Origin of the sequence: Georgenia daeguensis (genome assembly GCF_039537705.1) — a bacterium.
Taxonomy (GTDB): Bacteria; Actinomycetota; Actinomycetes; order Actinomycetales; family Actinomycetaceae; genus Georgenia; species Georgenia daeguensis.
Genome location: NZ_BAABBA010000017.1, coordinates 1 through 55686, shown reverse-complemented (window position 1 = coordinate 55686; position 55686 = coordinate 1). Strand labels below are relative to the sequence as shown.

Annotated in this window: 53 protein-coding genes, 1 tRNA gene and 1 pseudogene; 22 read left to right on the top strand and 33 right to left on the bottom strand. The window is 73.2% G+C overall.

The annotated features are described in order from the left end of the window. Positions 1-59 precede the first annotated feature (59 nt). The 3 genes from ABD774_RS15685 to ABD774_RS15675 all read right to left on the bottom strand — a co-directional run bounded on the left by ABD774_RS15685 (position 60) and on the right by ABD774_RS15675 (position 3248). Positions 60-1697: a peptide ABC transporter substrate-binding protein gene (locus ABD774_RS15685; protein ID WP_345043113.1), complete on the bottom strand. Its 1638-nt coding sequence runs from the start codon at positions 1695-1697 to the stop codon at positions 60-62. A 219-nt stretch (positions 1698-1916) separates the two neighbouring features. Beyond that, positions 1917-2309: a spore germination protein GerW family protein gene (locus tag ABD774_RS15680; protein ID WP_345043111.1), complete on the bottom strand. Its 393-nt coding sequence runs from the start codon at positions 2307-2309 to the stop codon at positions 1917-1919. Positions 2310-2459: 150 nt separating this feature from the next. After that, positions 2460-3248: a carbon-nitrogen hydrolase family protein gene (locus ABD774_RS15675; protein WP_345043109.1), complete on the bottom strand. Its 789-nt coding sequence runs from the start codon at positions 3246-3248 to the stop codon at positions 2460-2462. 127 nt (positions 3249-3375) lie between these two features. On the opposite strand from ABD774_RS15675, the gene yidD reads away from it, so the two are divergent. Further along, complete coding sequence (gene yidD / locus ABD774_RS15670; protein WP_345043107.1) at positions 3376-3663, top strand: membrane protein insertion efficiency factor YidD; 288 nt, start codon at positions 3376-3378, stop codon at positions 3661-3663. 9 nt (positions 3664-3672) lie between these two features. Here yidD and ABD774_RS15665 read toward each other — a convergent pair whose 3' ends face one another. From ABD774_RS15665 to ABD774_RS15655, 3 genes are all read right to left on the bottom strand, one after another. Further along, positions 3673-4686 (bottom strand): AAA family ATPase, encoded by a 1014-nt coding sequence (locus tag ABD774_RS15665; RefSeq protein WP_345043104.1) that lies wholly within the window; start codon positions 4684-4686, stop codon positions 3673-3675. 95 nt (positions 4687-4781) lie between these two features. Then, positions 4782-5867 (bottom strand): redox-regulated ATPase YchF, encoded by a 1086-nt coding sequence (gene ychF, locus ABD774_RS15660; RefSeq protein WP_345043102.1) that lies wholly within the window; start codon positions 5865-5867, stop codon positions 4782-4784. 90 nt (positions 5868-5957) lie between these two features. Continuing rightward, complete coding sequence (locus ABD774_RS15655) at positions 5958-7691, bottom strand: gamma-glutamyltransferase (protein WP_345043100.1); 1734 nt, start codon at positions 7689-7691, stop codon at positions 5958-5960. Positions 7692-7920: 229 nt separating this feature from the next. Between ABD774_RS15655 and ABD774_RS15650 the strand changes: the two genes are divergently transcribed. Together ABD774_RS15650 and ABD774_RS15645 are read left to right on the top strand one after the other, a co-directional pair. Further along, positions 7921-9012 carry a DUF418 domain-containing protein gene (locus ABD774_RS15650; RefSeq protein ID WP_345043098.1) on the top strand — a complete coding sequence of 364 codons (1092 nt, stop codon included), beginning with the start codon at positions 7921-7923 and terminating at the stop codon, positions 9010-9012. Positions 9013-9085: 73 nt separating this feature from the next. Further along, entirely contained in the window at positions 9086-10318 is a 1233-nt protein-coding gene (locus ABD774_RS15645) for a DNA recombination protein RmuC (protein WP_345043096.1), read from the top strand. 1 nt (position 10319) lies between these two features. On the opposite strand, the gene ABD774_RS15640 is transcribed toward ABD774_RS15645, so the two are convergent. After that, on the bottom strand, positions 10320-11435 hold the full coding sequence (locus tag ABD774_RS15640; RefSeq protein ID WP_345043093.1) for a 4-hydroxy-3-methylbut-2-enyl diphosphate reductase: 1116 nt from the start codon (positions 11433-11435) through the stop codon (positions 10320-10322). Between the two features lie 99 nt (positions 11436-11534). Between ABD774_RS15640 and ABD774_RS15635 the strand changes: the two genes are divergently transcribed. From ABD774_RS15635 to ABD774_RS15620, 4 genes are read left to right on the top strand one after another with little or no spacing between them, the layout of a single operon-like run. Next, positions 11535-11954 carry a DUF3151 domain-containing protein gene (locus ABD774_RS15635; RefSeq protein WP_345043091.1) on the top strand — a complete coding sequence of 140 codons (420 nt, stop codon included), beginning with the start codon at positions 11535-11537 and terminating at the stop codon, positions 11952-11954. Between the two features lie 5 nt (positions 11955-11959). Continuing rightward, on the top strand, positions 11960-13237 hold the full coding sequence (gene xseA, locus ABD774_RS15630) for an exodeoxyribonuclease VII large subunit (protein WP_345043088.1): 1278 nt from the start codon (positions 11960-11962) through the stop codon (positions 13235-13237). Positions 13238-13283: 46 nt separating this feature from the next. Beyond that, positions 13284-13631 carry an exodeoxyribonuclease VII small subunit gene (locus tag ABD774_RS21700; protein WP_425554569.1) on the top strand — a complete coding sequence of 116 codons (348 nt, stop codon included), beginning with the start codon at positions 13284-13286 and terminating at the stop codon, positions 13629-13631. Beyond that, complete coding sequence (locus tag ABD774_RS15620) at positions 13628-14773, top strand: carbohydrate kinase family protein (RefSeq protein ID WP_345043085.1); 1146 nt, start codon at positions 13628-13630, stop codon at positions 14771-14773. Before ABD774_RS21700 ends, ABD774_RS15620 begins: the two co-directional genes overlap by 4 nt. A 25-nt stretch (positions 14774-14798) precedes the next feature. On the opposite strand, the gene ABD774_RS15615 is transcribed toward ABD774_RS15620, so the two are convergent. From ABD774_RS15615 to ABD774_RS15600, 4 genes are read right to left on the bottom strand one after another with little or no spacing between them, the layout of a single operon-like run. After that, complete coding sequence (locus ABD774_RS15615; protein WP_345043083.1) at positions 14799-16124, bottom strand: ABC transporter ATP-binding protein; 1326 nt, start codon at positions 16122-16124, stop codon at positions 14799-14801. A 30-nt stretch (positions 16125-16154) separates the two neighbouring features. Then, the gene (locus ABD774_RS15610; protein WP_345043080.1) at positions 16155-17003 is read right to left on the bottom strand and encodes a carbohydrate ABC transporter permease; all 849 of its coding nucleotides are present in this window, start codon (positions 17001-17003) and stop codon (positions 16155-16157) included. Between the two features lies 1 nt (position 17004). Then, positions 17005-17973: a carbohydrate ABC transporter permease gene (locus ABD774_RS15605; protein ID WP_345043078.1), complete on the bottom strand. Its 969-nt coding sequence runs from the start codon at positions 17971-17973 to the stop codon at positions 17005-17007. Next, positions 17970-19202, bottom strand: a complete 1233-nt coding sequence (locus ABD774_RS15600; protein ID WP_345043189.1) for an extracellular solute-binding protein — start codon at positions 19200-19202, stop codon at positions 17970-17972. Before ABD774_RS15600 ends, ABD774_RS15605 begins: the two co-directional genes overlap by 4 nt. A gap of 188 nt (positions 19203-19390) precedes the next feature. Between ABD774_RS15600 and ABD774_RS15595 the strand changes: the two genes are divergently transcribed. Beyond that, positions 19391-20104, top strand: coding sequence for a carbonic anhydrase (locus ABD774_RS15595; RefSeq protein ID WP_345043075.1), 714 nt, complete (start codon positions 19391-19393; stop codon positions 20102-20104). A 64-nt stretch (positions 20105-20168) separates the two neighbouring features. Here the strand turns inward: ABD774_RS15595 and ABD774_RS15590 are convergent, their stop codons facing one another. The 3 genes from ABD774_RS15590 to ABD774_RS15580 all read right to left on the bottom strand — a co-directional run bounded on the left by ABD774_RS15590 (position 20169) and on the right by ABD774_RS15580 (position 23443). After that, positions 20169-20921 carry a sulfite exporter TauE/SafE family protein gene (locus ABD774_RS15590; protein WP_345043073.1) on the bottom strand — a complete coding sequence of 251 codons (753 nt, stop codon included), beginning with the start codon at positions 20919-20921 and terminating at the stop codon, positions 20169-20171. Between the two features lie 63 nt (positions 20922-20984). Next, complete coding sequence (phoH2, locus tag ABD774_RS15585; RefSeq protein WP_345043187.1) at positions 20985-22313, bottom strand: RNA 5'-3' helicase PhoH2; 1329 nt, start codon at positions 22311-22313, stop codon at positions 20985-20987. Positions 22314-22681: 368 nt separating this feature from the next. Further along, positions 22682-23443 carry an isoprenyl transferase gene (locus ABD774_RS15580; protein ID WP_345043071.1) on the bottom strand — a complete coding sequence of 254 codons (762 nt, stop codon included), beginning with the start codon at positions 23441-23443 and terminating at the stop codon, positions 22682-22684. Between the two features lie 215 nt (positions 23444-23658). Between ABD774_RS15580 and trhA the strand changes: the two genes are divergently transcribed. After that, positions 23659-24342: a PAQR family membrane homeostasis protein TrhA gene (gene trhA, locus ABD774_RS15575; protein ID WP_345043068.1), complete on the top strand. Its 684-nt coding sequence runs from the start codon at positions 23659-23661 to the stop codon at positions 24340-24342. 81 nt (positions 24343-24423) lie between these two features. Beyond that, positions 24424-25272 (top strand): annotated as a pseudogene (locus tag ABD774_RS21860) (PPK2 family polyphosphate kinase); the annotation flags it as partial. Positions 25273-25773: 501 nt separating this feature from the next. Here the strand turns inward: ABD774_RS21860 and ABD774_RS15565 are convergent. Next, positions 25774-26139, bottom strand: coding sequence for a hypothetical protein (locus ABD774_RS15565; RefSeq protein WP_345043063.1), 366 nt, complete (start codon positions 26137-26139; stop codon positions 25774-25776). Further along, positions 26136-27050: a mycothiol conjugate amidase Mca gene (gene mca, locus ABD774_RS15560; RefSeq protein WP_345043184.1), complete on the bottom strand. Its 915-nt coding sequence runs from the start codon at positions 27048-27050 to the stop codon at positions 26136-26138. The genes ABD774_RS15565 and mca overlap by 4 nt, the downstream gene beginning before the upstream one ends. A gap of 163 nt (positions 27051-27213) precedes the next feature. Between mca and ABD774_RS15555 the strand changes: the two genes are divergently transcribed. Both ABD774_RS15555 and greA read left to right on the top strand, forming a co-directional pair. Further along, a complete protein-coding gene (locus ABD774_RS15555; RefSeq protein WP_345043061.1) occupies positions 27214-27639 on the top strand; it encodes a DUF4307 domain-containing protein in 426 nt (141 codons plus the stop codon). Positions 27640-27850: 211 nt separating this feature from the next. Next, complete coding sequence (gene greA / locus ABD774_RS15550; protein ID WP_345043059.1) at positions 27851-28336, top strand: transcription elongation factor GreA; 486 nt, start codon at positions 27851-27853, stop codon at positions 28334-28336. 104 nt (positions 28337-28440) lie between these two features. Here greA and ilvA read toward each other — a convergent pair whose 3' ends face one another. After that, positions 28441-29667 carry a threonine ammonia-lyase gene (gene ilvA / locus ABD774_RS15545; protein WP_345043056.1) on the bottom strand — a complete coding sequence of 409 codons (1227 nt, stop codon included), beginning with the start codon at positions 29665-29667 and terminating at the stop codon, positions 28441-28443. Then, positions 29664-31064 (bottom strand): AI-2E family transporter, encoded by a 1401-nt coding sequence (locus tag ABD774_RS15540; protein WP_345043054.1) that lies wholly within the window; start codon positions 31062-31064, stop codon positions 29664-29666. Before ABD774_RS15540 ends, ilvA begins: the two co-directional genes overlap by 4 nt. A 163-nt stretch (positions 31065-31227) precedes the next feature. Here ABD774_RS15540 and msrA point away from each other — a divergent pair, with 163 nt between their 5' ends. Next, on the top strand, positions 31228-31935 hold the full coding sequence (gene msrA, locus ABD774_RS15535; protein ID WP_345043052.1) for a peptide-methionine (S)-S-oxide reductase MsrA: 708 nt from the start codon (positions 31228-31230) through the stop codon (positions 31933-31935). A gap of 77 nt (positions 31936-32012) precedes the next feature. Here the strand turns inward: msrA and ABD774_RS15530 are convergent, their stop codons facing one another. Then, a complete protein-coding gene (locus ABD774_RS15530) occupies positions 32013-32399 on the bottom strand; it encodes an avidin-fold protein (protein WP_345043049.1) in 387 nt (128 codons plus the stop codon). 100 nt (positions 32400-32499) lie between these two features. On the opposite strand from ABD774_RS15530, the gene ABD774_RS15525 reads away from it, so the two are divergent. Next, on the top strand, positions 32500-32901 hold the full coding sequence (locus ABD774_RS15525) for an FKBP-type peptidyl-prolyl cis-trans isomerase (RefSeq protein WP_345043047.1): 402 nt from the start codon (positions 32500-32502) through the stop codon (positions 32899-32901). 19 nt (positions 32902-32920) lie between these two features. Here the strand turns inward: ABD774_RS15525 and ABD774_RS15520 are convergent, their stop codons facing one another. Continuing rightward, positions 32921-34528, bottom strand: a complete 1608-nt coding sequence (locus ABD774_RS15520; RefSeq protein WP_345043045.1) for an FAD-dependent monooxygenase — start codon at positions 34526-34528, stop codon at positions 32921-32923. Positions 34529-34660: 132 nt separating this feature from the next. Beyond that, a complete protein-coding gene (locus ABD774_RS15515) occupies positions 34661-35608 on the bottom strand; it encodes a Bax inhibitor-1/YccA family protein (RefSeq protein ID WP_345043043.1) in 948 nt (315 codons plus the stop codon). A gap of 379 nt (positions 35609-35987) precedes the next feature. On the opposite strand from ABD774_RS15515, the gene ABD774_RS15510 reads away from it, so the two are divergent. The 4 genes from ABD774_RS15510 to ABD774_RS15495 are packed head-to-tail and all read left to right on the top strand — an operon-like array spanning position 35988 to position 39896. Then, positions 35988-36938, top strand: coding sequence for an ABC transporter ATP-binding protein (locus ABD774_RS15510; protein WP_345043040.1), 951 nt, complete (start codon positions 35988-35990; stop codon positions 36936-36938). Beyond that, positions 36935-37789 carry an ABC transporter permease subunit gene (locus ABD774_RS15505; RefSeq protein ID WP_345043038.1) on the top strand — a complete coding sequence of 285 codons (855 nt, stop codon included), beginning with the start codon at positions 36935-36937 and terminating at the stop codon, positions 37787-37789. The genes ABD774_RS15510 and ABD774_RS15505 overlap by 4 nt, the downstream gene beginning before the upstream one ends. 5 nt (positions 37790-37794) lie before the next feature. Next, positions 37795-39225: a sensor histidine kinase gene (locus tag ABD774_RS15500; protein WP_345043036.1), complete on the top strand. Its 1431-nt coding sequence runs from the start codon at positions 37795-37797 to the stop codon at positions 39223-39225. Continuing rightward, on the top strand, positions 39222-39896 hold the full coding sequence (locus tag ABD774_RS15495; protein WP_345043034.1) for a response regulator: 675 nt from the start codon (positions 39222-39224) through the stop codon (positions 39894-39896). Before ABD774_RS15500 ends, ABD774_RS15495 begins: the two co-directional genes overlap by 4 nt. A gap of 135 nt (positions 39897-40031) precedes the next feature. On the opposite strand, the gene ABD774_RS15490 is transcribed toward ABD774_RS15495, so the two are convergent. Further along, on the bottom strand, positions 40032-41573 hold the full coding sequence (locus ABD774_RS15490) for an NAD(P)/FAD-dependent oxidoreductase (RefSeq protein WP_345043031.1): 1542 nt from the start codon (positions 41571-41573) through the stop codon (positions 40032-40034). Between the two features lie 159 nt (positions 41574-41732). Further along, a tRNA-Leu gene (locus ABD774_RS15485) sits at positions 41733-41806 on the bottom strand. A 205-nt stretch (positions 41807-42011) separates the two neighbouring features. Here ABD774_RS15485 and nhaA (ABD774_RS15480) point away from each other — a divergent pair. Continuing rightward, positions 42012-43253: a Na+/H+ antiporter NhaA gene (nhaA, locus tag ABD774_RS15480; RefSeq protein WP_345043029.1), complete on the top strand. Its 1242-nt coding sequence runs from the start codon at positions 42012-42014 to the stop codon at positions 43251-43253. 15 nt (positions 43254-43268) lie between these two features. Here nhaA (ABD774_RS15480) and ABD774_RS15475 read toward each other — a convergent pair whose 3' ends face one another. Then, positions 43269-44228 carry a Ppx/GppA phosphatase family protein gene (locus tag ABD774_RS15475; RefSeq protein WP_345043027.1) on the bottom strand — a complete coding sequence of 320 codons (960 nt, stop codon included), beginning with the start codon at positions 44226-44228 and terminating at the stop codon, positions 43269-43271. A 77-nt stretch (positions 44229-44305) separates the two neighbouring features. Between ABD774_RS15475 and ABD774_RS15470 the strand changes: the two genes are divergently transcribed. The 3 genes from ABD774_RS15470 to ABD774_RS15460 are packed head-to-tail and all read left to right on the top strand — an operon-like array spanning position 44306 to position 46759. Next, entirely contained in the window at positions 44306-44767 is a 462-nt protein-coding gene (locus tag ABD774_RS15470) for an aminoacyl-tRNA deacylase (protein ID WP_345043025.1), read from the top strand. 34 nt (positions 44768-44801) lie between these two features. Next, the gene (locus ABD774_RS15465; protein WP_345043023.1) at positions 44802-46226 is read left to right on the top strand and encodes a phenylacetate--CoA ligase family protein; all 1425 of its coding nucleotides are present in this window, start codon (positions 44802-44804) and stop codon (positions 46224-46226) included. Continuing rightward, positions 46223-46759, top strand: a complete 537-nt coding sequence (locus tag ABD774_RS15460) for a nitroreductase/quinone reductase family protein (RefSeq protein ID WP_345043020.1) — start codon at positions 46223-46225, stop codon at positions 46757-46759. The genes ABD774_RS15465 and ABD774_RS15460 overlap by 4 nt, the downstream gene beginning before the upstream one ends. A gap of 18 nt (positions 46760-46777) precedes the next feature. On the opposite strand, the gene nhaA (ABD774_RS15455) is transcribed toward ABD774_RS15460, so the two are convergent. The 9 genes from nhaA (ABD774_RS15455) to ABD774_RS15415 form a co-directional block, all read right to left on the bottom strand. Next, positions 46778-48040, bottom strand: coding sequence for a Na+/H+ antiporter NhaA (gene nhaA, locus ABD774_RS15455; RefSeq protein WP_345043018.1), 1263 nt, complete (start codon positions 48038-48040; stop codon positions 46778-46780). A gap of 165 nt (positions 48041-48205) precedes the next feature. Further along, positions 48206-48703 carry a DUF501 domain-containing protein gene (locus ABD774_RS15450; protein WP_345043016.1) on the bottom strand — a complete coding sequence of 166 codons (498 nt, stop codon included), beginning with the start codon at positions 48701-48703 and terminating at the stop codon, positions 48206-48208. 55 nt (positions 48704-48758) lie between these two features. Continuing rightward, a complete protein-coding gene (locus ABD774_RS15445) occupies positions 48759-49544 on the bottom strand; it encodes a septum formation initiator family protein (protein ID WP_345043013.1) in 786 nt (261 codons plus the stop codon). Between the two features lie 164 nt (positions 49545-49708). After that, positions 49709-50992 (bottom strand): phosphopyruvate hydratase, encoded by a 1284-nt coding sequence (gene eno / locus ABD774_RS15440; protein ID WP_345043011.1) that lies wholly within the window; start codon positions 50990-50992, stop codon positions 49709-49711. Positions 50993-51135: 143 nt separating this feature from the next. After that, positions 51136-51696 carry a SurA N-terminal domain-containing protein gene (locus ABD774_RS15435; protein WP_345043009.1) on the bottom strand — a complete coding sequence of 187 codons (561 nt, stop codon included), beginning with the start codon at positions 51694-51696 and terminating at the stop codon, positions 51136-51138. Positions 51697-52181: 485 nt separating this feature from the next. Continuing rightward, positions 52182-52988 (bottom strand): energy-coupling factor ABC transporter ATP-binding protein, encoded by an 807-nt coding sequence (locus ABD774_RS15430; protein WP_345043006.1) that lies wholly within the window; start codon positions 52986-52988, stop codon positions 52182-52184. Next, complete coding sequence (locus tag ABD774_RS15425) at positions 52988-53887, bottom strand: energy-coupling factor ABC transporter ATP-binding protein (RefSeq protein WP_345043004.1); 900 nt, start codon at positions 53885-53887, stop codon at positions 52988-52990. The genes ABD774_RS15430 and ABD774_RS15425 overlap by 1 nt, the downstream gene beginning before the upstream one ends. Beyond that, the gene (locus ABD774_RS15420) at positions 53875-54687 is read right to left on the bottom strand and encodes an energy-coupling factor transporter transmembrane component T (protein ID WP_345043002.1); all 813 of its coding nucleotides are present in this window, start codon (positions 54685-54687) and stop codon (positions 53875-53877) included. Before ABD774_RS15420 ends, ABD774_RS15425 begins: the two co-directional genes overlap by 13 nt. Further along, entirely contained in the window at positions 54684-55319 is a 636-nt protein-coding gene (locus tag ABD774_RS15415) for a hypothetical protein (protein WP_345042999.1), read from the bottom strand. Before ABD774_RS15415 ends, ABD774_RS15420 begins: the two co-directional genes overlap by 4 nt. Between the last annotated feature and the right edge of the window lie 367 nt (positions 55320-55686).

The following is a 55686-nucleotide window of genomic DNA, read 5'->3' as shown; positions in this document are numbered from 1 at the left end:
CACTCCGGCCGCGTGAGCGGCGTCACCGTCACGGGGTGAGAACCATCACCCCGGGGCGGTCACTCCGACTTGGTGACCTGGTAGAGCAGCGGCTCGGAGTCCCAGCCGAACTCGACGTTGTCGACCGTGTCGGCCCAGCCGCCGGTGACGTTCTGGTACCACAGCGGGATGCCCGGCAGGTCGCGGAAGAGGACTTCCTGGGCCTTCAGGAAGTACTCGTTGGCCTCCTCGATGGACCCGGCGGAGTTGCCCTGCGCCATGAGGGACTCGAACTCGTCGGAGGCGTAGAACGCGTCGTTGGAGCCCGCACCCTCGGTGTAGATCGGCGCGAGGAAGTTGGCCAGCGACGGGTAGTCGCCCTGCCAGCCGGCGCGGAACATGCCGGTCATCTGCTTGTTGTCACGCGCGTCCAGGAACTCCGAGAACTGCGCGTACGGCTCCATCTCCGCCTCGATGCCGAGCGTGTTGCGGATCGAGTTGTTCACCGCGTCTACCCACGGCTGGTGGTCGGAGTCGGTGTTCGTGGCGATGGTGAAGGTGCGGTCGCCCCACGGCTCGATGGCCTCGGCCTCGGCCCACAGCTCCTTGGCGCGCTCCGGGTCGAACTCGAGCACCTCGTTGCCCGGGACCTCCTCGCTCCAGCCGGCGATGACCGGGGAGGTGAAGTCCTTGGCGGGGGTGCGGGTGCCGTTGAAGATCACCTCGGTGACCTCCTCGCGGTTGATCGCGTGGGAGATCGCCTGGCGGCGCAGCTGCCCCGCCTCGCCCGACCACTCGGGCAGGTACGACGGGACGCTGAGGGTCTGGTTGATGGCCGCCGGCTGGTTGACGGAGCGGCCCTCGAGCTCGTCCTCGAACGAGGTGATCGAGGAGTTCGGGATGTTCTCGATGACGTCGAGGTTGCCCGAGAGCAGGTCGGCGTACGCCGCGTCCTCCTGCTCGTAGAACACCACCGACACGCCGCCGTTCTGGGGGGTGCGCCCGCCCTTGTACTCGGGGTTCGGCACCATGTCCACGCGGACGTTGTGCTCCCAGGCGCCCTCGCCGTCGAACATGTACGGGCCGTTGCCCACCGGGTTCTCGCCGAAGGCCTCCGGGTCCTCGAAGAAGACCTCGGGCAGCGGGTAGTACGCGGTGTAGCCCAGGCGCAGCGGGAAGTCCGCCTCCGGCTGGACGAGCTTGACGGTGAACGTCAGGTCGTCGACCACCTCGAGGCCGGTGAGCTCGGAGTCCTTCTCGTACGAGAAGCCCTCGATGACCTCGAAGAAGTAGCTGTTGTTCTGGGCGTTGCTCAGCAGCGCGCCGTAGTTCCAGGCGTCGACGAAGCTGCTCGCGGTGACGGGCGAGCCGTCGGAGAACTTCCAGCCGTCCTGCAGCTTGATCGTGAAGGTCTGGTTGTCCTCGGTCTCGATGGACTCGGCGACCTCGTTCTCGACGCTGCCGTCCGCGTTGTAGCGGACGAGCCCGGCGAAGAGCTGGGTCATGATGCGGCCGCCGCCGGTCTCGTTCGTGTGGGCGGGCAGCAGCGGGTTCTGCGGCTCCGTGCCGTTGACGGTCACGATCCCGGTGCTGGTGCCCTCGGTGGCACCGGCGGTCTCGTCGGCGCCGGTGTCGTCACCGGACGAGCCGCACGCGGCGAGCACGAGGGAGCCCGCAAGAATCGTGGCGGCCATGCCCGCCATGCGCTTGGTCTTCAATGTTCCTCCTGATGAGTGAGCGGAACGCTCGCCCGCCGATGGCGCCCGGGTCCCGGGCACAGGCACACGGGCCTCGTCGGCGAGATTAGGGAACGATATGTCGCCCCAGGAGGTGCACCGGTCACCGCGGCCCGATCGTTACCCGATCGTGACCACATCGTGAGACATCAAACACCGGCCGAAACGCCGGACGGTGGGGCCTTGGTCCCGTCCCCGACGTCACCGGCGCCGGCGGAAAGCCCACGCCAGCGCGGCGACCGCGACGAGGATCTGACCGCCGACGGCCAGCCGGTTCACGTCCAGGGCGGGCTGCCACTGCACCGAGCCGTCGTGCACGACGAACACTCCGGCCGGCTTCGCCAGCATCCCGAACCCGCCGCCGCCCCCCTCACCCTCGGCACCTCCGGCAGCGCCGTCCTGCGCGCCCGGCGCGCCCCTGGCGTCCGGGCGCGCGGCTCCCCCGTAGCCCATGCCGGAGCCGCCCATCACCTTCGCGACCGGGATGACGGTGGTCTCGCCGACGACGTAGGCCTCCCCGAACACCCGGCGCACGGTGAGTGAGTCGCGCGCGGACTCGGTGATCAGGTCGACGCTCGTGCTGCCTCGGTCCATGTCGTCCTCCGGCTCGGCCGAGCAGCGAGAGCCCGGCGGTTCCGGCCAGCGTAGGACGCGCCCACCCCGCTCGGTGAGGTGTCAGGAGCCGCCCCTCCGGCGCAGGAGGAATGGCCCAGCGCGAAGGGCGGGCGCAGCGAGAAGCGTGCCTCAGCGAGGGACGACGGCGAAGCGGCGGTTGGCCAGGGAGGGGTTGCGCTCGCGCACGGCGCCGACCTTCTGGGCCGAGGCCTCGACGACGGCGACGCCCGGCTCCTCCCCCAGCTCGGCCAGGACCTCGCCCGAGGGGTCGACGGCGAGCGAGCGGCCGGTGCGGTGCCGGCCGCACTGCCCGCTGGCCAGGACGTAGACCGTGTTCTCGATGGCCCGGGCCCGCGCGAGCACCTGCCAGTGCGTCGCCTTGCCGGGGCCGGCCATCCACGTGGCCGGGACGGCGAGGACGTCCGCCCCGGCGTCGACGAGGAACCTCGCCATCTCGGGGAACCGCAGGTCGTAGCACGTCATCACGCCCACGTGGAGGTCACCGACGGGCAGCACGAGCGGTTCCGGGACGGCGGCGGCGAGGCGGTCGGACTCGCGGTCGCCGAACGCGTCGTAGAGGTGAACCTTGCGGTAGGCGCCGGCGAGCGCACCGTCCGGGCCGAGCGCGACGACCGTGTTGGCGGGCCGGTCGCCGGCGGTCTCCGTCATGCCGGCGAGGACCGTGACGTGGTGCTCGCGCGCCAGGCCGGCGAGCGCGGTGACGAAGGCGCCGTCCAGCGGCTCCGCCTGCTCGCGCAGGTGCGCGGCGTCCGGCCGCGGGTCCCACGACATCGTGTACTCCGGCAGCACCACCAGCGCCGCGCCGTCCGCCGCCGCCCGCGCCACGAGCGCCGACGCGGCGTGGAGGTTGGCCGCCTTGTCCGTCGTCGCCGCGAGCTGGGCGAGGGCCATCCGCATGCCCCGAGGGTACGACGCGGCCTGCTTCGGCTGCCTCGCCCGGCGACGTCGAGCAGGTTTCGCCGGTCGACGAGGCGACCCTGCTCCACCGGGCGGCACGGGGTCACCGCAGCTAGCCTCGGAGCGCATGGGACCACTGAACCGTGCGGCCGACGCCGCGATCCGCGGCTACCAGCAGCACCTCTCCCCGCGGAAGAGCTGGAGCTGCGCCCATCTGGTCGCCCACGGCGGCCGGTCCTGCTCCGCGGCGGTGCGCGAGATCATCGCGGCGCGCGGGCTGGTGCGCGGTGCGGTGCCCACGGCGCTGCGGTTCCTCGCGTGCTACCGGGCGGCCGCGCTGCTGGCGCAGGCCGACGTGCAGGGCGTGTGCTGCTGCGGCGGCATCCCGATCCCGTTCCGGTTCAGCGGGCGCTGATCGCGGACGTCACCCGAGCCAGCGCCGCCATCGAGAGAGCTCGGGTTCACGCGCCGGCTCCTCGCCCAGCGCGCGGGCGGCCTCGGCCAGATCGTCCGCGGTGAGGGTCGTGACGTCGGCACGGTCCAGCGCATCCACACTCCGATGCTCGTCGCGCGTCAGGCGCAGCGCCTGGCGGTTGAGCGCCTGCTCGAACAGCGTGCGGGCGAAGCGCGCGTTGCCCGACTCCTCACCATGGCGGACGCCACCGAGGATGCGGCGGAGCGTCACCTCGGCACCAGGCTCCAGCGCGTACTCGTGCTGGGCCAGGATGGTCGCGAAGATCGCCTCGAGCTCGCCCGTCGAGTAGTCGGGGAACCTGATCTCGCGAGCGAAACGGGAGCGGAGGCCAGGGTTCGAGAGCAGGAACGACTCCATCAGCCGGGGATAGCCGGCGACGATCACCACCAGGCGATGGCGGTGATCCTCCATGCGCTTGAGCAGGACCTCGACCGCCTCGGGTCCGAAGTCGAGCCGCCCGTCGGCCTCCGGGGCCAGCGAGTAGGCCTCGTCGATGAAGAGGACGCCGTCGAGCGCTCGGCGGATCACGCGGTCGGTCTTGATCGCGGTTGCACCGACGTACTGCCCGACCAGAGCGGCCCGGTCGACCTCCACCAGGTGGCCCTTCTGCAGCAGGCCGACCGCCCGGTACATCTCGGCCAGGAGCCGCGCCACCGTGGTCTTGCCCGTGCCCGGGTTCCCGAGGAAGACGAGGTGCTGGGACGTCGCCACCTCGGGCAGGCCGTGCGTCTTGCGGCGCGCCTGCACCTGCAGGAAGGCGACAAGCGCCTGCACCTGCTCCTTGACCGTCTCCAGTCCGACGAGCCCCTCGAGCTCCGCCTGCACCGCCGAGAGCGGCCGGACGGGTCTGGGGCGGCCGCCGAACGGGTCGTCCGCGCCCCGCAGACCGGGCCGCGGAAACTGATCGCCCAGGCGACCCACAGTCTCGCGGAGGTCGTCGAGTGGCTTACGGTTCGAAGCCATGCGCAGAGCCTAAGGGCCCCGGACGCGGAGGGGTACCGCGCACAGAACCGCAAGCCAGCCCGCAGGCGTCAACTCTGTCGTCGCGGTGCAGGCAGTCACACGTTGAAGCGGAACTCCACGACGTCGCCGTCGCGCATGACGTAGTCCTTGCCCTCCATGCGCACCTTGCCGTGCGCACGGGCCTCCGCCACGGAGCCGAGCTCGACGAGGTCCTCGAAGGAGATGACCTCGGCCTTGATGAACCCGCGCTCGAAGTCGGTGTGGATGACGCCGGCGGCCTGCGGTGCCGTCCAGCCCTGGTGGATGGTCCACGCGCGGGCCTCCTTCGGGCCGGCCGTGAGGTAGGTCTGCAGCCCGAGCGTGTGGAAGCCGACGCGGGCGAGCTGGTCCAGGCCCGCCTCCTCCTGGCCGGACTCGGCGAGCATCTCCTTGGCCTCGTCGGGCTCGAGCTCGACGAGCTCGGACTCGAACTTCGCGTCGAGGAAGATCGCGTCCGCCGGTGCGACGAGCTCGCGCAGCTCGGCCTGCATCGCCTCGTCGGCCAGGCCGGCGTCGTCGGTGTTGAAGACGTAGATGAACGGCTTGGCCGTCATGAGCTGGAACGTGGCGAGGACCTGGGGGTCGAGGCCTGCCTTCTCGGCGCCGGCGGAGAGCAGCGTGCCCTGCTCGAGGAGCGCCATCGCGGCCTTCGCCGTCTCGAGCACCTCGGCGTCGACCTTCTTGCCGCGGACCTCCTTCTCCAGCCGCGGGATCGCCTTCTCCAGGGTCTGCATGTCGGCGAGGATCAGCTCGGTGGAGATGGTCTCGATGTCGTCCTTCGGGTCCACCCGGCCCTCGACGTGGACGACGTCGCCGTCCTGGAAGACGCGGGTGAGCTGGCAGATGGCGTCGGCCTCACGGATGTTCGCGAGGAACTGGTTGCCCAGGCCCTCCCCCTCGGAGGCGCCCTTGACGATGCCGGCGATGTCCACGAAGGAGACCGTGGCGGGCACGATCCGCTCCGAGCCGAAGATCTCCGCCAGCTTGTCCAGGCGCGGGTCCGGCAGCGGGACGACGCCGATGTTCGGCTCGATCGTCGCGAACGGGTAGTTCGCCGCGAGAACCGTCGCCCGGGTCAGGGCGTTGAAGAGGGTGGACTTGCCGACGTTGGGGAGACCGGCGATACCGATAGTGAGGGCCACGTGGGCCGAGTCTACGTGCCCGGCCGCCCGCACGAACCGCAGGGTGGTGACGACCGCGCCACACCCCCGGCAGCCGTCATCCCGGCGAGATCAGGGCTGCCCGACGGCGAAGTCGGCCTCGCGCCGGGTGTCGGCGGTCCCCGTGATCTCGCCCGTGTCGTGGTTCACCTCGAGCGCCTGCACGGACCCGAAGACGGCCTCCTCCACGGCGACGACGTCGACGCTCCAGCCGAGGTCTTCGTACGCCTCGGCGTCCGCGGGCGGCGGCTGCGTCTCCGTCGTGAGCGTGGAGCCCTCGAGGATGAAGCGCGGGGAGGCGACGGCGTCGGCGAGCGGCTGGTCGTGCAGCCCCCACCTCGTGAGGACGTTGGCCAGGACGTTCGGGATCTGCCGGCCCCCGGGCGAGCCGATCCCGAGGACGGGCCGGCCCTCGCCGTCGACGACGACTGTGGGCAGGGACCAGCTCACCGAGCGGCGGCCCGGCGCGGGCTCGTTCGCGGCGGTGCTCCCGATCGAGTCGAACCGGGAGAGCTGGTTGTTGAGGAAGAACCCGCCGACCATCTCGCCGGATCCCCAGAAGCTCGTGATCGTGTTGGTCATCGAGACCATGAGGCCGTCCCGGTCGACGACGGTCAGGTGCGTGGTGTTGCCGGGCACGACGTCCCGCTCCGGCGCGGCGACCACGTCGCCGTCGCCCTCCCCTGCGGCAACCACGTCCGCGGCCAGCTCCGCGTTCCGGGCCGGGTCGGTGAGCTCGTCGACGGGGACGTCGACGAAGGCGGGGTCGCCCACGACGGTGTCGACGCTGCGGTCCGCGACCTGCCAGGCCCGGGAGAGCTGCTCCACGTAGCGTGCGGAGCCCGGCTCGGACCCGCCGACGCCGGCGGCCTCGGCCACCTGCAGCATCTGCACCAGCCCCGCCCCGGGCAGCGGGGGGGCGGCGGCGAGCACCCGGTGGTCGCCGAACGCCCCCTCGACGGGCTCCGTGCGCACCACCTCGTACGCGGCCAGCGAGGCGGCGTCGAGCCCGTCGACCGTGGTCAGCGCCTCGGTCAGCGGACCGTCGTAGAAGGCGTCCGCCCCGCCGTCGGCGATCGTGCGCATGGTGGCCGCGAGGTCCTCCTGGACGAGCCGCTGGCCGGCCGCGAGCGGCTCGCCGCCCGGCGAGAAGTGCTCGAGGCGGCCGACGGCGGCCGGGCCGTGGTCGCTGCGCATGCGCAGGGCGAGGAAGTCCGAGACCTCGAAGCCGTCGGAGGCCAGCTCGATCGCCGGCGCGATCACCTCGGACCAGGGCAGCTCGCCGTGGTCCTCGTGGAGCGCGGCCATGCCGGCGACGAAGCCCGGGACGCCGGTGCCGGACTCGGGGATGCGCCCGTCCCGGGCGACGACCTCCCGGTAGTCGTACGCCTGGGGCTCGCCCTCCCCCGTCGGGACGACGAGGGCGGCGCCGCCCCCGCCGATGCCGGAGGCGAAGGGTTCGACCACGGCGACCGCGAAGGCGGTCGCGACGGCCGCGTCGACGGCGGAGCCGCCGGCGTCGAGCACCTGCATGCCGGCGTCCACCGCGGCCGGGTGGCCCGCGCTCACCGCGTGGTTGCCCAGCGCGGCGGCCGGCTCCGTCGCCGGCTCGCTGGTGGCCGGGGGCGGCGGCGAGGACGACGGCGGGGCGGTGGTGGGCTCCGACGTCGGGGCGGTCGGGACGCTGTCGGAGCAGCCGGTGACGACGGCGAGGAGCAGGGCAGCAAGACCGGCGAGGCGGGTGCCGCCGCGACGGTCGGCGGCGGAGGCAGAGGGGCGGGCGGCACGCGAGAGGAGGTGGTCCATCGCCCCGCCACGCTACCTCCCGACGGCACGGCCGCAATCCGCGGGCCACCACTCGTCGAGGTCACTCCTGTCTCACCGACCTCCTCGGTCACGCGGCTACCGGGTGGGCGGACGACTGTGAGGAGGTGCACCGGCCAGCGCGGGCCGCTCGCGGTCGCACGGACGGCGGTGGCGCCTACCCTGGAAACACCGAGCGGCCGACCGGCCGCCCCGATCGGAGCCGCCGCGCGTGACCTCACTTCGCACAGGCCCTGCCGCCGCGGTGGGTCGCCCAGAGCAGCCGACGACCGCACGGGTCGTCGCGCTGGACGTCGCCCGCGCGATCGCCATCCTCGGGATGCTCGTCGTCAACGTCGGTCCCCGGGACGACTCCGGTCCGGCCGCGATGGTCATCCGCGCAGCCCACGGCCGGGCGTCGCTGCTGTTCGTGCTCCTGGCGGGGATAGGCATCAGCCTGCTGACCCGGCGGGCGCGCCAGGGCGGCCCGACCAGGAGGGGCACGCTGGTGTGGCGCTCGGCGCTGCTGCTCGTGGCGGGGCTGGCGCTGCAGCTCCTCGACCACGACGTGAAGGTCATCCTGCCCACCTACGCCGTGCTGTTCCTCGTCGCTGTCGCGGCTGTGCGCCTGCCTGACGTCGGGCTGCTGATCGGCGCGGGGGCGGCGACCCTCCTCGGTCCGCTCGTCTGGATCGGCGGCCAGCGCGGCACGGACTTCGACATGGAGCCGGCGAACCTCACCAGCACACCGCTCGACGTCCTCTCCTCCGTGGTCCTCACCGGGCCGTACCCGGTGGTCACCTGGGTCGCGCCGTTCCTCCTCGGGATGTGGCTCGGACGCCGCGACCTGACCGCCCGCACCGTTCAGGTCAGGCTCGTCGCCGTCGGGTCCGCGGCCGCGGTGGCCGGGATAGCGGTCTCCCGCGCCCTCGTCGCCCTGACCGGCCAGCCGGGCGAGGAGGTGGGGCTGGACCGCCTCTCCTCCGCCGTCGCCCACTCGCAGATGCCGCTGTGGCTCGTGAGCGGCACGGGGAGCGCGCTGGCCGTCGTCGGCCTGGCGCTGGTCCTGGTGCCACGCGCCGGCCGCTGGGCCCGCCCGCTCGTGGCCGTCGGCCAGCTGTCACTGACGGTCTACGTCGCACACCTGCTGGTGATCGCGGCCCTCGTGCGGCCCGGTCCGGGATCGGCCGCCGAGGGGCTCGGCGTCTCGTTCCTCATCGGTGCCGCGGCCATCCTCTTCGCCACGCTGTGGCGGGCGAAGTTCCGGCGTGGCCCGCTCGAGACGTTCCTGCGCGTCCCGTCGCTCCTGCACCGCGCCGCCTGACGGCGCTCCCCGCCCGGCCGCCGACGGCGCGGCCCCGGCCGCCATGTCGGTGGTGGCTGGCATCGTGCTGGTCATGGAGATCACCACGGTCCTGCTTCTCGCCGCGGCGCTGCTCGTCGGGTGCGTCCTCGGTTACGCCGTCGCGCTGGCCCGGGGTGCCGCCCTGCGCGGCGACGGCGCGACCGCGGCCGAGGTGGGCGAGCTGCGGGCCCGCGCCGCGGCCGCGCAGGCCCGGGCCGAACGGCTGGCCGAGGAGGTGGAGGACCTCCACGAGCGCGCCCGGCAGGACCACGACGTCCTGCGCGCCCTCGGCCCGGTGCAGGCCACCCTCGCCCAGGTCGGCGAGCACGTCGCCCACCTCGAGCGTGAGCGCACCGAGCAGTTCACCGTCCTGACCGAGCAGCTCCACCACGCGCGCCGGACGGACGTCGAGCTCCAGCGGACGACGGCGCAGCTGGAGTCCGCCCTGCGGTCCACCTCGGCGCGCGGACAGTGGGGCGAGATGGAGCTGCGCCGGGTCCTGGAGGCGTCCGGGATGATGCGGCACGTCGACTTCGTCGAGCAGCGCTCGCTCGGGGCCGCGGGCTCCCCCGGCCGGGCCCGGGGGGCGGGGGGCCGGCCGGACGTCGTCGTGCACCTGCCCGGGGAGAAGTACCTGGCGGTCGACGCCAAGGTGCCCATGGACGCCTACCTGGAGGCGAGCGCACTGGGCGAGCGGCCGACCGGGGAGGACGCCGAGCGCCGGGAGCGGCTGCTCGCCGCGCACGCCAAGGCGCTGCGCGGCCACGTCGACGCCCTGGCCCGGCGGGCGTACTACGAGCAGCTGCCCGGGTCGCCGGAGCTGGTCGTCATGTTCGTCCCGTCCGAGGGGCTGCTCGCCGCGGCGCTCGAGGCCGACCCGACGCTGCTCGAGCACGCCCTCCGGCAGGGGGTGGCGCCGACCTCGCCGTCCTCGCTGCTGGCCCTGCTGCGCACCACGGCGGCGGTGTGGTCGACCGAGCAGGTCAGCGCCGAGGCGAAGGAGCTGCTCGAGCTCGGCCGGACGCTCTACGACCGTCTGGGCGTGGTCGCGGGCCATCTCGGCGGGCTGGGACGCTCGTTGCGCACGAGCGTCCAGCACTACAACAAGGCCGTCGCGTCGATGGAGCAGCGCCTCCTGGTGACGGCCCGTGACCTGGAGTCGCTAGGCGCGAAGGATCTGAGCATCGAGCCGATCTCGGCCGACGACGCCCAGGTCCGGACGTTCACCGCGCCGGAGCTCGTCACCGACGACGGCGGCTCGCTGCTCGCGGGGCGCGCCGGTTAGCTCAGGCCCGCGGTGCCACGGTCGCGCCGCGGCGGGCGCGGTGCGGGCGGTCCGGCTGCTCGCCGGCCCGCTTGAGATCTGCGCGGAGGTTCTTGGGCAGGGAGAACATGATGTCCTCGGTCGCCGTGCGGACCTCCTCGACGCCCGTGAAGCCGAGCCCCTTGAGGCGGTCGATCACGTCGCGCACGAGGATCTCGGGGACCGACGCGCCGGACGTCAGGCCCACGGTGGTGGCGCCGTCGAGCCAGGCGGGGTCGATCTCGTCGGCCTTGTCCACCCGGTAGGACGCCCCGGCCCCGGCCTCCAGCGCCACCTCGACCAGGCGCACGGAGTTCGAGGAGTTGGCGGAGCCGACCACGATGACGACGTCCGCCTCGGGCGCGAGCTTCTTGACGGCCACCTGGCGGTTCTGGGTGGCGTAGCAGATGTCGTCGCTCGGCGGGTCCTGCAGGTGGGGGAACCGCTCACGGAGCAGCTTGACCGTCTGCATGGTCTCGTCCACCGACAGCGTGGTCTGCGAGAGCCAGATGACCTTCTCCGGGTCGCGGACCTGGACCTGGTCCACCTCGTGCGGGCCGTTGACCACCTGGATGTGCTCCGGGGCCTCTCCCTGGGTGCCCTCGACCTCCTCGTGGCCGTCGTGGCCGATCAGGAGGATGTCGAAGTCGTCGTTCGCGAAGCGGACGGCCTCCTTGTGCACCTTGGTCACGAGCGGGCACGTGGCGTCGATCGTGGCGAGGTTGCGGGCCGCGGCCTGGGCGTGGACGGCCGGGGACACCCCGTGCGCCGAGAACACCACGCGCGCCCCCTCGGGCACCTCGTCGGTCTCGGAGACGAAGATCGCCCCGCGCTCGGAGAGCGTCTCGACGACGAACTTGTTGTGCACGATCTCCTTGCGCACGTACACCGGCGCACCGTAGAGCTCGAGCGCCTTCTCGACGGCGTCGACGGCGCGGTCCACGCCGGCGCAGTACCCGCGGGGGGTCGCCAGCAGGATGCGCCTGCCGTCGGGCGAGGGGTTGCTCTCGACCGCGCCGGGGAACGCCGAGGCGCCGGCGAGCGAGGAGACCCGGCCGGCGGGTCCGGTGGACTCAGGAGTGGTCGTGGGCGTGGTCACCTGGCCAGGGTACGTGGGGACCGTCGGGCAGGGCCATCGAGGTGTCCGAAAGCACAGGGGCGCGGGCCGGTGTCACGGGCGGGTGCGACGATGGCACCCATGAACCGGAACCTGCTCGAGCCCGACCCCATCCTGCTCCCGGCGGACCACCCCGACGTGCCCGCCCGCGCCGCGCTGGACGCCGGCGAGGACGCGCGCGCCGTCGCCGCGCAGCACCCGGCCGCCAGCCTGGCGTGGGCCACGCTCGCCCGCGGGGCCCTCGAGGCGGGCGACGCCGTCGCCGCCTACGCCTTCGCCCGCACGGGCTACCACCGGGGCCTGGACGCGCTGCGGCGCGCCGGCTGGCGCGGCGCCGGGCCGGTCCCGGCGAGCCACCTGCCCAACCAGGGGTTCCTGCTCTCGGTGCTGACCCTGGCGGACGCCGCCGCGGCGATCGGCGAGACCGACGAGCACGCGCGGTGCATGCAGCTGCTCACCGACTCGGACCCGCGCGCCGTCGAGGTGCTCGGGGCCCGGTGACGTCCATGGGCACCGTGACCAGCGACCACCACTCCCCAGCACCGCGCCGCCTGGCCGCCCGGGCGCTGGAGACCACGGCCGAGAACCCGTGGCCGGTGCGGCTGCTCTCGTCCAAGATCACCGAGTACGTCAACCGGATGGCGCCGCTCTGGGTCGAGGGTCAGGTGGTCCAGCTCAACCGCCGGCCCGGCGCCACGCTGGCGTTCCTGACGCTGCGGGACACCGACGCGGACATGTCCCTGCCGGTGTCCGTGCACGCCCGGGTGCTCGCGGCGGTCGAGGCGCCGCTGGAGGAGGGCGCGCACGTGGTGGTCCACGCGAAGCCGACCTTCTGGCCCAAGCGCGGCACGCTCCAGCTGCAGGCGGACGAGGTCCGGCCGGTCGGGGTCGGCGAGCTGCTGGCCCGCATCGAGCACCTCAAGCGCGTGCTCGCCGCCGAGGGTCTCTTCGACGCCGACCGCAAGGTGCCGTTGCCGTTCCTGCCGGGCACGGTGGGTCTCGTGTGCGGCCGGGAGTCCAAGGCCGAGCACGACGTGGTCGTCAACGCCCGCGCCCGCTGGCCCTCCCTGCGCTTCGAGATCCGCGAGGTCGCCGTCCAGGGCCCCCGTGCCGTCCCCGAGGTCACCGCCGCCATCGCCGAGCTCGACGCCGACCCGGCGGTCGAGGTGATCGTCGTGGCCCGCGGCGGCGGCGCCGTCGAGGATCTGCTGCCGTTCTCCAACGAGGCGCTGGTCCGCGCCGCGGCCGCCTGCCGCACCCCCCTGGTCTCCGCGATCGGGCACGAGACCGACACCCCGCTGCTGGACCTGGTTGCCGACTACCGCGCGTCCACCCCCACCGACGCCGCCAAGCGCGTCGTCCCCGACGTCGCCGAGCAGCGCCGCGGGCTCTCCCAGGCCCGCCAGCGCATCCGGCACGCGGTGCGGGCCCGCCTGCACGGCGAGGAGCAGCGGCTCGCCGCGCTCCGCTCGCGCCCGGTGATGGCCGACCCGCACGCCGTGGTGGAGCGCCGCGAGGAGGAGGTGCGGCGGGCCCGGCTCGCCGCGTCACGGGCGTTCGCCTGGCGCACGGACCGGGCCGCGGGCGAGCTGGGGGCGTTGGTGGGCAGCCTTCGTGCGCTCTCGCCCGCGGCGACGCTGGCCCGCGGCTACGCCGTGCTCCGCACGCACGAGGGCGAGGTGGTCCGCGCCCCGGACCAGGTGGAGCCCGGCGACCAGCTCGAGGCGTTGCTGGCGCAGGGCCGGCTGGTCGTCGAGGTCGGCTACGACGAGCCAGCGGTGTGACGGGCCGGGCCTGCACGAGTCGGTGGCCGATGAAAGACTGTCGAGCGTGAGCCAGAATCTGTCCGACCTGCCCGACGTGTCCACCCTGAGCTACGAGCAGGCCAGGGACGAGCTGGTCGAGGTGGTGCGCCAGCTGGAGGCCGGCTCCACCTCGCTCGAGGACGCCCTCACGCTGTGGGAGCGCGGCGAGGCGCTCGCGGCGCGGTGCCAGTCCTGGCTCGACAACGCCAGGGCCCGCCTCGACGCCGCCCGTGCTCCGGCGGACGGGCAGGCCAGAACCGCCGACGGGCCGCGCGGGACCACGGCCGCCCAGCCCGGTAACGACCCCGCGGCGGAGCGCGAGGCCGCGCTCGACGACGCCGCGGCCGCCCTTCCCGAGGAGGAGTCCGCATGAGCGAGCCGTTCACCACCCCCGAGCCCGCCGGTGCCGTTCCGCCGCAGCGTGCGGGCAACGCCCCCGGCGGCGACGGCAGCACGATCGAACGGTCCCCGAAGGCACCGGCCGAGCACGACCCCTTCCGCCCGGTCGGCGACCCGGAGCTCTCCGAGGGACCGAAGGCGCCCACCTCGGAGGCGTGGGGCGCCACCGCCAGGGACCGGCTGGCGCGCGACCCCGCCACCGGCTCCGCGCTCGTGATCGGCGAGGCGCTGGTCGACATCGTCGAGCGGCCGGGCGAGGAGCCGTCGGAGCACCCCGGCGGCTCCCCCGCCAACGTGGCCGTCGGGCTCGCCCGGCTGGGCCGCGACGTCGAGCTCGTCTCGTGGTTCGGCGCGGACCCGCACGGGGCGCTGCTGCGCTCGCACCTGGAGCTGGAGGAGGTCCGCCTCGCCCCGGCCTCCGCCCGCGCCTCCCGCACCTCCACCGCACGCGCCAGGCTCGACGACACCGGCGCCGCGACGTACGTCTTCGATCTCGAGTGGGCGCCGCCGGAGCCGGACCCCGCGCTCGAGCCGCTGGTGCTGCACACCGGGTCCATCGCCGCGGTGCTGGAGCCGGGCGCGCGAACCGTCACGTCGACCGTCGAGCGGCACCGCCGGCACGCCACCATCAGCTACGACCCGAACGTGCGCCCCGACCTCATGGAGGACCGGGAGCGCACTCGCCAGAGCGTGGAGCAGATCGTCGCCCTGTCCGACCTGGTCAAGGTCTCGGACGAGGACCTCGGCTGGCTGTTCCCGGGTGAGGACCCGATCGCGGTCGCCCGCCGCTGGCTGGCTGCGGGACCTGGCCTGGTCGTCGTCACCCGGGGCTCCGCGGGCGCATGGGCCGGGACGGCCGGGGGCCTGGAGCTGACGTCACCCGCCCGCGCGGTCGAGGTCGTCGACACCGTCGGCGCCGGCGACTCCTTCACCGCGGGCGTCCTGGACGGGCTGTGGAGCGCGGGACTGCTCGGCGCGGACCGTCGGGACGCCCTCCGGGCGGTCGACACGGCCACCCTGCAGGGCATCCTCGACCACGCCGGGCGCATCGCGGCGATCACGGTCTCACGGGAGGGCGCCAACCCGCCCACCCGCGCCGAGCTCACCGTGGACTGATTCGCTCGCGCCGGCCGGCGGCGGGTCAGGCACCCGCCGCCGTGCTGCCCTCCCGGGTGCCGCTCTCCCGGGTGGTGCCGTCCGGACCGGCCGGCGCGGCCGTCCGTTCCGCGCGCCGCCGGGCCCGCTCGAGCGCACGCCGCCGCTGCTCCTTGGCGTCCTCCTCGAGCTTCGCGGCGCGCTCCTCGTCACGGGTGAGGTTGTCGCCGCTCTCGGGATCGAAGACGTGGATCTTCGTCGGGTCGATCCACAGCTCGGCAACGTCACCGTCCCGGACCGGGCTCATGGCGTCGAGCGCCACCACCAGCTGCGAGCGCATGCCCTCGCCCTCGAGCTCGCGGTCGAGCTCGTCGAGCTTCTTGCGCACGCTCTCCTCGGTCTCGTAGGGCACGTACGCGTAGAGCACCTCGCCGAGCCACTCGGTGACGTCCACGTTGGCGTCGAAGACCACGCCCGAGCCGCGACGGTCGGCTGCGATGAGGTCCGCGTCCTCGAAGTCGTCCGGCCGGATCCCGACGATCACGGTCTCCCGGTTCCCCACGGCCGCCCGCAGACGATCGTCCAGGGGCACGTCGGCGATGGGCAGCCGCAGCACGTCCCCGGTGACCACGCCGGCCAGGAAGTTCATGGGCGGCGAGCCGATGAAGCCGGCCACGAACAGGTTCACCGGCTGGTCGTAGAGACCGCGGGGGCTGGCCACCTGCTGCAGGATGCCGCGTCGCAGGACCGCCACCCGGTCCCCCAGGGTCATCGCCTCCGTCTGGTCGTGGGTGACGTAGACCGTGGTGATGCCGAGGTTGCGCTGCAGGCGGGCGATCTCGGTGCGCATCTGCCCGCGCAGCTTCGCGTCGAGGTTGGACAGCGGCTCGTCGAAGAGGAACGCGCGCGCCTCCCGCACGATCGCGCGCCCCATGGCCACCCGCTGCCGCTGACCGCCGGAGAGGTTCGCGGGCTTGCGGTCGAGGTGCTCGTCGAGCTCGAGCAGGCTGGACGCGCGCCGGACCCGCTTGTCCACCTCCTCGGAGGAGAACTGGCCCTTCTGCAGACGCAGCGGGAAGGCGATGTTCTCGTACACCGTCAGGTGCGGGTAGAGGGCGTAGTTCTGGAACACCATCGCCAGGTCACGGTCGCGCGGTGCCTTGTCGTTGACGACCTCGTCGCCGATCCGCAGCTCGCCGGAGGTGATGTCCTCGAGGCCGACGATCATCCTCAGCAGGGTGGACTTCCCGCAGCCGGAGGGTCCGACCAGGATGACGAACTCGCCGTCGTCGATGTCGAGCGAGACGTCGTTGACGGCCGGGAACCCGTCGCCGTACTGCTTGACGATGTGGTCCATGGTGATGGATGCCATTGAGGTTCTCCTCCTCGCGGCGAGGGCTGCTCAGCCCTTGACCGCTCCCTGGGTAAGTCCGGACACGATCTGGCGCTGGAAGAGCACGACCAGCACGACGACCGGGATCGTCACGATGATCGACGCCGCTGAGATGGCGCCCACCGGCAGCTCGAAGTAGGACGCCCCGGTGAAGAAGGCCAGCGCGGCAGGCACCGGACGGGCGGCGGCGGTCGAGGTCAGCGAGATGCCGTAGACGAAGTCGTTCCACGCGATGAAGAAGGCGATCAGGGCGGTGGTGAACACCCCCGGCGCGGCGAGCGGCACGATCGCCTTGCGGAAGGCCTGCCACGGCGTCGCCCCGTCCACCTGCGCGGCCTGCTCCAGCTCCCACGGGATCTGGCGGAAGAACGCCGCCAGCGTCCAGATGGAGATCGGCAGCGTCAGCGACAGGTACGGGATGATCAGGCCCGGCCAGGTGTCGTACAGGCCGATGTTGCGCCACAGGTTGAACAGCGGCGTGACGATCGAGATGACCGGGAAGATCGAGACGCCGAGCGCCGTCGTCAGGATGAGCTTCTTGCCGCGGAAGTCCAGGCGGGCGATGGCGTAGGCGCACAACGTCGCCAGCACGACGGCGATGAACGTAGCGATCAGCGAGATCCCGATCGAGTTGCGCAGGGCCGGCAGGAACAGGTCCCTCGCCCCGCCCTCGGCGGTGAGGATCTGCTGGTAGTTCTCCCAGGAGACCTTCGGGGGCAGGAACGTCCCCGAGCGGATGTCGCTCGTGGACTTCAGCGACGTCATGAAGATCGAGAGCACCGGGAACAGCGCGTACACGAAGATCAGCACCGCCGCGATCCCCCAGCCCACCTTCTGGCGGGTGCTCAGCCGGCCCATGTCACTGCCCCCTCGCGCTCGTGAGGTCGACCTTGAACAGCTTGATCGCTGCGAAGCAGATGAGGATCACGCACAGGAACAGCAGGACCGACACCGCGGACCCGAGCCCGATCTCGAGGCGCCCGATCGAGGTGCGGTACGCGAGCAGGGAGAGCACCTCGGTGTTGTTGGCCCCGTTCGTCATGATGAAGACGTTGTCGAAGATGCGGAAGGCGTCCAGCGCGCGGAAGAGGACGGCCACCATGATCGCGGCCTTCATGTTCGGGATGATCACGCGCGTCAGCACCTGCCACGGGGAGGCGCCGTCGACCTTGGCGGCCTCCTCCATGTCCCCCGGCACCTGCGCCAGGCCCGCGAGGAGCAGCAGCGAGATGAACGGCGTGGTCTTCCAGACCTCCGAGGCGATGATGACGAAGAGCGACGTGCCCTGGCTCGCGAACCAGTTGAGGTCCTCGCTGACGCCCGGGACCCAGTCGAACCAGGTGTTGATGTACCCGGAGGTGATGTCGAACGCGTAGAACCACGCGAAGGCGGAGACCACGGTGATGATGCCGTAGGGCACGAGGATCGCCGTGCGGAGCGCCCCCCGCAGGCCACGGATCGCGCGGTGCATGACCATCGCCAGGGCGAACCCGAGGACCAGCTCGATCAGCACGGTGATGACCGTGATGATCACGGTGACCCACAGGTCCCGCCAGAAGATCGGGTCGGTGAGCACGACGCCGTAGTTCGCCAGGCCGACGAACTCGCGCTCGTCCGGCGCCGTGAGGCGGTAGCGGAACAGCGAGTCGTAGATCGCCTGCAGGATCGGGTAGAGCGTCACCGCCAGCATCACGATGAACGCCGGGCCGGCGAGCCACCAGCCCAGCCGGCCCTCCGCCCGGGTCCGGTCGCTCTTTCTCCCGGTCGGGGCGGCGCGCGTGGGCGCGACCCGCTGGGAGGCGACCGGCGGTGTGGCTGAGGTCGTCATAGCAGGCTCTCCCCTCGGAGCACGGAGGTGATGAAGTCCGTCGAGCTGACCGGTGTGCTCTCGGGGTCGACCGAGGCCGGCGGGTGCCACGTCTCCTGCAGCCCGGTGGACACCTCGTTGTAGAACGGCGTCTGCGGCCGCGGGACGGCCCTCTCGAGGGAGTCCCGGATGGCCTCGTACATCGGGTAGGCCTCCTGGACCGCGGGGTCGTCGTAGGCCTGGGTCGAGGCGGCCGGGTTGCCGTTGGTGGCGAAGTACTCCGCCTGGTGCTCCGGGGTCACGATGCACTCGATCGCCTGGTAGGCGAGGTCGGGGTTCTCGCTGAACGCGCCGACGCCGAGGTTGATGCCGCCGTAGGGCGGGGTCACCTCGCCGCCCTCGCCGGTGAGCGGGTAGGTGGTCCAGCCGATGTCGTCGAGCAGGGCCTGGTCGACGGAGCCGTCCTCCACGGCGGTCACGGTGGAGGACCACACGAACGGCCAGTTGACCATGAAGGATCCCTGGTCACCCTGGAACACGGTGAGCGACGTGGGCTCGTCCTCCGTCGGCAGCCCCGGCCCACCGACCCCCGAGGTGCCGATCTGCCCGATGATCTCGGCCGCCTGCTTGCCGGCCTCGGACTCGAGGCCCAGCTTGATGTCCTGCCCGCTGGCCTCGGGGTTGGTGATGATCTCCCCGCCGGCCGAGGCCACGAGGGCGTTGATCCACACGGTCAGGGACTCGTTCTTCTGCCCCTGGACGGCCAGCAGCTTGTCCTGGCTCTCCGCGGCGTCGATGAGCTGCTGCCACGTCACGGGCTGCGTCATGTCGAGCCCGGCGGCCTCCGCCACCGACTTGCGGTACCAGAGGAGCTGGGTGTTGGCCCAGAACGGCACGGTCACGAGCTCGTCGTTCCAGGAGGCACCGTCGATGGCGCCCTGCACCACGCCCTCGGTGGTCTGCTCGGCGACGTCGTCGGGCACCGGCGCGAGGAAACCGGGCTCGGCGAGCTCGGGGATGAACGGGGGGTCGAGACTCATGATGTCGATGGAGGAGTCCCGGGCCGCCAGCCGCCGGGCCAGCTGCTCGCGCTGGGACGCCGCCTGACGCGGCAGCAGAACCGTCTCGATCGTGTAGGCGCCGTCGGCCTCCTCGGTGCACGTCTGCGCGAGCTGCTCCTGACCCCCCGCGTCCGGGTTGATGTACCAGGTCAGCGTCGGCGTGCCGGACTCCGCGGCGCACGCCGACATCCCGGCGGCCAACGCCACGACCGTGAGTCCTACCACTAGTCTGCGTCGTCGCACGTGGCCTCCCTCGGCTGGTGGTGTCAGACAGCAAACCCCTAAGTCACCCGGCCCGCCACCGGAAGAGATCGAGAGGTCACCGCAGGCCCGGCCGCTCGGCGAGCGCTCCCCCGCACCGCTGCGAAGATGGACCCATGAGTACTTCGCTGACCCCCGCCCAGGCATGGCAACGCCTGCAGGACGGGAACGCCCGCTTCGTCGCCGACGCCATGCAGCACCCCTCCCAGGGTGCCGCCCACCGCGCCGCCGTCGCCAAGGAGCAGCACCCCTACGCCGTGCTCTTCGGCTGCTCGGACTCGCGGGTGGCCGCCGAGATCATCTTCGACCAGGGCCTGGGCGACCTGTTCGTCGTGCGCACCGCCGGCCACGTCCTGGACACCACGGTGATCGGGTCGATCGAGTACGGGGTCGACATCCTCGGGGCCCCGCTCGTCGTGGTGCTGGGGCACGACCGGTGCGGCGCGGTCGGCGCCGCCACCGAGGCCCTGATGACCGGCAAGATGCCCACGGGCTTCGTGCGCGCCGTCGTCGACCGGGTCATCCCCTCGCTTCTCACCCACGCGCAGCTGGCCGGGCCGGCGGGTGGTGGCGAGGCACAGGACGACGGCGCGGCGGCAGCCGCCGGCTCCGGCACGGCCGCCGCCCGCGGTCCCCGGTCGGTCACGCTGCCCGACGACGACGAGGTGCGTCGCGAGCACGTGCGCGCGACGGTGCAGATGCTGCGGGACTACTCCGGCTCGCTGGCGGCCGCCGTCGCCGAGGGCCGCTGCGCGATCGTCGGCGTGGAGTACACGCTGGCGGACGGCACCGCGCACTTGGTGGACCACGTGGGCGCGCTCGGCGTCTGACGCGACGACCGGGGCGCCGAACGACCGGGGCGCCGGTCAGGGGGGTGCCTGGGCGCCCGGCGGCTCACACCAGCAGGTACGCGGCGGACAGGACCGTCAGGGTCAGGACGAGCCGCTCGAACACCCGCTGGTCGATCCGGCGCGCCAGGCGGCGGCCCGCCAGCGCGCCGGCGACGACCGCCGGGACCAGCACCAGGTCGAGGCGCAGCGAGTCGGCGTCGATCAGCCCCAGCGAGATCGAGAACGGCGTCTTGACGAGGTTGACGGCGAAGAAGAACCACGCGGCGGTGCCGAGGAACCGGTTGATCGAGTAGCTCGAGGCCAGGAAGTACAGCGCCATCACCGGTCCGCCGGCGTTGGCGACCATCGTGGTGAACCCGCCCAGGACGCCGTAGGTGCCGGTGACGATCCGGCGACCGCGCACCGGGACGGTGCGCCGCGGCCGCGTGCGCCGGACGAGGGTCAGGGCGATGAGCCCGAGCAGGATGGCGCCGATGGTGCGCCGCACGCCGTCGTCGTCGGCCACCGCGAGGAAGGCGGTCCCGGCGGCCACCCCGACCAGCACCGTCGGCACCAGCCGGCGCAGCGTCGCCACGTCGGCGTGCGCGCGGTAGGACCACACCGCGAACAGGTCCCCCACCATGAGAAGGACCAGGAGGGCCCCGGTGGAGGCGCGGGCGGGAAGGACCGCCGCGAAGAGCGCCACGGCGATGGTGGCCGCCCCCGGCACGGCGGTCTTGCTCAGCCCCACCAGCACCGCCCCGAGGATGAGGAGGGACCAGGCGAGGGCGGACAGCTCGGGCACGCGCCAGAGCATGGCACCCCGGCCGGCCGGGGCCGACGCGCGTCCACCGCGCGCCCCCGGCCGGCCGGCCGGGCCTCAGAGGTCGATCCCCTCCAGCAGGTCGGTCACCAGGGCCGAGACGGCGGAGCGCTCGGACCGGGTGAGCGTCACGTGGGCGAAGAGCTCGTTGCCCTTGAGCGCCTCGACGACGGCGGCCACGCCGTCGTGGCGTCCCACCCGCAGGTTGTCGCGCTGGGCGACGTCGTGGGTGAGCACCACCTTGGAGTTCTGCCCGATGCGCGAGAGCACCGTGAGCAGCACGTTGCGCTCGAGGGACTGGGCCTCGTCGACGATCACGAACGCGTCGTGCAGGGACCGGCCGCGGATGTGGGTCAGCGGCAGGACCTCGAGCATGCCGCGGGCGATGACCTCGTCGAGCACCTCCGGCGCGACGAGGGCGCCCAGGGTGTCGTAGACCGCCTCGGCCCACGGGTTCATCTTCTCGGCCTGGTCGCCCGGCAGGTACCCCAGCTCCTGCCCGCCGACGGCGTAGAGCGGCCGGAACACGACCACCTTGCGGTGCTCCCGGCGCTCCATCACGGCCTCCAGGCCGGCGCACAGGGCGAGCGCCGACTTCCCCGTCCCGGCGCGGCCGCCGAGGGAGACGATGCCGATCCCCGGGTCGGTGAGGTGGTCGATGGCGATGCGCTGCTCGGCGCTGCGCCCACGCACCCCGAACACCTCCCGGTCCCCGCGCACCAGGCGCAGGGTGCCGTCCGAGGCGGCGCGCCCCAGCGCCGACCCGCGCGGGGAGTGCAGGACGGCCCCGGTGTGCGTCGGCACGGCGGCGAGAGAGCCCGGGGTGGCGAGGTCGGCGACGACCACCTGGCCGTCCTCCCACAGCTGCGCCATCTCCGACTCGGTGAGCTCCGCCGTCGTCATGCCGGTGTAGCCGGAGTCCACGACCTGCTGGGCGCGGTACTCCTCCGCGTGCAGGCCCACGGCGGAGGCCTTGACCCGCATGGGCAGGTCCTTGGAGACCACCGTCACGGCGTGCCCCTCGGCGGCGAGGTTGGCGGCGACGGCAAGGATCCGGGTGTCGTTGTCGCCGAGGCGGAGCCCGGAGGGGAGCACCTGGTCGCTGGAGTGGTTCAGCTCGACCCGGACGGTCCCGCCGTCCTCGCCGACGGGCACCACGGAGTCGAGACGGCCGTGGGTGACGCGCAGGTCGTCGAGCAGCCGTAGCGCGCTGCGGGCGAAGTACCCGAGCTCGGAGTGGTGCCGCTTGGCCTCGAGCTCGGTGACTACCACCACCGGCAGCACCACGTCGTGCTCGGCGAAGCGCAGGATCGCCCGCGGGTCCGAGAGCAGCACGGAGGTGTCCAGCACGTAGGTCCGCAGCGCGGTGCCGGCGGGTTCGGCCACCCCGATCTCGGCGGCGACGGCGGCACCCGGGGCGGCTTCCCCGGTGGCGCCGTCGGTGGTCGGTGCGCTGATGGTGCGATCGATGCTCACGAGAGCTCCCTCCGGCGCCTGCGGCGCCGAGTCAGCTGCGCCGTCGGGCCCCGCGCGGAGCGCGCGACCCTGGCACTGTGGTGGGCTCGGGGGGCCGGCCCAGGTGGGGCCGGCGGCCCCTCCCGTCCGCAGCTGGCTGCTGCATGGGCTGACCTCCCGGAGGACAGCGGGTGTGCCGTCCGTCACAGCTGACGCTAGATCCCCACGAGCCCCCGGCAAGTCGGGACACGCCAGGCGGCCGAAGTGTTCACCTCACCGAAACACGCCGCTCACACGCCCTACCGCCCGAGGCGACGCTCACGCTGGGCGTAGTCGCGCAGGGCGCGCAGGAAGTCGACCCGGCGGAAGTCGGGCCAGTACGCCTCGCAGAAGTAGTACTCGCTGTGCACGGACTGCCAGAGCAGGAAACCGCCGAGGCGCTGCTCGCCGGAGGTGCGGATCACCAGGTCCGGGTCGGGCTGGCCCTTGGTGTAGAGGTGGTCGGCGATGTCGTCGACGGTCAGGGACTCGGCGACCGACTCCAGGCTCTGGCCCGCCGACGCCCGCTCACGCAGCATCGAGCGCACCGCGTCGGCGATCTCGTCCCGGCCGCCGTAGCCGATGGCGACGTTGACCTGCATGCCGCGCACGTCCTCGGCGCGGGCCTGGGCGGCGCGCAGCCGCTCGGCGATCGGGTCGGGCAGGAGGTCGAGCGAGCCGACGACGCGGAGCGACCACCGCCCCGTCGTCGCCAGGGTCTCCACCGCGGTGGCGATGATGTCGAGCAGGTCGGCCACCTCGGCCGGGTCGCGCTGGAGGTTGTCGGTCGAGAGCATCCAGAGCGTGACGACCTCGACGCCGACCTCCTCGGACCACTCGAGGAGCTCGGTGATCTTGTCCGCACCGCGCCGGTGGCCGTGCGCGGGGGCGGTGCCCACGGCCCGTGCCCAGCGGCGGTTGCCGTCGAGGATGACGCCGACGTGCCGCGGGATGCGCTCGGGGTCCAGGGCGGCGACGAGGCGTCGCTCGTACAGCTGGTACAGCAGGTCCGGCTCTCGCATGCCGCCGCGTTGCTCCCCTCGGACGTCGTGGCGGCCCGGCGTCGCCACGTCGGCGCGGGCGCCCGGCCCTCGCTGGGGCGAGGCTACAGCCGGGCGGCGGGGCGGTGCGCCGACCGCCCAACCTACGGTACCGTAGGTTGCCGCCCGGCCGGTCTCGCCGGCACAGCGACGCACGGCCCGCCCCGGGGCCGCGCACCCCACCCTCGGAGGGCCGCATGCCCCACGTACCGGACGAGCCGTCGGTCGGTCAGACGATCGCCGCGAGCGTCAAGCCACGCCTGCGCGGCTGGATCCACGCGGGCACCGCGCCGGTCGCCCTGGTCGCCGGGGTCGTGCTCGTGCTCCTCGCCCCCACCACCGAGGCGCGGGTCTCCACCGCCGTGTTCGCCCTGGCGGGCGTCGTGCTGTTCGGCACCTCGGCGGTGTACCACCGCGGGACCTGGTCCCCGAGGGCGGCGGCCACGCTGCGCCGCGCGGACCACTCGAACATCTTCCTGCTCATCGCCGGCACCTACACCCCGCTGGCCGTGCTGCTGCTGGACCGCTCGACCGCCACCGTCCTGCTGATCATCGTCTGGGTCGGCGCCGCCCTGGGCATCCTCGCGAGGATCCTCTGGCTCGACGCGCCGCGCTGGGTGTACGTCCCGGTCTACATGGCGCTCGGCTGGGTGGCCGTGGGGTACATGCCCGCCTTCGGGCGCTCGGGCGGCCCGGGGATCGTGTGGCTCGTGGCGCTCGGCGGGCTCGCGTACATGCTCGGCGCCACGGCGTACGCCACCAAGCGGCCCAACCCGAGCCCGCGCTGGTTCGGCTTCCACGAGATCTTCCACGTGGGCACCGTGCTCGGCTGGGGCTGCCACTACGCGGCCGTCTCGATGGCGGCGTACCAGGCCCCCTGACGGCCCCGCCGGCAGGCCGCCGGAGGGCGGGAGCTGACCTGCGCCGATAGCCTCGGTCGACCACCGACCGGAGGGACCGACATGGCTGACGCCGAGAACCTGTGGAGCACCCGCCCGGCGAGTGCGCTACGGGCAGGTCCCGAGGTCGACCTGGCGACCCTCGACCGTTCCGCGACCCCCGGCTGGGAGGGCGGCAAGAACGAGGCCCGGACCTTCATGGCCGCCCGTGGCCGGCTGCTCTCCGAGCTCCAGGAGCGCCTGTTCGCCCACGGCCGCTCGGGCGGCGACAGGTCCGTCCTGCTGATCGTGCAGGGCCTCGACACCGCGGGGAAGGGCGGCATCGTCCGGCACGTCGTGGGCATGGTGGACCCTCAGGGCGTCGCGCTGCGCGCCTTCGGCGTCCCCACGGCCGAGGAGCGGCGTCACCACTACCTCTGGCGGGTCCGCCGGGCCCTCCCCCGCCCCGGCCTCATCGGCGTCTTCGACCGGTCCCACTACGAGGACGTGCTGGTGGCCCGTGTCGACGGCACCGTCGAGGAGGACGCGCTGCCCAGACGCTTCAGCGAGATCAACCGCTTCGAACGGCAGATCGCCGCCTCGGGCACCACCATCGTCAAGGTCGCCCTTCTGGTGTCCTACGAGGAGCAGGGGCTGCGCCTCATGAAGCGCCTGGACCGGCCGGACAAGCACTGGAAGTACGACCCCGGCGACGTCGACACCCGCCGGGACTGGGACGCGTACCAGGCGGCCTACGCCGACGTCCTCGCGCGCACCAGCACCGACGTCGCGCCGTGGCACGTCGTCCCCGTCGACAGGAAGTGGTACGCCCGGCTCGCGGTGACCGAGCTGCTCACGCAGGCGCTCGTCGACCTCGACCTGGACTGGCCCCGTCCACGCTGGCGCGTCGACGCCCAGAAGCGCCGCCTCGCCGCCACCATGAGCGAGGAGAGCCTGCAACAGGCCGCGGCGAACGCCGAGGAGGAGATCGCCGCGTACCACCAGGACGAGGCGGAGTTCGCGGCGGCCGTCGCCCGGGCGGACACGAGCCCCGGCCCGTCGGGCCCGGCGCCCGGCCCGGCCGGCGACCCCGGCGAGCAGGACGGGCAGGACGACGGCGGCGCCTCGCCGTCGGGCGGTCGCTCCGACGTCGCCGGCGAGCCTCCCGCGCGCACCACCGCGGCCGGGCGTGCGAAGAAGAACCGGAAGAACAAGAACGGCCGGGAAACGACGGCGCGGGCCCAGGAGACCAGGACGACGAAGCGGCAGAAGCACAAGAAGGACGACCGCGGGAGTACGTCCGCGGCAGGAGGGCGGAAGAAGTCCGCGGCGGCCGGGCGGAAGAAGTCCGCGGCGGCCGGGCGGAAGAAGTCCGCGAAGAACAGCAGCGGGAAGAAGACCCGCTGAGCCGCAGCGGCCGGTTGCCCGGTCTGGTCAGTCGGTCGGCGACTGCACCACGCGACGCGCCCCGCCGTCGCCCGACCCGTCCTCCCGCCATCCGGCTGCCCCGTCCGGCGAGTCGACGCCCGTCGTGCCGCCCGGACCGCGGTCGTCCCGGCGCACGTCCCCGTCGAGCGGGCCGTCGGGTCCGTCGTCGGCGGCCGCCTCGGCGCGCTGCCGAAGCCGCTCGTTGTGGTCGACCCGCCGCATGTGCTTGGCCATGGACAGGAAGAGAGGCACTACGGCCAGCGCGAGGAGGAAGAACCCGAGGAGGAACCCCTCCAGCCCGGGGCTGACCTCCCACGGCTCCATCTCGGCGGGCGCCGGGGTGGGCGACTCGGTCAGGAGCACGAAGGTCATGCCCCTAGCCTGCCACCCCGCGGGCGGTCCTCGGCCTCGAGGCCGACGCGCGAGACCGGCAGCCCCTCCGCGACCACACCCGCGAAGAGGTCGTCCTCGAGACCGTCCGCCACGTCGATCCGCGCGCGGGCGAGCTGGAACTCCTCGTAGGGCCAGATCTCCTTCTCGACGTCGCGGGGAACCTGGAAGAAGAAGCCGTCGGGGTCAATCTGCGTGGCGTGCGCGCGCAGGGCGGCGTCGCGCTGCGGGAAGAACGCCGAGCACTCGACGCGCGCGGTCGCCTGCCGGTGCGGGCGGTTCCGGCGCGTCTCGAACCACTCCTCGAACGGGGAGGTGATCCCGCGCTCCTGCAGCGCGCGGTGCACGGCCTCGATGCGCGCGACGGAGAAGGAGATGTCGTAGTACAGCTTCTGCACCGCCCAGGGCTCGCCGGCCTCGGGGTAGGCGTCCGGGTCGGCCGCCGCCTCGTAGGCCGCCACGGCCACCTTGTGGGACATGATGTGGTCCGGGTGGGGGTAGCCGCCGTTCTCGTCGTAGCACGTCATCACGTGCGGCCGGAACTCGCGGATCTGCCGCACGAGCGCACCGACGGGCACCTCCAGCGGCTCGAGCGCGAAGCAGCCCTCGGGCAGCGGCGGCAGCGGGTCCCCCTCGGGCAGCCCGGAGTCGACGAAGCCGAGCCAGACGTGCTCGATCCCGAGCGCCTCGGCCGCGGCCGCCATCTCCCGGCGGCGGTAGCCGGGCATGTCCCGCAGGATCTCCGGGTTCCCCTCGAGGCGGGGGTTGAGGATGTCGCCCCTCTCGCCGCCGGTGCACGTCACCACCAGCACCCTGTTGCCCTCGGCCACGTACCTGGCGGAGGTCGCGGCCCCCTTGCTGGACTCGTCGTCAGGGTGCGCATGCACGGCCATGAGCCGCAACGCCTCGTGGGTCACCGCGTGGTCCTCCATCGGCGCCGGGAGTGGTCCCGCGCCTCGCTCGTCGTCAGTTCCAGGGACAATGGTCTCGCATCAGTGCCCGACGCGCCCACGTCATATCCGCACGCCGGCACCCACGACCAGGAAGGACCCGTCCGTGACCGAGCCCGCAGCTCCCCGACCTCCCGGCGACCCGGCCGTCATGGCGGCCCGGTACGGCGGTGCGGGCTCCGGCCGGCGCGGCCTGGTCGCCGGCGGGGTGGTCGCGGCGCTGCTGGTGGCCGGCGGGCTGGCGGTCCAGGCGTCGAACCTATGGCAGCCCACGGTGATCGCGGAGAACGTCGGCTTCACGGTGAACGACCCGTCGAGCACGACGGTGCGGTTCAACCTCCGCGTCGAGGCGGGCACGACCGTCAGCTGCACCGTCGTCGCCCTGAACGAGTCCTTCACCCAGGTCGGATTCCGTGAGGTGGAGCTGGGTCCCTTCGACCAGAGGACCACTCCTCACGAGATCGATGTCACGACGACAGAGCTGGCGACGACGGGCAGCGTCGAGGGCTGCGAGATCCTGGACGAGGACTGAGCAGACCGCTGGTCGCAGAACCTTGCTACCCGCGATCGTGCCGGTGAGGGCCGGAAAAGAGCGGCGCTGTCCCCGCCGTTTGTTATGATCCATGCTTTACCCGCCGCCCCGGAGCGGTGCACGTGGTGCGAGCGCCCGGGCGACACAGTCCCCCGTTGCCTCGGCCGCTCACGCTCGCGACCGGGGCACGAACGTATGTGGAGGAGGAGCCGTGACACAGACGAGCACCACCTGGCTCACCCAGGACGCGTACAACCGGCTCAAGGCCGAGCTCGAGCACCTCACCGGCCGTGGGCGTCAGGACATCGCCGAGAAGATCGACGCCGCGCGCCAGGAGGGCGACCTCAAGGAGAACGGCGGGTACCACGCGGCCCGCGAGGAGCAGGCGAAGCAGGAGGCGCGGATCGTCCAGCTCACCGAGCTGCTCCGCAACGCCCACGTCGGCGAGCCGCCCCCGGACGACGGCATCATCGAGTCCGGCATGGTCGTGAACGCGACGATCGCGGGCAGGGAGCGCACGTTCCTGCTGGGCTCGCGCGAGGGCGCGCCGGACCTCGACATCGAGGTCTACTCGGAGTCCTCCCCGCTCGGCTCCGCCCTGGTCGGGAAGTCGGCCGGCGACACGGTGACCTACGAGGCACCCAACGGCGCCACGATCGAGGTCAAGATCGGCGAGGTGAAGCCCTTCATGGGCTGAGCGCCGACCTCAGCGAGTGCTCACGGGCCGCCCCCGCAAGGGGCGGCCCGTGGCGTCTGCGCCTCAGGGCTTATGCGGCCGAGGCGCGAGACGGTCCAGCTGCCTCAGGGCGCAAGGATGGTGTAGCCGGAGGCGCGCAGGTCCTCGAGCACGCTCTGGCAGTGCTCAGGCCCCTTGGTCTCCAGCTCCACCGAGATCTCGACCTCGTCCACGGCCAGCCCGGCGGAGGTCCGCGTGTGCTCGACGCTCACGACGTTCCCGCCCGAGGCGGCCAGCTCCTTGAGGAGCCCGGCGAGGCTGCCGGGGGCGTCCTGCACGAGCACCCGCATCTGCAGGTAGCGCCCCGCCGCGGACATGCCGTGCCGGATGATCCGCAGCAGCACGAGGGGGTCGACGTTGCCGCCGGAGAGGATGACCACCACGGGGCCGGCGAAGGCGTCGGGCTGGGCGAGGAGCGCGGCCACCCCGGCCGCGCCCGACGGCTCGACCACCAGCTTGGCACGCTCGACGACGTGCAGCACCGCCCTGGACAGCTGCTCCTCGGTGACCGTTCGGACCTCGCGGACGTGCTCGGCGATCAGGCGGAACGGCACCTCCCCCGGCATCCCGACGGCGATGCCGTCGGCCATGGTGTGCAGGTCCTCGAGCAGGAGCGGGTGCCCCTCGGCGAGCGAGCGGGGGTACGCGGCGGCCGCGGCGGCCTGGACGCCCACGACGTCGATCGTGGGGTCGACGCTGTGGACGGCCGCAGCGACGCCGGCGAGAAGACCACCGCCGCCCGTCGGGACGATCACGGTGCGCACGCCGGGGACCTGATCGAGGATCTCCAGCCCGATGGTCCCCTGCCCCGCCACGATGTCGGGGTGGTCGTAGGGGTGGATCAGCACCCGCCCGGACTCGGCGACCTCGGCCGCCGCGGCCGCGAGCGCACCGTTGAGGTTCTGGCCGACCAGGACCACCTCGGCGCCGTACTGGCGGGTCGCGGCGATCTTGGGCAGCGCCGCGTCCACCGGCATGAAGATCTTCGCCGAGATCCCCAGCCGCTGGGCGGCGAGGGCGACCCCCTGCGCGTGGTTGCCGGCGGAGGCGGCGACGACGCCGCGCGCCTTCTCCTCCGCGCTGAGCCGGCTCATGCGCACGTAGGCGCCGCGGATCTTGAAGGAACCGGTGCGCTGGAGGTTCTCGGCCTTGAGGTACACCGGCGCGCCGACGACGCGGCCGAGCGTCGTGGACTCCTCCACCGGCGTGCGGTGCACGACGTCGGCGATCGACTCGGCCGCCGCCGTGAAGGTGGCGCGGTCGAAGGCCGTCGCGCGGTCGAAGGTGGTCACCGCTGCTCCTCCGGGCTTCGCTCCTCGGGACGGTGGTCCGCGGGCCGGTGGTCGGCGTCGTCGACGTCGGCGCCCTTGTCGTCGTCCGCGATGTGCGCGTAGGCGTTGGCGATCGACTCGAACACCGCCCCGGGCGGACCACCGGGCCGGTGCATGTCGTGGGCCAGGCTCGGGTACTTGTCGTGCCCGTAGAGGTACAGCACGACGGTGTTGATCGTGGCGACGACCGGCACGGCGAACAGCGCACCGAGGATGCCCGCGATCCCCGTCCCGGCGGTCACCGCGAGCAGGATCGCGACGGGGTGCAGCGAGACGGCGTTGCCCTGCAGCCACGGCTGGAGGACGTTGCCCTCGATCTGCTGCACGGCGAGCACGATCGCCAGCATGATCAGCGCCGTGACGAGGCCCTGGTCCACCAGGGCGACGACGACGGCGACGGCGCCGGAGATGAACGCACCCACGATGGGGATGAAGGAGAACAGGAAGACCAGGATGCCGATGGGCAGGGCGAGTGGCACCTGCAGGATCGCGGCACCGGCGGCGATGCCGACCGCGTCGACGAACGCCACCAGGATCTGCGTGCGGGTGTAGCCGCCGATCGTCATCCAGCCGCGGATGCCGGCCTCGTTGATCCGGTCGCGCACCCCCACGGGGGCGAGACGGACGAACCAGTGCCAGATCCTGCGGCCCTCCTTGAGGAAGAAGAACAGGCAGAACAGCGCGAGCACGGCCCCCGTGATCACCGACGTCACCGAGCTGGTGACCCCGACGAAGCCGCTGACCAGCCGGTCGGAGTTGGTCTGGACCTGCTCCGTGATCTGGTCGATGTACCCCTGGATCTGCGCCTCGTCGATGCCGAGCGGACCGTTCGCCAGCCAGTCGATGCCGTCCTCCAGGGCGACACCGACGCGGTCGGCGAGGGCGCCGAAGCCCTCCACGATCGAGCGGCCGGCGAGGACGAGCAGACCCGCGACCAGACCGACCAGCGCGAGGATCGCCGTGAGAGCGGCGAGAGCCCGCGGGAAGTGCAGGACGCGCCGCAGCCACACCGCCGCGGGCTCGAGGAGCACCGCGAGGAGCAGCGCGATGAGCACGGCGACCACGATCGTCTGAAAGGTGGCGACGAGGTAGCTCAGCAGCGCCACCGCCGCCGCGACGACGAGCACGCGCCAGGACCAGCCCGCCGCGACCCGCAGCGTCCGGGGGACGCCGTCGACCAGGGTCGACGCCGGAGCCGCGGCCGGGGAGGCCGTCCCACCGAGGTCCGCGCCCGCCGGCGGGCGCGGCCACGGCACCCGGTCCGACATGAACCGGCCTGCGGTCACCTGGTCAGAGGTACGCCGGATCCGGCTGCGCAGGCCCGGGCGCTCCACCTCATCGTTGCTCTGGTCAGGCATGGTCCCCGCAATCGACGTGGCACGGTAGTTTCCTGGCTCAGCCTACGGTGCAGGTCCCCCGGGCCCGCGCCGCGGCTGTGGACGGATTCGGCGCGTCGACGGGGAAGAACACCACCGCCCGCGGTGTTCGCACCTGTGGACGCACTTTCTTGGAGGAGCACGCATGTTCGGACTGGGCCGCAGGACGCAGATGGTCACCGCCGAGGAGGCCCTGCCCGGCCGCCCGGCTCCGGGCTACGCGGTGCCCACCACCCACGAGGTGCTCGGCAGCCCGCTGCAGGGCCCCTGGCCGGCCGGCTCCGAGGTGCTCTACGTCGCGATGGGCTGCTTCTGGGGGGCCGAGCGGATCTTCTGGCGTCAGCCGGGAGTCATCTCCACGGCAGCGGGCTACCTCGGCGGGTTCACTCCGTACCCGACGTACGAGGAGGTGTGCACGGGCCTGACCGGTCACACCGAGGCGGTGCAGGTGGTCTACGACCCCGCGAAGACCTCTCCCGAGCTCCTGCTCAAGGCGTTCTGGGAGAACCACGACCCCACCACGCCCAACCGCCAGGGCAACGACGTCGGGACCCAGTACCGCTCCGGCATCTACTGGACGACTCCCGGCCAGGAGGCGGCCGCGCGCGCCACGCGCGACGCGTTCCAGCAGGTCCTGACGGACCACGGCCACGGCACCATCTCCACCGAGCTGCTGCCGTTCGCCGGCGAGTTCTTCTACGCCGAGGACTACCACCAGCAGTACCTCCACAAGAACCCCGGCGGCTACTGCAACCACGGCCCCAACGGCCTGACCTGCCCGGTCGGGCTGGTCAGGCAGGACGAGGTCCCCGCACAGGTCGAGATCGCCCCGCCGACCCCCGGCGCCGTGTAGACCGGCGTCATCCTGGCGAACCTCGGGCAGAGGCCTCAGGGGTGCGGTCTGCGCCGCGTCGCCGATCCTCGGTGCGATCAGGAAGCTTCGCGGACCTCTTCGACCACGCTGGTCCCCCTCTCGGGCCGCGACTCCCACGCCCACGACTCCTCGAGGCGCACCCGGCCGTCCGGGAGCACCACGATCCGGCTCTCGCACACGCCGTTGGCGGTCATCCGGTCGGCATCCAGGTGTGTGTAGCGGAAGTGCAGTCGGTCCTCCTGGCGCGTCCCGACGAGGAACCCTCGCACGACGTCACCGCCTGCGTACTCCGCCCAGATGACGCCGTCGTCCTCGCGGTACCGGAAGCGCGTGGCGCCGCCGACCTGTCCCGTGGGTGAGTTGCTGACCCCGGCGAACACCTTGCGGTCCAGGGGGACGGTCGCCGGAGATGAGGGGGCAGAAGCGCGCGTTCTCGTGGTCACTCTCTTGACCCTAGCCCGCAGCCACGACCCTGCCCCGACGGACCGGCCCGTACCCTGAACCGGTAGCCCGGCACCGGCCGGGCCCCGACGAGAGGACCCCATGAGCGAGCTTCCCACCGCCACCGGCAGCTTCGGCGACAAGCCGGAGCTCACCTTCCCCGGCTCCTCGGCACCCGAGGGCCTGCAGGTCCAGGTCCTCGAGCAGGGCTCGGGCGACACCGTGCAGGCCGGGGACACCATCGTGGTGAACTACCTCGGCCAGACGTGGGGCGGGCACGTCTTCGACAACTCCTACGACCGCGGCGACACCATCTCCTTCCCCATCGGGATGGGCGTCGTCATCGGCGGCTGGGACGACGGGCTCGTGGGCCAGCAGATCGGCTCGCGCGTGATGCTCTCGATCCCGCCGGAGCACGGCTACGGCCCGCGCGGCGTGCCGCAGGCCGGGATCAAGGGCACCGACACCCTCGTCTTCGTCGTGGACGTCGTCGGCGTGGAGTGACCTCCTGGCACGGCCGGCCTCAGCGTGGCAGCCACGTGGAGAGGTAGGCCTGCAGGCCCGCGAGGTCGGAGCCGCCGCGGTACGCCAGGTGCCCGTCCGGGCGGACCAGCAGGTGCGCCGTCGTCGCCCCGGGGACGCCCAGCCGGTCCAGGGCGACGGCGTCGCCGTCCCGGCCGCCCTCGCCGGCGGCCGGGCGCGGCCCGCGCGAGAGCCTGTGGACGTGCAGGTCCCGGTCCTCGAGGGCCCGGACCTGCGCCTCGGGCCACCGCCCCGGCGGCCCGCACAGCAGCAGGTGAAAGGCCCGCGCGGCGACGGCGTCGTGGAGCGTCCCGTCGGTCAGCGGCGCGTCGGGCAGCCGGTCGCCGGCACGCGGGCCGCGCCGGGGGGCGCCCGGTCCGTCGACCGACAGCGGGCTGCGCCGGTAGGCGACGGTGAGCTCGGCGACGGTGCGGAAACCCGCCGCCCGCAGCCGGGTCAGCCGGAGCACGAGCGGCACGACGACCGGGGCGAGCCACGCCCGCGCGAACCGGAGCGGTGCGGCGGCCGAGGTGGCCACGGTGAACGCGCGGTCGCTCAGCCGGAGCACGGCCCGGCCCACCGGCAGGCGCTCGGCCTCGTACGTGTCCAGCAGGCGGTCCGGGGCCCGCCCGGCGACGGCGAGGGCGAGCTTCCAGCCGAGATTGACGGCGTCCTGGATCCCGGTGTTCATGCCCTGCGCCCCGGCCGGGCTGTGGATGTGGGCGGCGTCCCCGGCGAGGAGCACCCGGCCCGCGCGGTACGCCGCGGCGCCGCGCATGTGCAGGCGGTAGTTGGTGGTCCACACCGGGTCACGCAGCCCGACGCCAGCCGTGAACCGGGCGACGAGGCCCTGGAGCTCCTCGAGAGCGACGGGCTCACCCGCCGCGGCCTCCTGCCCGCGCGGCCGCATGGCGATCATCCGCCAGGTGGCCGGGTCACCGAGGGGGAAGAAGAACAGCACGCCGTCCCCGGAGACGAAGGCGTGCGCCGGGCCCGGCTCGAGGCCGTCCGCCTCGAGGTCCGCGAGCACGAACGTCGGCGGGTAGGGCCGCCCGCGGAACGCGATCCCGGCCGCGCGCCGCACGGTGCTGTGCGCCCCGTCGCAGCCCACGACGTACCGGGCCCGCACGGCCTCCTCGGTGCCGTCGGCGTGGCGGAGGGAGCAGCGCACGGCCTCGCGCTCGTGCACGAGTCCGGTCAGCTCGACGGCGCGCTCGACGGCGACGTCCAGCCGGGCGAGGCGCTCGCCGATCGCCTGCTCGGTCGCGGCCTGCGAGAGGAAGAGCAGGTGGGGGAAGGCCGAGTCCTCCAGCCCGAGGTCGAAGAGGCCGAGCGGGACCGTGCGCCGGCTGAGGTGCATCCGCAGCTCGACAGCCGGGTTGCCCCGCCGGACGAGCTCGCGGGCGAGGCCGTCGCGGGCCAGCACCTCCAGGGTGCGCGGCTGGATCGCGAGGGCGCGCGACTCGTGGACGCGGTCGCGCGCCTTGTCGACCACGCGCAGGCGCACGCCCCGCGCCGCCAGCTCCAGCGCGAGCGTCAGGCCGGTCGGCCCGGCCCCCACGACGAGCACGTCGAGAAGGTCCGGACCCTCTGCGCTCGCGTGCGCCATGGCTCCACCTCGTCTCGGGTGCGCCCACGGTACCCATGGCCGACCACCGGCCGCGCCGGAAAGCACAGGCCCCGACGACGACGGCGGCCGTCCCCCGGGAGGGACGGCCGCCGTCACGACGGTCGGGACGTGTCAGTCGCTGCCGCGCAGGATGGCGAGCAGGCGCAGGAACTCGATGTAGAGCCACACGAGGGTGACGGCGAGCCCGAAGGCGGCGGACCAGGCGAAACGGCCCGGGACGCCCGCCTCGACGCCGCGCTTGATGGCGTCGAAGTCCATGATCAGGCAGATCGCGGCCAGGCCGACGGCGAAGACGCCGAGCAGGACGCCCAGCGGGATGCCGAACAGCGTGACGCCGGTGCGCAGGCCCCACGGGTCGTCGGAGACACCGGTGAGCATGAGGACCACGTTGACCAGCGAGAACAGCGCGTAGCCGACGAGCGCGATGAGCACGAACCGGGTCAGCTTGGGGGTGACACGGACGGTGCCGGACTTGAACAGGAACAGGGCGGCGACGAAGGTGGCCGTGGTGCCGAGCACCGCCTGGAGGACGATGCCGCCCCACTGGGCCTCGAAGACGGCGGAGATGCCGCCGAGGAACAGGCCCTCGGCCACCGCGTAGGCCATGATCAGCGCCGGCGAGGGCTCGCGCTTGAAGGAGTTCACCAGGCCCAGGACGAGGCCGACGATCGCGCCGCCGAACGTCAGGAGCATGTTGGCGTCCATGACGAGCCAGTTGAACGCCGCGGCCACGATGATGACGCCGAGGACGAGCCCGGTCTTGACGATCACGTCGTCGTACGTCATCCGGCCGGTGTCCGCGGGGGCGGCGGCCGGCTGACGGTAGGCGTGCTCGAGGTCGTTGACCTGGCCGGGCTGGTAGGCCTGGCCGGGCTGGTAGGCGCCGTACCCGGCACCTGGCTGGCCGGGCTGGGCGTACCCCTGCGGGGCGTACCCGCCCTGGGGGGAGTAGCCGGCGCCGCCCTGGGGGGCGTAGCCCGGGTAGCTCGGGTAGCCGTTCGGGGTCCGCTGGGCGTTGGCGCCGAAGTACGGACTCTTCTCGAAGACGGGATTGCTCACGTATGTGCCTCCTGGTCGCGGCAACCGGGTTCCGCGTGTTCGGACCCCGGACCAAAGTCGCTGGCCTGTGCCTCATCGTACGGGCCGGACGGACCCGCAGGTGCGCGATACTGCTGAAAGGTACAACGGGACGAGGCCTGTCCATGTTCCCGTCCCACCTGCGGCGTCGCGGCTCTCGTCTCGGCCTGGAGGACCGGCCGGGCCCTCCTGCGTCTCGTCCTCGAGGACGAGGTCCTCCCCGCGACGGCGGAGCCCCCAGGCCCGCAGGAATCAGCCCAGCCGTCGATCCGCCCGCGGCCCGTCCCCCATAGCGTGGGGACCAGCACGACGGCCTGCCGCCCACGGCACCGCCGACCGGCTCCACGCAGAAGGGCACGTCATGATCGAGGCGCACGACCTCACCAAGCGCTACGGCAGCAAGACCGCCGTCGACCACCTGAGCTTCACCATCCAGCCGGGCACGGTCACCGGGTTCCTCGGCCCCAACGGCGCCGGGAAGTCCACCACGATGCGCATGATCGTCGGCCTCGACCGGCCGACCTCCGGCACGGTGACGGTCAACGGCAGGCCGTACACGCAGCACCGCTCGCCGCTGAAGGAGGTCGGGGTGCTGCTCGACGCCAAGGCGGTCCACCCGGGCCGCAGCGCCCGGTCGCACCTGCGGACCATGGCCGCCACCCACGGCATCCCCGCCAGGCGCGTGGACGAGGTCATCGAGATGACCGGCCTCGCCGGGGTGGCGGGCAAGCGGGTCGGCGGGTTCTCGCTGGGCATGGGCCAGCGGCTCGGCATCGCCTCCGCCCTGCTCGGCGACCCGCGCACGCTGATTCTCGACGAGCCGGTCAACGGCCTCGACCCCGAGGGCGTGAAGTGGGTCCGCACCCTGGTGCGCTACCTCGCCGGCGAGGGCCGCACCGTCTTCCTCTCCTCCCACCTGATGTCCGAGATGGCGCAGACCGCCGACCAGCTCCTCGTCATCGGCCGCGGCCGGATCATCACCGCCGGCCCGGTCCAGGAGGTCATCGACTCCGTCACCGGCACCACGGTCCACGTCCGCTCCCCGCAGGCCGGCGCCCTCGCCGAGCGCCTGCGCGCCGCCGGCGCGACCGTCTCCTCCGCCGAGGCCGGCGTCCTCGCCCTGCAGGGCGTCACCGCCGAGCAGGTCGGCGAGACGGCGGCGGCGAACGGCATCGTGCTCCACGAGCTCACGCCGCAGCGGGCCAGCCTCGAGGAGGCCTACATGAACCTGACCCAGGACGCGGTCGAGTACCGCTCCGAGACCCAGTCCGCCCAGATCAACCCCGCCGTCGGGCAGGAGGCCCTCAAGTGAGCACCACGACCACCACCCCCGCCGCGCCCACACGTCCGCAGACCCACCGCCCGGCGGTGGACGCCCGGCTGACCTTCGCCGGCGTCCTGCGCGGCGAGTGGATCAAGCTGCTCTCGCTCCGCTCGACCTGGTGGACCCTGGGCATCACCGTCGCTGTCATGGCGCTGCTGGCCCTGGCCCAGGCGTCGTCGGTGCGGTTCCTGCTCGACCCGCCGATGTCCGTCCCGGTCGAGGAGCTGCACGGTGCCGAGTTCGTCATCGGCGGCTACCAGTTCGGGCTGGTGACCGTCGCCGTCCTCGGCGTCCTGCTCATCACGGGCGAGTACTCGACCGGCATGATCCGCTCCACCCTCGCCGCGGTGCCGAGCCGGCTGCCCGTGCTGGCGGCCAAGGCGCTCGCCCTCGTCGTCGTCACCCTCGTGGTGAGTGTGGTCAGCCTCGCCGCCGCGTACCTGGTGACGATGCCGCTGCTGTCCGACCACGACCTCGTGCCGGCCCTGGACGACTCCCTCACCTGGCAGGCGTTCGGCGGCATGGTCTACTTCTTCGTCGCCACCGCGCTGACCGCCCTCGGCCTCGGGGCCGTGCTCCGCCACACCGCCGGCACCATCACCGCGGTGCTCGGCCTGCTCCTCCTCCTGCCGATGATCCTGCAGTTCATCAACATCGAGTGGGTCCAGGACGTCATGACGTACCTGCCGCTGCCGGCCGCGACGGCCTTCCTCGGCATCAGCGGGTACTTCGGCTCCAACGAGAACCTCAGCGCGTGGCAGGGCGTGGCGGTGGTCGGCGCGTACGCCGTCGTCGCCCTCGCCGCGGGCGCCTGGTCGCTGCGCCGCCGGGACGCCTGATCACCGTGTCCCCCGACGCCGGCCGTGCGCCGCAGGTCCCGCCTGCGGCGCACGCCGCCGCGCCCGGGGGCGAGCGGCCCCCGGTCGCAGCTCCGGCCGGGCCACCGCCCGCCACCAGGCTCGACGAGGCCTCGGTACGCCGCGCCGGACCCGTCCGCCGCTTCGCCGTGGACCACCCGCGCGTCGTGGACGCGATCGTGGTCGGCGCCTACCTCGTCCCCGCGGTGACGGGCGAGCTCGTCCCCGACGTCCTGGCCGACGGCGGACCCGGGCCGGCCGAGAGGGTGACGGTCGCCGCCGTCGTCCTGCTCACCGCCCTCGCCCTGTGGTGGCGCCGCACCGCGCCCGTCCGGGTCCTCACCGCGACGACGGTGCTGCTCGCCGTCTCCCTCGCGGTCAGCCAGGACACCACCACCGTCGAGATCGCGGCGGTCCTCGCCCTCTACGCCGTGGCCGCGCACCGGCCCACCTCCACCGCGTGGGGCTGCCTGGCGCTGCTCAACGTGGTCTCGGGCGCCTCGCTCCTGCTGTGGATGGACGTCACCCAGGAGACCGCGGTGGTCACCACCACCACGCCGCACTCCGAGCAGGTCCAGGAGATCAGCCAGCTCCAGGCGCTCGTCGTCGTCCAGATCTCCGTGCTGGTGCTCTCGGTCGTCGCCGTGGCGCTCGGCACCGGCGCCCGCGGCCGGCGCCTGCAGATGGAGAGCCTGCTCGAGCGCACCCGCCAGCTCGTCCTCGAGCGGGACCAGCGCGAGCAGCTCGCCGTCTCGGCCGAGCGCACCCGCATCGCACGCGAGATGCACGACGTCGTCGCCCACTCCCTGTCCGTCATGATCACCCTCGCCGACGGCGCCTCCGCGGCGATGTCCCGGCAGCCCGACCAGGCCCGCGAGGCCCTGGAGCAGCTGGCCGAGACGGGCCGCTCCGCGCTCGCCGACACGCGCCGCATGGTCGGCGTGCTGCGCGAGGACTCCCCCGCCCCGGGCCCCGGCCCGGCGAACGGCAGCCTCGGCGGCGAGGCCGCCCCGCTGTCGCCCCAGCCCGCCGCCCACGACATCGCCGACCTCGTCGAGCGCTTCCGCGTGACCGGGCTGCCCGTGCGGCTCACCGAGTCCGGCCCGCCCCTGCCCGACAACGCCGGGCTGCAGCTCGCCGTCTACCGCATCGTCCAGGAGTGCCTGACCAACGTGCTGCGCTACGCGCGGCTCAGCCCCCGGATCGACGTCACGGTCGAACGACTCGACGGGCACGTCGTCGTCACCGTGGACAATGACTCCGGGACGGCCGGCGACGCCATGGTCGGCAGCGGCCGCGGGCTGATCGGCATCCGCGAGCGGGCAGCCGTCTACGACGGGCACGTGGAGGCGGGGCCGACGCCGACGGGCTGGCGGGTCCGCGCCGAGCTGGGCTGGAACAGGGAGGGGGACGAGTGAGCGTTCGGGTGCTGCTGGCGGACGACCAGTCGCTGCTGCGCATGGGGTTCCGCATGGTCCTGGAGGCCGAGAACGACCTGGAGGTGGTCGGCGAGGCCGCGGACGGCGAGTCCGCCGTGCAGATGGTCGCCGCCCTCTCCCCCGACGTCGTCCTGATGGACGTGCGCATGCCCGGCATAAACGGCCTGGAGGCCACCGAGCGGATCGTCGAGGAGCATCCGGCCTCGAAGGTGCTCATCCTGACCACCTTCGACGTCGACGAGTACGCCTTCGCCGGACTGCGCGCCGGGGCGAGTGGGTTCCTCCTCAAGGACACCCGGCCGGCCGACCTGGTCCAGGCGATCCGCTCCGTCGCCCACGGGGACGCCGTCGTCTCCCCGCGCGTCACCCGCCGCATGCTCGAGCTGTTCGGCCGGCACCTGCCGGCCGGGGCGCAGGGCGGGCCCGGCGACGGCCGCGACCCGCGGCTCGCCCGGCTCACCGCCCGCGAGCTCGAGGTGCTCGGGCTCGTCGCGGAGGGGCTGTCGAACGCGGAGATCGCCGCGCGCCTCGTGGTCTCCGAGACCACGGTCAAGACGCACGTCGGCAACCTGCTCGGCAAGCTCGAGCTGCGTGACCGGGTCCAGGCCGTGGTGCTGGCCTACGAGACGGGGCTCGTGCGGCCCGGCTGAGGGCAGTGCCTCACGCCTCGTCGCCCACCGGCGGCCCACGGGCCGCCGCCGCCCGCTGACGCACCGGAAGGAACGACGAGGGGCGCCGGCCCGTGGCCGGCGCCCCCTCGTGCGTCGCTGTCCCTCGTGCGGGGGCTACTTCTTCTCGGCGACCTTCGCGGTGCCGGACTTGTCCGCGATCTTCGCGCCGGCGGCCGCGGGGGCCACACCGGGGGCCGCGGGCTTGTTGCCCGACGCGGCGGCGGCCTCCCACGCGGCCCGCGGGTTCTGCAGGGCGGCGAGGGAGACGAGCTCGCGGCGGAAGAACAGCGCCTCGGTCCAGTCCGCGAGGATGCGGACCTTGCGCTCGAAGGACGGCATCGCGAGCACGTGGTAGCTGCGGTGCATGAACCAGGCGAGCGGGCCGCGGAACTTGAAGCCCATGATCTGCGCGACACCCTTGTACAGGCCGAGAGACGCCACGGTGCCGATGTTCTCGTGGCGGTACTCCTCGGGCTGCTCCCCGCGCAGCACCCGCGCGAGGTTCTCGCCCAGCTGCTTGCCCTGGCGCACGGCGTGCTGGGCCGTGGGCGCGGTGGTGGCGGCGGGGTCCGAGGAGGTCAGGTCCGGCACGGCGGCGTTGTCGCCGGCGGCCCAGGCGCCCTCGACGACGGTCCCGTCCTCGTTCACGACCTGCAGCGAGGCGTTGGTGCGCACACGGCCACGAGCGTCGAGCGGGAGGTCGGTGTTCGCGAGCACCGGGTTGGCCTTGACGCCCGCGGTCCACACGATCGTGTCGGCCTCGAACTTCTCGCCCGTCGAGAGCTCCACGACGCCGTCGACGCAGGAGTTGAGGAAGGTGTTGAGGTGGATCTCGACGCCGCGCTCGCGCAGCTGCTCGATGGCGTACCCGCCCAGCTCCTCGCCCAGCTCGGGCAGGATGCGCCCGGCGCCCTCGACGATGACGAAGCGAAGGTCCTCGGGGTCGATGGAGTCGTACTCCTTGGTGGCCGTGCGGGCCATGTCCTCGACCTCGCCGATCGCCTCGATGCCGGCGAACCCGCCGCCCACGAAGACGAACGTGAGCATCCGGCGCCGCTTCTCGGCGTCCCAGGTGGAGGCGGCCTCGGCGAGCTTGTTGAGGACGCGGTTGCGCAGCGCGGTGGCCTCCTCGATGTGCTTGAAGCCGATGGCGTTCTCGGCCAGCCCGGGGATCGGCAGCGTGCGGGCGACGGACCCCAGCCCGACGACGAGGTGGTCGTAGGTGACCTCGTAGGCGGGGTCGTCGTTGACGGGCTTGATGACCGCCTTGCGCTCGGCGTGGCGGATCTCGGTGATGGAGCCGGTGAGCACGCTGGTGCCCCTGAGCTCACGACGCAGCGAGGTCACGACGTGGCGCGGCTCGATCGAGCCGGCCGCCGCCTCGGGCAGGAACGGCTGGTAGGTCATGTAGGGACGCGGGTCGACGACGGCGATCTCCGCGTCCTGACGGCCCAGGTGCTTGCGCAGCGTCGTGGCCGTGTACAGGCCGATGTAGCCGCCACCGGCGACGAGGATGCGCGGGGTGCGGCCACCGTGGAGGACCGGCCGGACCGACTCCTCCCCACGTGCCTGCAGGGACTTCGCAGCAAGGGCACCGGCGCCCGCGAGGGCGGCCACGGAGCTGCTGACGGCGAGGGAACGCAGGAAGGATGCCATGCGGTCCATCGTAAGTTCCGTACCGCCGGGGAGCCCCCCCGAGCGGGGACCTTTGTCCCGTGATAACAACCACGTCGGTGCCCTTGGTAGCCCCTGGCCGCCCAACGAGCACCTGCCCGCGGAGGTTCCCCGGGGCCCGTGCCGGCCCGCGGCCGACCGTGCCCCCAACGGGATTCGAACCCGTACTACGCCGGGTTTAAGCCGGCTGCCTCTGCCAGTTGGGCTATGGGGGCGTCGGTCCCATCCTGCCCGACCGGACCGACGCCGGCCGCACGCGTCCCGGCCACGCCGCGGCGCCGCCGTCGGGCCCATGGGAGCCGGGGCAACAGGCGGCAACTGTGCGGTTCCCCCCGCCTCGCGCCCTATCGTGGCCAGATCGAGGCCGGTCGACGCTGCCCATGCGAGCCCGGCGAGCCAGCGCAGGGAGCATGCACGACGATGAGCAGAACGACCGACCGGACACGCCCCGGGATCCTCAGCGCCTACCGCCACAAGCTCGAGAACGAGACCTTCGCGGGCATGGTGCTCCTCGCCGGCGCCGTCGTCGCCCTGATCTGGGCGAACTCGCCGTGGCGCGAGAGCTACCAGGCGCTGTCGGGGTACGTCGTCGGGCCCGAGTCGCTGCACCTCGCGCTGCCCGTGTCCGGCTGGGCCTCCGACGGGCTGCTCGCGATCTTCTTCTTCGTGGTCGGGCTCGAGCTCAAGACCGAGTTCGTCACCGGCGCCCTGCGCGACGTCAAGCTCGCGCTGGTGCCGATCCTCGCGGCCGTCTTCGGGATGATCGGTCCCGCGCTCGTCTACACCGTGATCCAGGCGGTCTCCGGGTCGGGGCGGTACGAGGGCTGGGCCATCCCCGTGGCCACCGACATCGCGTTCGCCGTCGCCGTCCTCGGCATCTTCGGCCGCGGCCTGCCGCCCGCGGTGCGCACCTTCCTGCTGACCCTGGCGGTCGTCGACGACCTGCTGGGCATCACCGTGATCGCGATCTTCTACACGGAGGAGATCCACTTCCTCGCGCTGCTCGGCTCGCTCGCTCTCATCGCCCTGTTCGCGGTGCTCGTGAACCGGCGCGTCACCTCCTGGTGGCTGCTCGTCCCGATAGCGGTGGTGGCGTGGGCGCTGATGCACGCCTCCGGCGTGCACGCCACGATCTCCGGTGTGCTGATGGGGCTCACCGTGCCCGCGCTGGCACGGCACGGCGAGCGGGAGGCCATGACCCACCGGTTCGTCGAGCGCATCCAGCCGTGGTCGGCCGGGCTCGTGCTGCCGATCTTCGCGTTCTTCGCCGCGGGCGTCTCGGTGGTGGACTCCGGGGGCCTCGGCGGGATGCTGGCCGACCCGGTCGCGATCGGCGTCTACGTCGGGCTCCCGCTGGGCAAGCTGCTCGGCATCTGGGGCGGCGTGGCACTGCTGACGAAGCTCACCCGGCTGCGGCTGGGGAGCGGCATCGACCTCGCGGACATCTTCCCGGTGGCGATGGTCGCGGGCATCGGCTTCACCGTCTCGCTGCTCATCGCGAGCCTGTCCTTCGACCCCGCCGACCCCGCCTCCGCCCACGCGCGCGTCGCCGTGCTGCTGGGCTCGTTCATCGCCGCCGTGCTCGGCGCGGTGCTGCTCCGCGTGCGCGCGGCGGTGCGGGTGCGCGGGCGTGCGGCGCAGCACCCGCGCGGCCACCGCTGAGAGGGCTGAACCGGCTCAGCGCACCAGCGACAGCGCGATCCCGTCCAGGATGTCGTGCTCGCTGGTGACCACCTGCCCGAGCGCGCCGCCGTCGGCCTCGACCTCGGCCGCGACCCGCGCGACGATCTCGGACCAGACCAGCGCGCCCGCCCCGATGACGTCCACCCGCCCCGGGTGCATGAACCCCATCGCGGCCCGCTCCTCGTGCGAGGCGTGCAGGAGCGCCGAGCACGACGCGAGGACCTCGGGAACCTCGAGCGCGGCCCCGTCGATCGCCGTCGGGTCGTAGGCCGGCAGCCCGAGCGCGTGGGCGGTGATCGTGGTGACCGAGCCCGCCAGCCCCACGAGCGTCCGCGCCCGCCCGAGCGGGACGACGGCGGAGGCGTCGTCGAGCATGCGGCGAACGTCCGCCCGGGCGGCCTCCTCCTCGGCGGCGGTGGGCGGGTCGGTGCGCAGGTGCCGCTCGGTCAGCCGCACGCAGCCGACGTCCATCGACAGCCCCTCCTGCGGTGCCGCGCCGCCGAGGACCAGTTCCGTGGACCCGCCTCCGATGTCGACGACCAGGTACGGGCCGGGGTGCGAGGGGTCGAGGACGCTGACGGCGCCGGCGAAGCTCAGCGCCGCCTCCTCCTCGCCCGAGATGACCTCTGGGGTCACGCCGAGCGCCTCGCGGACGCCGTCGACGAAGTCCTGGCGGTTCTCGGCGTCGCGGGTGGCCGAGGTGGCGACGAACCGGATCCGCTCCACGCCGAGGGTGCGGCAGCGCTCGGCGTAGTCACGTGCGGCGTCGAGGGTGCGCTCGAGGGCCGCGGGGTCGAGCCGGCCGGTGCGGTCCACGCCCTGACCGAGGCGGACGATCTGCATGCTGCGCTCGACGTCGGTCAGCCGGGTGCCGCGGGGTCCGTCCGGCTCGAGGTCGGCGACGAGGAGACGGATGGAGTTGGTGCCACAGTCGATGGCCGCTACGCGAGTCACCGGACAACCCTGCCACGACGCTCGCGTTCACCGCGCGGGCGGGGTCGGGCGCCGGCCCGGCGCATACGCTGGCCTCCATGAGCGAGGAACGCGCGATCGCGGCGCTGGAGCGGTCCGGCATCGACTTCACCGTCACCCGGCACGGCCGGGTCTCCAGCCTCGTCGAGGCGGCGGCCGCGCGCGGCGTCGACCCCGGGGCGGTCATCAAGACGCTGGTGGTGCGCCGCGGCGAGGACGACTACCTCTTCGTCCTGGTGCCGGGCGGCCGGGCGATCTCCTGGCCCAAGCTGCGGGCGCTCCTCGGCGTGAACCGGATGTCGATGCCCGACGCCGCCACCGCGAAGGACGTCACGGGCTACGAGCGGGGCACGATCACGCCGTTCGGCGCCACCCGCGCCTGGCCGGTGGTCGTGGACGGGACGATCTCCGGGACGGTCTCGATCGGGGCGGGAGCGCACGGCGTCGCCGCCATGGTGGACGCGGCCGACCTGGTCACAGCTCTCGGTGCGCAGGTCGCGGAGGTCACGGAACCCGAGTAGCGCGCAGCATCCCCGGCCGGAGGGAGCGTCCGCGATGAGCGAGGACCGCGAGGATCGACTCACCCTGACGGGCGTCGCCTGGGACGCCTGGCGGACGACCCGTGGCGGGCCGTTCGCGGTCGCGTCACGGCAGGAGGTGCGCCTCGAGGCGCTCGTCGCCCGGGCACGCTCCTCGTCACGTTTCTACGCCGACCACTACCGGAGCGTGCCCCCGGGGCCGCTCGGGCCCGGCGGCCTGCGGCGGCTTCCCGCCGTCGGCAAGCCTGCGCTGATGGAGCGCTTCGACGACTGGGTCACCGACCCGGCGGTCTCCCGGACGGGCGTGGAGGCGTTCGTGGCCGACGAGGCCAACCTGGGGAAGGACTTTCTCGGGCGGTACGTGGTGTTCACGACGTCGGGATCCACCGGCGAACCTGCGCTCCTGGTCCAGGATCCCCGCTCCGTCACGGTGATGACCGGGCTGTCCTACGCGCGGGCCGCCGGGGCGCTGCCGCCAGGGCTCGGTCGCCGCATCGTGGCCCAGGGGCTCCGTCAGGCCGCGGTCTTCGCACGCGGCGGGCACTTCCTCAGCACCACGATGTTCGAGAGGCGGCTGCGGGCCCATCCGGTCCGGAGACGTTACACCCGGTTCTTCTCGGTTCTGGAGCCTCTGCCCGATCTGGTGGCGGAGCTCAACGCGTTCCGACCCACCCTGCTGGCCACGTACGCCAGCACGCTGGCCCTGCTGACCGAGGAGCAGGAGGCGGGTCGCCTCAGGATCTCCCCGGTGGTCGTCACCACCGGTGGCGAGCTGCTCCTGCCCGCCGTTCGCCGACGCGCCGAGGCGGTGTTCGGATGCGTCGTGACCGAGGCCTACGCGGCGTCCGAGGCCATGCCGCTAGCCCTGCCCTGCCGTCTCGGCAGCCTTCACGTGAACAGCGACTGGTTCGTCCTCGAGCCCGTCGACGCGGCCGGGCGGCCGGTGCCCCGCGGGGCCCGGTCCGACTCGGTGCTGGTGACCAACCTCGCCAACTACGTCCAGCCGGTGATCCGCTACCAGCTCGGCGACAGCGTCGTGCTCGGGGCCGCGCGGTGCGCCTGCGGCAGCCCGTTGCCCACGATCCAGGTGGAGGGGCGCACGGACGACATCCTGCGGCTCCCGGGAACGGACGGTGGCGTCAGCGTGCTGCCCATGGCGCTCGCCACGGTCGTCGAGGAGACCCCCGGCGTGCGGCGGTTCCAGGTGCTGCAGCGGGCGCCCGCCTCGCTCTCCGTCCGCCTCGACGTCGATCCCGGCGCCGACCGGGAGGACGTGTGGCGACGCGTCCGCGACCGGCTGGACGAGCTGCTGCGCAACCATGGTTGCGGACCGGTGGATCTCGCGCTGGCCGACGAGGGCCCGCAGGTCAGCCCGCGCAGCGGCAAGCTGCGCCACGTGCTCGCCGCGGTGCAGGAGCGCCCCGAGGAGGCTTCGTCATGACGCACCGGTTCCGGAAGGTCCTGCTCTGGTGGGCCGTCGGTGCCGTGGGTGCGGTCGTGGCGTTCTTCGTCGTGCTGCGCTCGGGCGGCCCGCGCACCAAGGACGCCGTGGCGCAGTTCAACAAGCGGGTCCTCAACCCGGTCATGCTGCGACTCGCCGGGCGGCGGCACTGGTACGCGTCGGTGCTCCGGCACACCGGGCGACGCTCGGGTCGGGAGTACGCGACCCCCGTTGTCGCGGTGCCGCTCGACGGCGGCTTCGTGATCCCGCTCCCGTACGGGGAGAAGGTCGACTGGCTGCGCAACCTCCTGGCCGGTGGGCACGCCGTTCTCAGGAGCAAGGGCACCACCTACGACGTCTCCGCACCCCAGGTCCTCGACGCCGCCGTCGTCCTGCCGACGCTCGAGCCGCGCTACCAGCGGGTGTGGCGCCGGTACGACATCGAGAAGTTCGTCCGCGTGCGGGCCTCTCCGAGCGGCCCGCACGAGGGCGGCACCGCACGGGACAAACGCGTCCCGGTCACTTCCGCCTGACACCGCCCGCCCGGGCAGTCACCCCGCACGGCGGGCCACCCGCGCCCCGCGTCCGCGCACGCGGACCCGTGCGCGGGCGCGGAGGGTGACCCCGCCGAGCACCGCGGAGACCAGGGACCCGAGGAGCACCGCGAACTTGGCGTGGTCGCCGGCCGGGGTGGGGCCGAACGACAGCTCGGCGATGAGGAGGGACACCGTGAAGCCGATGCCGGCGAGCATCGCCACACCGAGCAGGTCCGCCAGGTCCACGCCGTGGCCGAGCCGCAGGCGCGTGACCTTCGTGAGGATCGCGACCCCGCCCCAGATCCCGAGCGTCTTGCCCACCACGAGGCCGGCGACGACGCCGATGGCGACCGGGTCGCCGAGCACCTCGCCGAGGCCGCCGGAGTCGACCACCGAGACGCCCGCGGCGAAGAAGGCGAAGACGGGCAGCGCGAAGCCGGCGGAGACCGGCTGGACGCGCTCGACGAACGCGTGCGTGAGCTGCTCCCGCTCGCCGTGGCGCCGCCGGGCGGGCACGGTCATGCCCATCAGCACGCCCGCGACGGTCGCGTGCACGCCCGCCTCGTGCATGAGCGCCCACGCCACGACTGCGATCGGCACCAGGAGCCACCAGGACGTGACGCGCCGCTGGACGAGCAGGCCGAAGAGGGCGATCAGCGCGAGGGAACCGACCAGCGGCAGCAGGTGGATCTCCTCAGTGTAGAAGACCGCGATCACCGTGATGGCGAGGAGGTCGTCCACGACGGCGAGGGTGAGCAGGAAGACCCGCAGCGTGGGCGGGAGACCGCGCCCGAAGATGCCCAGCAGGGCGACCGCAAAGGCGATGTCGGTGGCCGTGGGGATCGCCCAGCCGCCCATGCCGTCGGAGTCGCTGACCGCCTGGATGCCGGCGTAGATGAGTGCGGGCGCTGCCATGCCGAGCACCGCGGCTGCCATCGGGAGCAGCGCCTCGTCGAGCTTGCGCAGCGAACCGGTGACGAACTCGGTCTTGAGCTCGAGGCCCACGACGAAGAAGAAGATCGCGAGGAGCCCGTCGGCCGCCCAGGTCGAGAGCGAGAGGTCGAGGTGCAGCGCGGCCGGCCCGATCTCGTACCCGGCGAGGGCCTGGTAGGCGCCGCGCCAGGGCGAGTTCGCCCAGAGCAGCGCCAGGACGGCGGCGCCGAGCAGCAGGGCTCCGGTGAAGGTCTCGTTCTGGAGGCGGACCCGGATCCTGCGGCGCGTGCCGTAGCTCGTGGCGGTGGGGATGTGGTGGTGCCCGTGCGGCTCGCGGTGCGGCATGCGCGGCCCTTTCCGGTTCGGTCGACAAAGACGTTGCCGACCAGACTTCCCGGCGCACCGCAGGCCACCCTACGTGACGGCGACCGGCCGCGCCCGCCCGCGTCCGGGACGTGGAACCCAGCCCCTGCGTGGCTCTCGTCACGGCTGCGGGGACGGCCCGCGCCGTCAGCAGGAGCAGCGGGCGGGGCTCCAGGTGCCCTCGAGGAGGCGCAGCGTCTCGTCCCCGAACGGGTTCACCCCGGGCCCGACGGCGAGCGTGTGGCCCAGCAGGGCGTGCAGGCACTTCACGCGGGTGGGCATGCCGCCCGCGGAGACGCCCGCGATCTCCTCGACCTCTCCGAGCTCCGCCCGGCGCGCCAGGTAGTCCTCGTGGGCGCGGCGGTAGCGCTCGGCGAGCTCGGGGTCGGCGGCCAGCCGCTCGTTCATCCCCTCCATCACGTGCTCGGCCTCGAGCGTGCTCGCCGCGCGCACGGCGGGCGGGCAGGTCAGGTAGTACGACGTCGGGAAGGGGGTTCCGTCGTCGAGGCGGGGGGCGGTGCGGACCACCAGTGGCCGCCCGCACACGCAGCGGGCGGCGATCTCCACGACGCCCCTCGGCACCCGGCCGAGCTGCTCGGCGAGGACCTCGAGGTCACGTTCGGTCACGGCGGTCTGGTCGGTCACACCTCCATTGTCCTACGCGTGCCGGGCCGGGCCGACGAGCCGCGGCCGCGCGGGCTCACGGCGTCTGCTCCTCCGCCGGCACGGTCAGCCCCGAGGGATCCTCCTCGCCGACCACGGACTCCCCCGCCACCTGCACCGACTCCCACGCGCGCAGGTACCAGGGGGTCGCGGCGGCCCGCTCGACGGCGCGCTCGGCCGCCTCGGCCTCCGCCGCGCTCTCCCCGCCGGTCACCGTCTCCGGGTCGACGACGACGTAGGGCGTCTCCCCCGGCATGACGTAGCCGAGCCGGTCCCGCGCCTGGGCCTGGACGTACTCGGGGTCCTGCCACCGGGCGAGCTGGCGCTCGAGGTCGGCGTTGCGCTCCTCCGCCTCGGAGACCTGCGCGTTGAGCTCGCGCAGCTCCTCCTGCTGGGCGACGGCGTAGCGCAGCGTCGGGGCGAGCACGGCGAAGGCCATGAGGGCCACGAGGAAGAGCGCCAGGGCCCGCAGGCTCACCGTGGGGCGCGGCTCGCCGTCGGGGCCGGGCGCCCCGAAGCTGAGGAACCGTCGCGTGGCCGGCTCCGCGGCGGTTCCGGCGGTGCGGGCGGGCCGCGGCGCGGAGCCTGGGCGCGAGGCCCCCGGACGGGTCGCGGACGCAGCGGCCTTCGAGCCCTTCTGCGGGCCGGCGGGGCGTCCACCGCCCGAGGTCCCGGCGGCTCGCGCGGCACGCGATCCGGCCCTGCCCGCGCCCTGTCGCGCCTCGGGCTTGGCGCCGGACCGTGCGGGGCGCGCGGCGGAGCTCCGGCCCTGCTGGGAGCGTGCGCCGGCTGCGCGGGGCGCGCTGGGGCGGCGACTGCTCATGGGCTCCATCGTCTCCCATCGGACGCACGAACGCCGGGAGCCGCGGTGCGTGAGTCGCCCCGGAGGACGACGACGCACCGGGCTCCCGGCGTCGCGGCAGCTACCGCCCGGTCACCGGGCGGGGCCGGTCAGGGCCCCGCTGCCGGCCCGGCGGGCGGTCCCGGTCAGGCGCGCGGGGCGCGCGGGAAGGCGCTGCGACCGGCGTAGACCGCCGCGTCGTCGAGCTCCTCCTCGATGCGCAGGAGCTGGTTGTACTTGTTGATGCGCTCGCCGCGGGCGGGCGCACCGGTCTTGATCTGGCCGGCGTTCACGGCGACGGACAGGTCCGCGATCGTGGTGTCCTCGGTCTCGCCGGAGCGGTGGGAGACCATCGCGGTGAAGCCGTTGCGCTGCGCGAGCGTGACGGCGTCGAGGGTCTCGGTGAGGGAGCCGATCTGGTTGAGCTTGACCAGCAGCGAGTTGGCGGCGCGCAGCTCGATGCCCTTGGCCAGGCGCTCGGGGTTGGTCACGAAAAGGTCGTCGCCGACGATCTGGACACGGTCGCCGACCTGGGAGACCAGCTGGGCCCAGCTGTCCCACTCGTCCTCGCTCAGCGGGTCCTCGATGGAGACCAGCGGGTAGTCGGCCACGAGCTTCTCGTAGTAGGCGACCATGTCCGCGGGCGAGGTGGCCCTGCCCTCGAACTGGTAGGCGCCGTCGGAGAAGAACTCGGTGGACGCGACGTCCAGGGCCAGGGCGATGTCCTCGCCCGGCTTGTAGCCGGCCTTCTCGATGGCCTCCAGGATGAGGTCGAGCGCGGCGCGGTTGGACTCCAGGTTCGGGGCGAAGCCGCCCTCGTCGCCCAGGCCGGTGGCCAGGCCGCGGGCCTTGAGCACGGACTTCAGGGAGTGGTAGACCTCCGCGCCCCAGCGCAGCGCCTCCTTGAAGGTCGGCGCGCCGACCGGGGCGACCATGAACTCCTGGATGTCGACGTTGGAGTCCGCGTGCGAGCCGCCGTTGAGGATGTTCATCATCGGCACGGGCAGCAGGTACGCGTTGGGGCCGCCGACGTAGCGGAACAGCGGAAGTCCGGCGGACTCGGCCGCGGCCTTCGCGACGGCGAGGGAGACGCCCAGGATGGCGTTCGCGCCGAGCTTGCCCTTGTTGGCAGACCCGTCGAGGTCGATGAGGGTCTGGTCGATGATGCGCTGCTCGGTCGCCTCGATGCCGAGGACCTCGGGAGCGATGGTGTCGATCACGGCGTCGACGGCGTTCTGCACGCCCTTGCCCAGGTAGCGGGAGCTGTCGCCGTCACGGCGCTCGACGGCCTCGAACGCGCCGGTGGACGCGCCGGAGGGCACTGCCGCGCGCGCGACGGTGCCGTCCTCGAGCGCGACCTCGACCTCCACGGTGGGGTTGCCGCGCGAGTCAAGAATCTCGCGGGCGCCAACGGCCTCGATGCTGGCCACAGGTGACTCCTTCAGTCGGTGGGTGGTGCAGGTTCGCAAACATCGTCAACCGTAGTACGGGGCAAACCCGACAGCGAGGGACCATCCGCCCGGGGAGCGGTACCAGGGTGTGTGAACAGCGCCACGCCGTCGGCGTGGCCCGGTCAGCCGGCGGGCGTGGGGACGGGCTCGCCCTGGTGGATCCAGTCGCGCACGGTCGGGACGAAGGCACCGGCGTCGTCGGTCTGCGCGTAGCGCGGGTTGACCTCGATGTCCGCCTCCTGCCGTGCCGTCTCGGCCTCGGCGAAGATGGCCTGCGCGTCCGGGGAGGCGTAGATCTCGTTGTACTGCAGCAGGTAGCGGCCGAGGTCGAGGAACGCCTCGGACTCGACGTCGGGACGCTGCGCGGCCCCGCCGAGGGACGCCTGCTCGAGGAAGAACTGCTGCACCTCGGCGTCGGAGACGGCGTAGCCAGCCTCGGTCGCGATCGGGTCGAGCAGCTCGCCCTCGACCAGGGTGTTGAGCACCGCCACCGGGGTGACGTCCTCCTGCCCGGTCAGGGCGATGAACTCGGAGGTGGCCTCGTCGACCTCGTTCTCGCTGATCGTGGTGCCGTTGACCGTGGCCGCGGTGCCCGGCTGGGCGGAGCACCCGGCCAGGGCGAGCCCCGCCGCGGCGAGCGCGGCGGCGGTGCGGATCAGGTGCGAGGGGCGCGTGCTGGCCACCGGTGAACCTCCGAGTCTCCCGGCGCTGGGTGCGGTCCGGGCTGTGGTGCTGAACCGTCTTCATCGTAGAGGCACCCGGCCGGGACCTCGTGCACCGTCCGGCGCCGGTCGTGTGCATCGTCCGGCGCTGGTCGCGTGCATCGTCCGGCGCTGGTCGCGTGCATCGTCCGGCGCCGGTCCGGAAACCGGTGGCCCCGGGGGGCGGCTCCGGAGCGGGAGCCTTCGGCCGCCACGAGGGGGGCCGGGCTTTCAAGTGCTCTCGGGCAGATCAAGTCGGTCCAGAAGCACTTCGTCTGCGCAGGAGCACTTCCCCAGGGCGCGTCCGGCCGCACCCGCCGCGCCGCACCCCGCCGCACCCGCCGCGCCGCACCCCGCCGCACCCCGCCGCGCCGCACCCCGCCGCACCGGAGCCCGCCGCGCGCGCCGAGTGTGGCTCGCAGGAACAGGATCCAGCGGCGAGCGGGGCGGGTTCGGGCCGGTCCGCCTCAGCTCCGCGCGCGCAGGGCGTCAGCGAGCGCGTCGACGCTGAGGCCGACACCCGTCAGCCCCAGCCGCGCGGCCAGCTCGACGACCGCCGGCTGCGCGAGCCGGGCCGCCGACATCGCCGCGGCGTCGGCGAAGATCTCCGCAGCGGGCCCCTCGCGCACCACCCGCCGCTCGGCCATCACCACCACCCGCTCGACGTGCCGGGCCACGAACTCCATGTCGTGGGTGATCGTCACGACCGCGCGGCCGCGCGCCGCCAGGTGGGACGTGATGTCCGCGATGCGGTCGAGGCCGGCCAGGTCCTGCCCCGCGGTGGGCTCGTCCAGGACGACGGCGTCGGGGTCCACGGCGAGCACCGACGCGATGGTGACGAACTTGCGCACCGACAGCGGGAGGTCGTGCGGGTTCTCCTCGAGCAGGCCGCGCAGGCCGGTCAGCTCGGCGGCCTCGTCGACGCGCCGCCCCGACTCCTTGCCGTCCAGGCGGAGCCGGCGCAGCCCGTACGCGATCTCGCGCCGGACGGTGCTGTTGAAGATCTGGTCGTCGGGGTTCTGGAAGACGTACCCCACCCGGCGTGCCACCTGTGCGGCCGTGCGGGTCCGCGTGTCCACCCCGTCCACCCCGACGGTGCCCGCCGTAGGCCGCAGCAGCCCGTTCATCATCTTCACCGTGGTGGTCTTGCCGGCGCCGTTCTGGCCGATGATCGCCACCGACTCCCCCGGGTCGACGGCGAGCGAGACGCCCTCCACGGCGAGCGTGCCGCCGGGGTAGCGGAACGAGACCTCCTCGAGCTCGACGAGCGCCATCACGCCTCCCCCGCGGCCCCGGCCGGGCCGACGTCGGCTCCGCCGTCGTCCCTGGCCCCGAGGGCGGCAGCGAGGGCGCCGACCGTCAGCGGCGCCCCGGGGACGTCGATGCCGCGCTCGCGCAGGGCCCCGGCGAGCCGCACCGCCTCGGGCAGGAGGGTGCCGTGCGCGGCGGTGCGGGGGTCGGTGAAGACCTCCTGCGGGGTCCCGGCGAGCACCACCTCGCCGCCGTCGAGCACCACCACCTGGTCCGCGTGCTCCGCCACGAGGGACATCTTGTGCTCGACGAGCACCACCGTCCGGCCGGCCTCCTTCATCGCGGCGACCAGCGCGAAGACGTCCTCGGTCGAGCGGGGGTCGAGCTGGCTGGTGGGTTCGTCGATCACCAGCACCGGCTGCTCCATGATCAGCACCGCCGCCAGCGCCACCCGCTGCTGCTGGCCACCGGAGAGCTGGAACGGGTGGCGGTCGCGCAGGTCGGCGAGGCCGGCGCGTACGAGCGCCTCCTCCACCCGCTCGCGGGTCTCGGTGGGGGGCACCCCGAGGTTGCCCAGGCCGAAGGCGAGCTCGTCGAAGACGGTGTCGGTGATGCCGCTCATCTGGGTGAAGGGGTTCTGGAAGACGTACCCGATGCCGCGGGCCAGCTCGTCCTCGTCGGCGGCCGCCACGTCCTGCCCTCCCACGCGGACGGTCCCGGACAGCTCGCCCTTGTAGAAGTGCGGGACGAACCCGCGGATCGCGTGGCACAGCGTGGTCTTCCCCGCCCCGTTGGGCCCGACGACGGCGCAGAGCGTCCCCGCCGGGACCGCCAGCGAGACCCCGCGCAGCACCGGCTCGTCCGCGCCCGGGTAGGTGTAGACGAGGTCGGTGACCTCCACGGCGGCGCTCACAGCACCCACAGCACGATCCTTCCGACGACGGCGACCGCCAGGACGGCCCACAGGAGGGTCCGCACCGCACGGTCCCGGCGGGTGTCGACGACGGCGTACAGGGAGGTCCGCGGGCCGGAGAGCGTGAAGCCGCGGGACTGCAGGGCGAGCGCCTTCTCCTCCACGGACAGCACCGAGCTGAGGATCAGCGGGACGAGGGTGGGCAGGAAGGCGCGGGTGCGGACGAACCAGTTGGCGTCCGTCTCGATGCCGCGGGCGCGCTGTGCGTCGAGGATCGCACCGGTCTGCTTGCGCATCTCGGGGATGAGGTTGAGCGCGGCGACGACGACGTAGGTGGCCTTGGGCGGCACGCGGCGCCGCTCCAGCTCGAGCATGACCCGGCGGCGGTCGCTCAGCTGCGCGGCGAGCACGAGCGGGGTCCCGGCGCCCATGATGCGCGCCGCGAAGGACACGCCGCGCTCGAGGCCTTCGAGGGTGCCGTCCAGGATCCAGAGGCTGAAGAGGATCGTCGGCCCCTCGATGAAGAGGGTCTGCAGGGCGACGATGACGACGCTGAGCAGCACCACGGTGGAGGCCCACGCCGCGAGGAACGGGCGGAGCCGGCGCGCGGCGGCGGCCACCAGTACGCACACGAGGACGACGGCGCCCACCGACCACAGGCCGGCGAGCTGGGAGAGCACGGCGAGTACCACGCCGAGGACCACGACGGTCGTCGGGTTCAGGGCCAGGACCGGGTTGGGGTCCGTCAGGACCTGGACGCCCGGTCCTGGGCGCAACCCGGGGTCGGTGGATGCTGCGCCGTCGGTCACGGCGCCGTGCGTGCGGCGCCGCGCTCCCGCTTGCGGGCGGCGACGAAGATCTCGCCGTTGGGGAAGCGCAGCAGGGCGCGGTTCGACAGCGACCGCACGACGAGCGTCGCGATACCGACGGAGAGGAACTTGTCGATCAGCTCGGCCGGCGTGTGGGAGGCGACGATCGCCCAGAAGAGCGGCAGGTCGGAGTAGTCGTTGATCGCGCCGGTCAGGATCGAGACGCCCGAGGTGGTGAAGCCGCCGTAGAGGTAGTAGCTCAGCAGCACCGAGACCGCTACCGAGATGACGGTGACGATGAGGGCGCTGATCGCCGCCTTCGCCCACGTGGTGAACATCCCGCGCCGGGCGAGCCACCCGACGAGGAAGCCCATCGCCGCGGCCAGGACCGACCACGGCGCCATGGTCGGGTCCGCGACGGAGAGCAGGAGCACGCTCAGCGCCCCGGTGACCAGCCCGATCCAGGGCCCGGCCAGCATCGCGACGAGGAAGGTGCCGATGGAGTCGAGGAAGATCCACAGCTGGAGCGTCTTGGCCAGCTGCCCCCCGACGACGTTGATCGCGATGGCCACGGGGATGAGGAGGATGGCCATGAGCGTGAAGTCACGCTTGATCGAGGCACCGAGACCCATGTCGAGCTCCTTCGTCAGGCCCGCTGCGGGCGCGGGCGTCCCCCGGCTCTCGATGCCGAGGGTGCCACAGGTTCCCGCGCCCCGGGCCCCCTTGGCAACCAGGCGCGGCGGTGCGTCACCGGATCGAGACACGCCGGGGAGTCCTGCGGGTGCGCAGCGGACCGCGCGCACCCGCTCGCACGCGCCGCACGAGTTCCCGGCCGTTCTCGGTGCCTCTTCGTGTCTCCGGCGCGTGTTGCAGCACGCACGGAACGACCGAGCACGCACCGAAACCGGCGGGGCGGCGGGCGGCGGGCGGCGGGCGGCGGGGCGGCGGGCGGCGGGCGGCGGGACAACGGTTCTCCAGTGGTTCGTCGGTCGGTGGTCA

Coding starts and splice junctions, on each gene's coding strand:
- ABD774_RS15680 (WP_345043111.1), bottom strand. CDS start 2,309: ATGGACCGAGGCAGCACGAGCGTCGACCTGATCACCGAGTCCGCGCGC.
- ABD774_RS15675 (WP_345043109.1), bottom strand. CDS start 3,248: ATGCGGATGGCCCTCGCCCAGCTCGCGGCGACGACGGACAAGGCGGCC.
- yidD (WP_345043107.1), top strand. CDS start 3,376: ATGGGACCACTGAACCGTGCGGCCGACGCCGCGATCCGCGGCTACCAG.
- ABD774_RS15430 (WP_345043006.1), bottom strand. CDS start 52,988: ATGGCGCTCGTCGAGCTCGAGGAGGTCTCGTTCCGCTACCCCGGCGGC.
- ABD774_RS15590 (WP_345043073.1), bottom strand. CDS start 20,921: ATGCTCTGGCGCGTGCCCGAGCTGTCCGCCCTCGCCTGGTCCCTCCTC.
- ABD774_RS15520 (WP_345043045.1), bottom strand. CDS start 34,528: ATGGCGCACGCGAGCGCAGAGGGTCCGGACCTTCTCGACGTGCTCGTC.
- ABD774_RS15415 (WP_345042999.1), bottom strand. CDS start 55,319: ATGGGTCTCGGTGCCTCGATCAAGCGTGACTTCACGCTCATGGCCATC.
- nhaA (WP_345043029.1), top strand. CDS start 42,012: ATGAGCAGAACGACCGACCGGACACGCCCCGGGATCCTCAGCGCCTAC.
- ABD774_RS15580 (WP_345043071.1), bottom strand. CDS start 23,443: ATGCGAGAGCCGGACCTGCTGTACCAGCTGTACGAGCGACGCCTCGTC.
- mca (WP_345043184.1), bottom strand. CDS start 27,050: ATGGCCGTGCATGCGCACCCTGACGACGAGTCCAGCAAGGGGGCCGCG.
- ABD774_RS15600 (WP_345043189.1), bottom strand. CDS start 19,202: ATGTCGGCGTGCGCCGCGGAGTCCGGCACGCCGACGCTGACCTGGTAC.
- ABD774_RS15525 (WP_345043047.1), top strand. CDS start 32,500: ATGAGCGAGCTTCCCACCGCCACCGGCAGCTTCGGCGACAAGCCGGAG.
- xseA (WP_345043088.1), top strand. CDS start 11,960: ATGGGCACCGTGACCAGCGACCACCACTCCCCAGCACCGCGCCGCCTG.
- trhA (WP_345043068.1), top strand. CDS start 23,659: ATGCCCCACGTACCGGACGAGCCGTCGGTCGGTCAGACGATCGCCGCG.
- ABD774_RS15615 (WP_345043083.1), bottom strand. CDS start 16,124: ATGGCATCCATCACCATGGACCACATCGTCAAGCAGTACGGCGACGGG.
- ABD774_RS15470 (WP_345043025.1), top strand. CDS start 44,306: ATGAGCGAGGAACGCGCGATCGCGGCGCTGGAGCGGTCCGGCATCGAC.
- ABD774_RS15465 (WP_345043023.1), top strand. CDS start 44,802: ATGAGCGAGGACCGCGAGGATCGACTCACCCTGACGGGCGTCGCCTGG.
- ABD774_RS15445 (WP_345043013.1), bottom strand. CDS start 49,544: ATGAGCAGTCGCCGCCCCAGCGCGCCCCGCGCAGCCGGCGCACGCTCC.
- ABD774_RS15610 (WP_345043080.1), bottom strand. CDS start 17,003: ATGGGCCGGCTGAGCACCCGCCAGAAGGTGGGCTGGGGGATCGCGGCG.
- nhaA (WP_345043018.1), bottom strand. CDS start 48,040: ATGCCGCACCGCGAGCCGCACGGGCACCACCACATCCCCACCGCCACG.
- ABD774_RS15645 (WP_345043096.1), top strand. CDS start 9,086: ATGGAGATCACCACGGTCCTGCTTCTCGCCGCGGCGCTGCTCGTCGGG.
- ABD774_RS15490 (WP_345043031.1), bottom strand. CDS start 41,573: ATGGCATCCTTCCTGCGTTCCCTCGCCGTCAGCAGCTCCGTGGCCGCC.
- ABD774_RS15540 (WP_345043054.1), bottom strand. CDS start 31,064: ATGCCTGACCAGAGCAACGATGAGGTGGAGCGCCCGGGCCTGCGCAGC.
- ABD774_RS15565 (WP_345043063.1), bottom strand. CDS start 26,139: ATGACCTTCGTGCTCCTGACCGAGTCGCCCACCCCGGCGCCCGCCGAG.
- ABD774_RS15510 (WP_345043040.1), top strand. CDS start 35,988: ATGATCGAGGCGCACGACCTCACCAAGCGCTACGGCAGCAAGACCGCC.
- msrA (WP_345043052.1), top strand. CDS start 31,228: ATGTTCGGACTGGGCCGCAGGACGCAGATGGTCACCGCCGAGGAGGCC.
- ABD774_RS15620 (WP_345043085.1), top strand. CDS start 13,628: ATGAGCGAGCCGTTCACCACCCCCGAGCCCGCCGGTGCCGTTCCGCCG.
- ABD774_RS15605 (WP_345043078.1), bottom strand. CDS start 17,973: ATGACGACCTCAGCCACACCGCCGGTCGCCTCCCAGCGGGTCGCGCCC.
- ABD774_RS15665 (WP_345043104.1), bottom strand. CDS start 4,686: ATGGCTTCGAACCGTAAGCCACTCGACGACCTCCGCGAGACTGTGGGT.
- ABD774_RS15655 (WP_345043100.1), bottom strand. CDS start 7,691: ATGGACCACCTCCTCTCGCGTGCCGCCCGCCCCTCTGCCTCCGCCGCC.
- ABD774_RS15595 (WP_345043075.1), top strand. CDS start 19,391: ATGAGTACTTCGCTGACCCCCGCCCAGGCATGGCAACGCCTGCAGGAC.
- ABD774_RS15635 (WP_345043091.1), top strand. CDS start 11,535: ATGAACCGGAACCTGCTCGAGCCCGACCCCATCCTGCTCCCGGCGGAC.
- ABD774_RS15460 (WP_345043020.1), top strand. CDS start 46,223: ATGACGCACCGGTTCCGGAAGGTCCTGCTCTGGTGGGCCGTCGGTGCC.